General features: G+C 71.0%; 52 protein-coding genes and 1 pseudogene (1 of these 53 only partly in view). 34 read left to right on the forward strand and 19 right to left on the reverse strand.

Annotation, left to right across the window (positions count from 1 at the left end; genetic code table 11):
* The first annotated feature begins 117 nt into the window (after window positions 1-117).
* The 9 genes from ACFZCP_RS26410 (at window position 118) to ACFZCP_RS26450 (ending at window position 8213) form a co-directional block, all read left to right on the forward strand.
* A complete protein-coding gene (locus ACFZCP_RS26410; RefSeq protein ID WP_391430882.1) occupies window positions 118-774 on the forward strand; it encodes an HAD-IA family hydrolase in 657 nt (218 codons plus the stop codon).
* A gap of 92 nt (window positions 775-866) precedes the next feature.
* Window positions 867-1604 (forward strand): VC0807 family protein, encoded by a 738-nt coding sequence (locus ACFZCP_RS26415; RefSeq protein ID WP_391430886.1) that lies wholly within the window; start codon window positions 867-869, stop codon window positions 1602-1604.
* A gap of 81 nt (window positions 1605-1685) precedes the next feature.
* A complete protein-coding gene (locus ACFZCP_RS26420; RefSeq protein WP_391430889.1) occupies window positions 1686-2897 on the forward strand; it encodes an MFS transporter in 1212 nt (403 codons plus the stop codon).
* Window positions 2848-4020: an acetoin utilization protein AcuC gene (locus tag ACFZCP_RS26425; RefSeq protein WP_391430892.1), complete on the forward strand. Its 1173-nt coding sequence runs from the start codon at window positions 2848-2850 to the stop codon at window positions 4018-4020. The genes ACFZCP_RS26420 and ACFZCP_RS26425 overlap by 50 nt, the downstream gene beginning before the upstream one ends.
* A 442-nt stretch (window positions 4021-4462) precedes the next feature.
* Entirely contained in the window at window positions 4463-5278 is an 816-nt protein-coding gene (locus ACFZCP_RS26430) for a phosphatase (RefSeq protein ID WP_391430895.1), read from the forward strand.
* A gap of 130 nt (window positions 5279-5408) precedes the next feature.
* On the forward strand, window positions 5409-5618 hold the full coding sequence (locus ACFZCP_RS26435; RefSeq protein WP_177235464.1) for a helix-turn-helix domain-containing protein: 210 nt from the start codon (window positions 5409-5411) through the stop codon (window positions 5616-5618).
* A gap of 133 nt (window positions 5619-5751) precedes the next feature.
* Window positions 5752-5850, forward strand: a complete 99-nt coding sequence (locus ACFZCP_RS26440) for a 30S ribosomal protein bS22 (protein WP_003948845.1) — start codon at window positions 5752-5754, stop codon at window positions 5848-5850.
* Between the two features lie 231 nt (window positions 5851-6081).
* Window positions 6082-7143, forward strand: coding sequence for an NAD-dependent epimerase/dehydratase family protein (locus ACFZCP_RS26445; RefSeq protein WP_391430900.1), 1062 nt, complete (start codon window positions 6082-6084; stop codon window positions 7141-7143).
* 14 nt (window positions 7144-7157) lie between these two features.
* Window positions 7158-8213 carry a 1-acyl-sn-glycerol-3-phosphate acyltransferase gene (locus ACFZCP_RS26450; protein ID WP_391430903.1) on the forward strand — a complete coding sequence of 352 codons (1056 nt, stop codon included), beginning with the start codon at window positions 7158-7160 and terminating at the stop codon, window positions 8211-8213.
* A gap of 147 nt (window positions 8214-8360) precedes the next feature.
* Here the strand turns inward: ACFZCP_RS26450 and ACFZCP_RS26455 are convergent, their stop codons facing one another.
* The 3 genes from ACFZCP_RS26455 to ACFZCP_RS26465 form a co-directional block, all read right to left on the reverse strand.
* Window positions 8361-9593 (reverse strand): DUF5667 domain-containing protein, encoded by a 1233-nt coding sequence (locus ACFZCP_RS26455; RefSeq protein ID WP_391430906.1) that lies wholly within the window; start codon window positions 9591-9593, stop codon window positions 8361-8363.
* Between the two features lie 237 nt (window positions 9594-9830).
* Window positions 9831-10610 carry an ECF subfamily RNA polymerase sigma factor, BldN family gene (locus ACFZCP_RS26460; protein WP_391430910.1) on the reverse strand — a complete coding sequence of 260 codons (780 nt, stop codon included), beginning with the start codon at window positions 10608-10610 and terminating at the stop codon, window positions 9831-9833.
* Window positions 10611-11100: 490 nt separating this feature from the next.
* Window positions 11101-12030, reverse strand: a complete 930-nt coding sequence (locus ACFZCP_RS26465; protein WP_391430913.1) for an HAD-IB family hydrolase — start codon at window positions 12028-12030, stop codon at window positions 11101-11103.
* A gap of 94 nt (window positions 12031-12124) precedes the next feature.
* On the opposite strand from ACFZCP_RS26465, the gene ACFZCP_RS26470 reads away from it, so the two are divergent.
* From ACFZCP_RS26470 to ACFZCP_RS26490, 5 genes are all read left to right on the forward strand, one after another.
* Window positions 12125-12406, forward strand: coding sequence for a glutaredoxin family protein (locus ACFZCP_RS26470; RefSeq protein WP_391430916.1), 282 nt, complete (start codon window positions 12125-12127; stop codon window positions 12404-12406).
* Between the two features lie 256 nt (window positions 12407-12662).
* On the forward strand, window positions 12663-13439 hold the full coding sequence (locus ACFZCP_RS26475; protein WP_362689336.1) for a redox-sensing transcriptional repressor Rex: 777 nt from the start codon (window positions 12663-12665) through the stop codon (window positions 13437-13439).
* Window positions 13436-15199 carry a glutamyl-tRNA reductase gene (locus ACFZCP_RS26480; RefSeq protein WP_391430920.1) on the forward strand — a complete coding sequence of 588 codons (1764 nt, stop codon included), beginning with the start codon at window positions 13436-13438 and terminating at the stop codon, window positions 15197-15199. Before ACFZCP_RS26475 ends, ACFZCP_RS26480 begins: the two co-directional genes overlap by 4 nt.
* The gene (hemC, locus tag ACFZCP_RS26485) at window positions 15196-16173 is read left to right on the forward strand and encodes a hydroxymethylbilane synthase (RefSeq protein ID WP_362689342.1); all 978 of its coding nucleotides are present in this window, start codon (window positions 15196-15198) and stop codon (window positions 16171-16173) included. Before ACFZCP_RS26480 ends, hemC begins: the two co-directional genes overlap by 4 nt.
* The gene (locus ACFZCP_RS26490) at window positions 16170-17876 is read left to right on the forward strand and encodes a bifunctional uroporphyrinogen-III C-methyltransferase/uroporphyrinogen-III synthase (RefSeq protein ID WP_362689345.1); all 1707 of its coding nucleotides are present in this window, start codon (window positions 16170-16172) and stop codon (window positions 17874-17876) included. Before hemC ends, ACFZCP_RS26490 begins: the two co-directional genes overlap by 4 nt.
* Window positions 17877-18033: 157 nt before the next feature.
* Here ACFZCP_RS26490 and ACFZCP_RS26495 read toward each other — a convergent pair.
* Window positions 18034-18851, reverse strand: a pseudogene (locus ACFZCP_RS26495) (ergot alkaloid biosynthesis protein).
* A gap of 37 nt (window positions 18852-18888) precedes the next feature.
* Window positions 18889-19881, reverse strand: coding sequence for a phospholipase D-like domain-containing protein (locus ACFZCP_RS26500; protein ID WP_391430925.1), 993 nt, complete (start codon window positions 19879-19881; stop codon window positions 18889-18891).
* A 319-nt stretch (window positions 19882-20200) separates the two neighbouring features.
* Here ACFZCP_RS26500 and hemB point away from each other — a divergent pair, with 319 nt between their 5' ends.
* A complete protein-coding gene (gene hemB / locus ACFZCP_RS26505; protein ID WP_362689360.1) occupies window positions 20201-21193 on the forward strand; it encodes a porphobilinogen synthase in 993 nt (330 codons plus the stop codon).
* A 561-nt stretch (window positions 21194-21754) separates the two neighbouring features.
* Complete coding sequence (locus ACFZCP_RS26510) at window positions 21755-22120, forward strand: DUF805 domain-containing protein (protein WP_391430928.1); 366 nt, start codon at window positions 21755-21757, stop codon at window positions 22118-22120.
* Window positions 22121-22184: 64 nt separating this feature from the next.
* Here the strand turns inward: ACFZCP_RS26510 and ACFZCP_RS26515 are convergent, their stop codons facing one another.
* Window positions 22185-22946 (reverse strand): DUF4232 domain-containing protein, encoded by a 762-nt coding sequence (locus ACFZCP_RS26515; protein ID WP_391430931.1) that lies wholly within the window; start codon window positions 22944-22946, stop codon window positions 22185-22187.
* 159 nt (window positions 22947-23105) lie between these two features.
* Between ACFZCP_RS26515 and ACFZCP_RS26520 the strand changes: the two genes are divergently transcribed.
* Both ACFZCP_RS26520 and ACFZCP_RS26525 read left to right on the forward strand, forming a co-directional pair.
* Window positions 23106-24644 carry a helix-turn-helix domain-containing protein gene (locus tag ACFZCP_RS26520; RefSeq protein ID WP_391430934.1) on the forward strand — a complete coding sequence of 513 codons (1539 nt, stop codon included), beginning with the start codon at window positions 23106-23108 and terminating at the stop codon, window positions 24642-24644.
* A gap of 306 nt (window positions 24645-24950) precedes the next feature.
* Entirely contained in the window at window positions 24951-26153 is a 1203-nt protein-coding gene (locus ACFZCP_RS26525) for an aminotransferase class I/II-fold pyridoxal phosphate-dependent enzyme (RefSeq protein WP_391430943.1), read from the forward strand.
* Window positions 26154-26217: 64 nt separating this feature from the next.
* Here ACFZCP_RS26525 and ACFZCP_RS26530 read toward each other — a convergent pair whose 3' ends face one another.
* Window positions 26218-27033 (reverse strand): DUF4253 domain-containing protein, encoded by an 816-nt coding sequence (locus ACFZCP_RS26530; RefSeq protein WP_391430946.1) that lies wholly within the window; start codon window positions 27031-27033, stop codon window positions 26218-26220.
* A gap of 117 nt (window positions 27034-27150) precedes the next feature.
* On the opposite strand from ACFZCP_RS26530, the gene ACFZCP_RS26535 reads away from it, so the two are divergent.
* Window positions 27151-28308, forward strand: coding sequence for a hypothetical protein (locus ACFZCP_RS26535; protein WP_362689378.1), 1158 nt, complete (start codon window positions 27151-27153; stop codon window positions 28306-28308).
* On the opposite strand, the gene ACFZCP_RS26540 is transcribed toward ACFZCP_RS26535, so the two are convergent.
* Together ACFZCP_RS26540 and ACFZCP_RS26545 are read right to left on the reverse strand one after the other, a co-directional pair.
* Window positions 28301-28546, reverse strand: a complete 246-nt coding sequence (locus tag ACFZCP_RS26540) for a DUF397 domain-containing protein (protein ID WP_362689381.1) — start codon at window positions 28544-28546, stop codon at window positions 28301-28303. The two genes, ACFZCP_RS26535 and ACFZCP_RS26540, sit on opposite strands and share 8 nt — an antisense overlap.
* The gene (locus ACFZCP_RS26545; protein WP_391430949.1) at window positions 28543-29358 is read right to left on the reverse strand and encodes a Scr1 family TA system antitoxin-like transcriptional regulator; all 816 of its coding nucleotides are present in this window, start codon (window positions 29356-29358) and stop codon (window positions 28543-28545) included. Before ACFZCP_RS26545 ends, ACFZCP_RS26540 begins: the two co-directional genes overlap by 4 nt.
* A gap of 112 nt (window positions 29359-29470) precedes the next feature.
* On the opposite strand from ACFZCP_RS26545, the gene ACFZCP_RS26550 reads away from it, so the two are divergent.
* Window positions 29471-29980, forward strand: coding sequence for an ATP-binding protein (locus tag ACFZCP_RS26550; protein WP_391430952.1), 510 nt, complete (start codon window positions 29471-29473; stop codon window positions 29978-29980).
* A 45-nt stretch (window positions 29981-30025) separates the two neighbouring features.
* Here the strand turns inward: ACFZCP_RS26550 and ACFZCP_RS26555 are convergent, their stop codons facing one another.
* Window positions 30026-30412 (reverse strand): VOC family protein, encoded by a 387-nt coding sequence (locus tag ACFZCP_RS26555; protein ID WP_362689387.1) that lies wholly within the window; start codon window positions 30410-30412, stop codon window positions 30026-30028.
* A gap of 61 nt (window positions 30413-30473) precedes the next feature.
* Between ACFZCP_RS26555 and ACFZCP_RS26560 the strand changes: the two genes are divergently transcribed.
* The 3 genes from ACFZCP_RS26560 (at window position 30474) to ACFZCP_RS26570 (ending at window position 35154) form a co-directional block, all read left to right on the forward strand.
* A complete protein-coding gene (locus ACFZCP_RS26560; protein ID WP_391430955.1) occupies window positions 30474-31424 on the forward strand; it encodes a WYL domain-containing protein in 951 nt (316 codons plus the stop codon).
* Window positions 31425-31742: 318 nt separating this feature from the next.
* Window positions 31743-33650 (forward strand): P-loop ATPase, Sll1717 family, encoded by a 1908-nt coding sequence (locus tag ACFZCP_RS26565; protein ID WP_391430959.1) that lies wholly within the window; start codon window positions 31743-31745, stop codon window positions 33648-33650.
* A gap of 22 nt (window positions 33651-33672) precedes the next feature.
* Window positions 33673-35154 (forward strand): protein kinase, encoded by a 1482-nt coding sequence (locus tag ACFZCP_RS26570; protein WP_391430964.1) that lies wholly within the window; start codon window positions 33673-33675, stop codon window positions 35152-35154.
* Window positions 35155-35274: 120 nt separating this feature from the next.
* Here ACFZCP_RS26570 and argS read toward each other — a convergent pair whose 3' ends face one another.
* On the reverse strand, window positions 35275-37044 hold the full coding sequence (argS, locus tag ACFZCP_RS26575; RefSeq protein WP_391430967.1) for an arginine--tRNA ligase: 1770 nt from the start codon (window positions 37042-37044) through the stop codon (window positions 35275-35277).
* Between the two features lie 208 nt (window positions 37045-37252).
* On the opposite strand from argS, the gene lysS reads away from it, so the two are divergent.
* Window positions 37253-39016 carry a lysine--tRNA ligase gene (lysS, locus tag ACFZCP_RS26580; RefSeq protein ID WP_391430970.1) on the forward strand — a complete coding sequence of 588 codons (1764 nt, stop codon included), beginning with the start codon at window positions 37253-37255 and terminating at the stop codon, window positions 39014-39016.
* A 153-nt stretch (window positions 39017-39169) separates the two neighbouring features.
* On the opposite strand, the gene ACFZCP_RS26585 is transcribed toward lysS, so the two are convergent.
* The 3 genes from ACFZCP_RS26585 to ACFZCP_RS26595 all read right to left on the reverse strand — a co-directional run bounded on the left by ACFZCP_RS26585 (window position 39170) and on the right by ACFZCP_RS26595 (window position 42403).
* Window positions 39170-40420 carry a DUF2637 domain-containing protein gene (locus ACFZCP_RS26585; RefSeq protein WP_391431565.1) on the reverse strand — a complete coding sequence of 417 codons (1251 nt, stop codon included), beginning with the start codon at window positions 40418-40420 and terminating at the stop codon, window positions 39170-39172.
* 99 nt (window positions 40421-40519) lie between these two features.
* Complete coding sequence (locus ACFZCP_RS26590) at window positions 40520-41413, reverse strand: DUF3558 family protein (protein ID WP_391430974.1); 894 nt, start codon at window positions 41411-41413, stop codon at window positions 40520-40522.
* Window positions 41414-41539: 126 nt separating this feature from the next.
* On the reverse strand, window positions 41540-42403 hold the full coding sequence (locus ACFZCP_RS26595) for a DUF3558 domain-containing protein (protein WP_391430978.1): 864 nt from the start codon (window positions 42401-42403) through the stop codon (window positions 41540-41542).
* A 214-nt stretch (window positions 42404-42617) separates the two neighbouring features.
* Here ACFZCP_RS26595 and ACFZCP_RS26600 point away from each other — a divergent pair, with 214 nt between their 5' ends.
* The 3 genes from ACFZCP_RS26600 to ACFZCP_RS26610 all read left to right on the forward strand — a co-directional run bounded on the left by ACFZCP_RS26600 (window position 42618) and on the right by ACFZCP_RS26610 (window position 44490).
* The gene (locus ACFZCP_RS26600) at window positions 42618-43811 is read left to right on the forward strand and encodes an RtcB family protein (protein ID WP_362689411.1); all 1194 of its coding nucleotides are present in this window, start codon (window positions 42618-42620) and stop codon (window positions 43809-43811) included.
* Between the two features lie 95 nt (window positions 43812-43906).
* Window positions 43907-44194: a hypothetical protein gene (locus ACFZCP_RS26605; RefSeq protein WP_391430982.1), complete on the forward strand. Its 288-nt coding sequence runs from the start codon at window positions 43907-43909 to the stop codon at window positions 44192-44194.
* Complete coding sequence (locus tag ACFZCP_RS26610; RefSeq protein ID WP_391430986.1) at window positions 44182-44490, forward strand: hypothetical protein; 309 nt, start codon at window positions 44182-44184, stop codon at window positions 44488-44490. The genes ACFZCP_RS26605 and ACFZCP_RS26610 overlap by 13 nt, the downstream gene beginning before the upstream one ends.
* Window positions 44491-44542: 52 nt before the next feature.
* On the opposite strand, the gene ACFZCP_RS26615 is transcribed toward ACFZCP_RS26610, so the two are convergent.
* The 3 genes from ACFZCP_RS26615 to ACFZCP_RS26625 are packed head-to-tail and all read right to left on the reverse strand — an operon-like array spanning window position 44543 to window position 45893.
* Entirely contained in the window at window positions 44543-44725 is a 183-nt protein-coding gene (locus ACFZCP_RS26615; RefSeq protein WP_362689420.1) for a hypothetical protein, read from the reverse strand.
* Window positions 44725-45501, reverse strand: a complete 777-nt coding sequence (locus ACFZCP_RS26620; RefSeq protein WP_391430990.1) for an SDR family NAD(P)-dependent oxidoreductase — start codon at window positions 45499-45501, stop codon at window positions 44725-44727. The genes ACFZCP_RS26615 and ACFZCP_RS26620 overlap by 1 nt, the downstream gene beginning before the upstream one ends.
* Before the next feature lie 53 nt (window positions 45502-45554).
* Window positions 45555-45893 carry a YnfA family protein gene (locus tag ACFZCP_RS26625; RefSeq protein WP_361118342.1) on the reverse strand — a complete coding sequence of 113 codons (339 nt, stop codon included), beginning with the start codon at window positions 45891-45893 and terminating at the stop codon, window positions 45555-45557.
* 151 nt (window positions 45894-46044) lie between these two features.
* Between ACFZCP_RS26625 and ACFZCP_RS26630 the strand changes: the two genes are divergently transcribed.
* Both ACFZCP_RS26630 and ACFZCP_RS26635 read left to right on the forward strand, forming a co-directional pair.
* A complete protein-coding gene (locus ACFZCP_RS26630) occupies window positions 46045-46515 on the forward strand; it encodes a hypothetical protein (protein WP_391430994.1) in 471 nt (156 codons plus the stop codon).
* Window positions 46516-46569: 54 nt separating this feature from the next.
* A complete protein-coding gene (locus ACFZCP_RS26635) occupies window positions 46570-47049 on the forward strand; it encodes a MarR family winged helix-turn-helix transcriptional regulator (RefSeq protein ID WP_362689430.1) in 480 nt (159 codons plus the stop codon).
* 189 nt (window positions 47050-47238) lie between these two features.
* Here the strand turns inward: ACFZCP_RS26635 and ACFZCP_RS26640 are convergent, their stop codons facing one another.
* Window positions 47239-47652 carry a winged helix-turn-helix transcriptional regulator gene (locus tag ACFZCP_RS26640; protein WP_391430999.1) on the reverse strand — a complete coding sequence of 138 codons (414 nt, stop codon included), beginning with the start codon at window positions 47650-47652 and terminating at the stop codon, window positions 47239-47241.
* A 134-nt stretch (window positions 47653-47786) separates the two neighbouring features.
* On the opposite strand from ACFZCP_RS26640, the gene ACFZCP_RS26645 reads away from it, so the two are divergent.
* The 5 genes from ACFZCP_RS26645 to ACFZCP_RS26665 all read left to right on the forward strand — a co-directional run bounded on the left by ACFZCP_RS26645 (window position 47787) and on the right by ACFZCP_RS26665 (window position 52743).
* Window positions 47787-48677, forward strand: coding sequence for a zinc-binding dehydrogenase (locus ACFZCP_RS26645; RefSeq protein ID WP_391431002.1), 891 nt, complete (start codon window positions 47787-47789; stop codon window positions 48675-48677).
* Between the two features lie 89 nt (window positions 48678-48766).
* Complete coding sequence (locus ACFZCP_RS26650; RefSeq protein ID WP_391431005.1) at window positions 48767-49852, forward strand: CE1758 family FMN-dependent luciferase-like monooxygenase; 1086 nt, start codon at window positions 48767-48769, stop codon at window positions 49850-49852.
* Window positions 49849-50478, forward strand: a complete 630-nt coding sequence (locus tag ACFZCP_RS26655) for a CE1759 family FMN reductase (RefSeq protein ID WP_391431008.1) — start codon at window positions 49849-49851, stop codon at window positions 50476-50478. Before ACFZCP_RS26650 ends, ACFZCP_RS26655 begins: the two co-directional genes overlap by 4 nt.
* Before the next feature lie 118 nt (window positions 50479-50596).
* On the forward strand, window positions 50597-51331 hold the full coding sequence (locus ACFZCP_RS26660; protein ID WP_391431013.1) for a response regulator: 735 nt from the start codon (window positions 50597-50599) through the stop codon (window positions 51329-51331).
* A complete protein-coding gene (locus tag ACFZCP_RS26665) occupies window positions 51331-52743 on the forward strand; it encodes an ATP-binding protein (RefSeq protein WP_391431016.1) in 1413 nt (470 codons plus the stop codon). The genes ACFZCP_RS26660 and ACFZCP_RS26665 overlap by 1 nt, the downstream gene beginning before the upstream one ends.
* A gap of 314 nt (window positions 52744-53057) precedes the next feature.
* On the opposite strand, the gene ACFZCP_RS26670 is transcribed toward ACFZCP_RS26665, so the two are convergent.
* Window positions 53058-54867, reverse strand: the 3' portion of a protein-coding gene (locus ACFZCP_RS26670) for a phosphatidylglycerol lysyltransferase domain-containing protein (RefSeq protein WP_391431568.1). 11 nt of this gene lie beyond the right edge of the window; 1810 of the gene's 1821 nt are visible here — the last part of the coding sequence; its start codon lies beyond the right edge, outside the window — the gene reads right to left on this strand; its stop codon occupies window positions 53058-53060.

Here is a 54867-nt window from a genome sequence, read left to right on the forward strand (position 1 = left end):
GTACTGCAGGGGGGACCCTGTGGGAGAGTAGGACGCCGCCGAACAAATTTTGGGAAAACCCCCGCATCGTTGGATGCGGGGGTTTTCTGCGTTCCGGGGTCCTTTAGGGTCGGAGCCATGGGATACGACCTGATCATCTTCGACAACGACGGTGTGCTCGTGGACAGCGAGCCGATCTCCAACCGGATTCTGGCTGCCCAGCTCACCGAGTTGGGGCATCCTACGTCGTACGAGGAGTCGATCCGGGACTACATGGGGTCGGCGATGCACCGGATCCACGAGCTCGTCCTGGAGCGGACCGGGCAGCGGCTCCCCGCCGACTTCGACGACGTCTTCCATGCGCGGGTCTTCGCCGCGTTCGAGCGGGAGCTGAAGCCCGTCGCCGGCGTCGACAGTGTGCTGGAGAAGCTCGTCGCGGACGAAGTGGCGTACTGCGTGGCCTCCTCCGGGAGCCACGACCGGATCCGGGTCGGACACCGGGCGACCGGGCTGGACCGGTGGTTCGCGGCGGAGCGGGTCTTCAGCTCGCAGGATGTGGGGCGGGGAAAGCCGGCGCCCGACCTCTTCCTGTACGCCGCCGAGCGGATGAGGGTGGCGCCCGAGCGGTGCCTGGTCGTGGAGGACTCTCCGCTCGGCGTGCAGGCGGCCGTGGCGGCCGGGATGGACGTGTACGGGTTCACCGCGATGACGCCGGCGGAACGGCTGGCGGGGGCGGCGCAACTCTTCTCCAGCATGGGGGAGTTGGCTGACCTGCTGGTACGACCGGGGGTATGACCCGGGCCATCGGTACGGGGCTGACATTTGTCATGCGGTCCTCCGGACGATCGTTTCTACTGGCGGACCCCGCTGTCCGCGAAGCTGAGGGCATGACGAAGAACACGGGGGCCCAGGGCCGCAGCAGCGAGCAGCAGAACCCCAGCGTGCTGGACAACTTCAAGCCGCTGATCCTGGATGTGGCGGTGCCGCTCGGGTCGTACTACCTCTTCAAGGACGGCTTCGGGATGAGCACCTTCGCGGCGCTCGCCTGGAGCAGCGTGGTGCCGGCGCTGCGGACCGTGTGGGGTCTGGTCAGGGAGCGCAGGACCAATGGCCTGGCCGCCCTCATCCTGATCGTCAACGTCGTCTCGCTGCTGCTGAGCTTCGTCTCCGGGGACCCGCGGCTGATGCTCGCCAAGGACAGTGGTGTCAGCAGCACGGTCGCGATCGGGATCCTGGTCTCCGTCGTGCTCGGGAAGCCGATGATGACTGCCGGCATGAAGCCCTTCCTGTTGAAGGGGGACGCCGACAAGGAGGCGGCCTGCAAGCGGCTGATGTCCGGCTCGGCGGCCTCGTCCGCGGCCTTCCTGCGCAAGGAGCGGGCCTTCTCCGTCGTCTGGGGTCTGGCCCTGCTCGCCGAGTGCGTCGCGCGGGTCGTGGGTGCGTACACCATCCCCGTCGACACCATGGTGTGGCTCGGTACGGTGATCATGCTCGGCGCGATGGCGATCGCCGTCGTCGTCGGCGGCGGCCTGGCCGTCGCGCCGATGGAGAAGATGCTGGCGGCCGAGGTCGAGGCCGGAAAGACCGACAAGGCCCGGACGTCCGCCGTCGCCGTCGCCGCCTGAGCCGCCGGTCGGCAAAGCTGAAGAAAATTCATCTTTGGCTGGATCTACCCACAGGTAAGCCGGGGCCCTACGCTCGCCGCCATGACTGATGTGCTGCGGCGCGGTAGGGCCTCGTTGGCGTTCGGCTTCTTCGCCCAGGGCGCCGCCTTCGCGCTGCTGGTGACGCGCATCCCGGCCATCCAGGACCGGTACGGCATCTCGGACGCGCTGTTGCCGGTCTTCCTGGCCGCCGTGCCGATCCTCGCCGGGGTCGGCAGCGTGACGACCGAGCAGCTGGTCAAGCGGGTACGGCCCAGCAGGCTGCTGCGCTGGTCCCAGCCGGTGGTGCTGCTGGCGCTCCTTGGCGTGGGGGCGGGCGGGCAGCTGGCCGAGCTGGCCCTGGCCCTCGGCGTGTTCGGGCTGGCGGTCGGTGCGCTGGACGCCTCGATGAACATGCTCGGGGTGAGCCTGCAGCGGACGTACGGGCGCAGCATCATGCTGAGCTTCCATGCCGCCTACAGCCTGGGCGGGATCGTGGGGGCCTCGCTGGCGTGGGTCGGCGCGCACTGGCAGCTGGCGCTGTGGGTGTCGTATCTGCCGGTGGTGGCCGTGCTGCTGCCCGCGACGCTGGTGGGGAGCCGGTGGTACGTCGACGGGGACCCGGCGCCGGTGGCCGAGGAGGCGGGGGCGGGCGGGGCCGTCGTCTTCCGGCTGCTGCTGCCGCTCTGCCTGGTGATGACCTTCGCCTACATCGGGGACTCGACCGTCTCCAACTGGAGCGCGAAGTATCTGAAGGACGTGCTGGGCAGTTCCGAGCAGCTGGCGACCGTGCCGTACAACGTGTACATGGTGACCACGCTGGTGGGGCGGGCCATCGGGGACCTCGGGGTACGGCGGTTCGGGGCGGCGGCGGTCGTACGGCTCGGGGCGCTGGTGGCGGCCGGCGGGTTCGCGGTGGTGTCCGTGGCGCCGCACGCGTGGGTCGGGATGCTCGGGTTCACCCTGCTGGGGCTCGGGCTGTGCGTGCTGGTGCCGCAGACGTTCGCGGCGGCCGGGCGCCTGTTCCCGGGGGCTTCGGACGCGGCCGTCGCACGCCTCAACATCTTCAACTACGTCGGCTTCCTGGTCGGTTCGCCGTTGGTCGGAGCGCTCGGGGACGCCTGGAGCTACCGGGGCGCCATGCTCGTACCGATGGTGTTGGTGCTGGTGACCCTGGTGTACGCCAGGTCGTTCGCGGCTCAACCGGACCGATACGGTGGCGGGCATGAGCGGCCGCGCACAGCTGATGTGGGACGAGGCAGTAACGGGCTATGACTTCGGGCCGGACCATCCGATGGACCCGGTCCGGCTGGAGCTGACCCGGAGGCTGGTGGGTGCCTTCGGGCTCGACCGGGAGCTGGCGGTCGTCGCGGCGAAGCCGGCCGGGGAGTCGACGCTGCGGCTGGTCCACCGGGAGGACTACATCGACGCCGTGAAGGCGGCCTCGGCGGATCCGCGGTCGGCCGACGGATCGTACGGGCTCGGTACGGTGGACGATCCCGCGTTCGCCGGGATGCACGAGGTGTCCGCGCTGATCGCGGGGCAGTCGGTGGCGGCGGCGGAGGCGGTGTGGCGGGGGGACGTCGACCACGCCGTGAACTTCGCGGGCGGTCTGCACCATGCGATGCCCGGAGGTGCATCGGGGTTCTGTGTCTACAACGACGCGTCCCTGGCCATCGCGCGGCTGCTGGAGCTGGGGGCCGAGCGGGTCGCCTACGTGGACGTCGACGTGCATCACGGAGACGGGGTGCAGGCCGCGTTCTGGGAGGATCCGCGGGTTCTGACGATCTCGCTGCACGAGCACCCTCGTACGTTGTTCCCGCAGACCGGGTGGCCCCAGGAGACCGGAGCCGGGGCGGGCGAGGGGGCGGCCGTGAACGTGGCGCTGCCGGCGGGGACCGGGGACGCGGGGTGGCTGCGGGCGTTTCACGCGGTGGTGCCGGAGCTGCTCGCCGACTTCCGGCCGCAGGTGCTGGTCTCGCAGCACGGGGCGGACACGCACTTCGAGGATCCGCTGGCGCATCTCGCGGTGTCGCTGGATGCGCAGCGGGCCGTGCAGGTGGCCTGTCACGAGCTGGCGCACGCGTACGCAGACGGGAAGTGGGTCGCCCTGGGGGGCGGCGGTTATGCGGTGGTGGATGTGGTGCCGCGGTCGTGGACGCATCTGGTGGGGATCGCCGCGGGGCGGGAGATTGCTCCGGGGACGGTGATTCCCGAGGGGTGGCGGCAGGAGGTGTTCGCTCGGACTCGGCAGCTGGGGCCGCAGCGGATGACCGATGGGCGGTGGCCGGTGTCCTTTGCGTCCTGGGACTCGGGGTACGACCCTGCTGATCGGGTTGATCAGGCTGTGCTGGCTACTCGGCGGGCCGTGTTTCCTCTGCGGGGGTTGCTGGCCTGAGCCACCAGGGGGCTCCGCCCCCTGGACCCCCGTTTCTGCCCACCCACCCACCCGACTCGGCCGGTTGAGAAGGCGCCCGGCCCGACTCGGTCGGTTGAGAGGGTGTCCGGGGCGGTCTCCGTTGGATCGGAAGGCGCCTGGGGCGGTCTCGGTCGGCTGGGAGGGCGTCCCGGGACCGGCTCGGTCGGTTGGGAGGCGTCCCGCGGCCCGGCTCGGTCGGTCCTGAAGTGTCCCGCGGCCCGGCTCGGTCGGCTGCGAACGCGCATAGGGGCGGCTCGGTCGGTTGCGGAGGCGGGCAGGGGCGGCTTCGTTGGTGGAGAACGGGTTTCGGGTGGTGTTGGTGGGGTGGGTGGGGGTTGGGGAGCTGGGGGGTTACGCCAACCGTGCGGTCTTTCGCTGTTCTGTGCGCGAGAGTGCTTTCCCATGAGTCACCATCGCATCCGTGTTGACCGCTGATGCCCTGCGTGTGCATCTGCTGGCCGCTCGGCTTGCCGGGGAGGTGGCCACCTCTCGGGAGGACAGTCTTCGGAGCTATCGGCTGTTCGCGGCTCGGGATCCTCGGGTGTTGATCGGGATTGATCCTGAGTGGAGCTGGGGGCAGCGGGAATTGCTTGAGTTGATGGCGGAGAGGTGTGGGGTTTCGGCCGACCCGCGGCACACTTCGGGACCGGATGTGATCGACCCGGAGCGGACGCTGGCCGCGCTGGACGCGTTCGCGGAACGGATCCGGAGTGCGGCCCGGCGGGGGGCGCCCGTACTGCTCGGCACCGGGCATCCGCATCGGCTGCTCGGGTTCTACGGTGGCTTGGCGGACGCGTTGTCGTCGGTGGGGTGTGAGGTGCTCACCCCGGCGCAGGGTCGCCGTATCGACATATTGACCCGGTTCGGTCTACGCACGTGCCACCTCGACTACGTACGAGGGGTTGCCTTGGTGCGGGAACCGGAGGTCGAGCGCCCCGGTTGTGAGCCGGGGCTGCACAGCCATTCACCGCTGCCGGTTCGGGTCGCCCTGGCGGCTGCGGCCGAGGCCGGCGGGCCCTTGCCCGAGTTGGTGATCGGTGACCACGGCTGGGTCTGCGGTGCAGGTCAGCTGGGGTTCGAGGCGATCGGTCTGGCAGATACGGATGATCCCGCCCTGTTCGTGGGGGAGGCCGAGGGGGTCGTGTCCGTCGCCGTTCCGGTTGATGATGGCGTGCGGTCTGCTTACTACCTGCCGTTGACCCGCTACGTACTCAATCGAGCGTGTCTGTCACAGTAGGCCGCCGATGGGTGCACCTCTTCCCCACTCGCATCACCCGCCCCTACATTGGGGAGTGAGCACGCAACGACGAAGAGTCACCGGAAGGGGAAGCCGGTGGCCCGTCGAGTGCGGAAGGTTCAGGTGTGTCATGGCTGCTGGCGAGAGGCCTCTGAACGAGGTTGTGTTCCTGACCGTGGCGGAGGTCGCTGCGGTGATGCGAGTGTCGAAGATGACCGTGTACCGGTTGGTGCACAGCGGTCATCTGCCCGCGATCCGGGTGGGGCGGTCCTTCCGCGTCCCCGAGCAAGCGGTCCACGAGTACCTTCGCGACAGTTATGTGGGGGTGGAGACGGCCTGACGACGCTTCCGGGAACCCCGGAACACCCCTCGATTACAAGCTCCACGCTCAAGCGGGTAGGCTAGCCCCTCGTAGGTCGTGTGGGCCCATGGCGCCCAAACAACCGAGTGATGAGAAGTGAGCGAGGGTAGTCGTGGGCTCTGTTATCAAGAAGCGGCGCAAGCGGATGGCCAAGAAGAAGCACCGCAAGCTGCTCAAGCGCACGCGCGTTCAGCGCCGCAACAAGAAGTAAGCGGCGCCGCGAGAGCGCGTCTGTGGCCCCCCATCCCATGTGGGTGGGGGGCCACAGGCATGTCCGCCCCCGCATTCCGCAGACCGTCGGCATATTCCGACTGGGGAATTTCGGTCACCTCGCGCATCGGGCGGTCATCACAGCGCAACATCAACCCGCTAAGTTGGCCGCACACGGGGAATGCGGGCTGGGACCAGGTTTCGCACGAGATCGGGAAGGAAGGCGCTGATCTTGGGGAAGGTCGTACTCGTCACCGGAGTGGCCCGGCAGCTGGGCGGCCGGTTCGTGCGGCGGATCCAGCGTGACCCGGACGTCGACCGGGTGATCGCCGTGGACGCGTTGCCTCCGGCGCACCATTTGGGCGGGGCCGACTTCATCCAGGCCGACATAAGACAGCCCACGATCGCCCGGGTGCTCGCCGAGACGGGCGCCGACACGGTCGTCCATCTGGATGTCACCGCCACCGCGCTGCGCGGCGGCAGCCGGGCGATGGTCAAGGAGACCAACGTCATCGGCACCATGCAACTGCTCGGCGCCTGCCAGAAGTCGCCGACCGTGCAGCGGCTGGTGGTCAAGTCCAGTACCAACGTCTACGGGTCCGCGCCGCGGGATCCCGCCATGTTCACCGAGACGACCCCGCCCAAATCGCTGCCCAGCGGCGGCTTCGCGAAGGACGCGGTCGAGGTCGAGGGGTATGTGCGCGGGTTCGCCCGGCGGCGGCCGGACGTCGCCGTGTGCGTGCTGCGGTTCGCCAACATCCTCGGGCCGGCCGCGGACACCCCGCTCGCCTCGTACTTCGCGCTCCCCGTCCTGCCGACCGTGTTCGGCTACGACCCCCGGCTGCAGTTCGTGCACGAGGACGACGTCATCGAGGTGCTGCGGCTGGCCTCCCACGAGCCGCGCCGGGGCACCCTCAACAGCGGCACCTTCAACATCGCCGGGGACGGTGTCCTGCTGCTCTCGCAGTGCTCGCGAAGGCTCGGGCGGCCCACCGTGCCGCTGCTGCTGCCAGCGGTCACCTGGGCAGGTTCCCTGGTGCGTACGCTGGGCATGACCGACTTCTCCCCGGAGCAGATCCGGCTGCTCACACACGGCCGGGTGGTGGCCACGGACCAGATGCGCGAGACGCTCGGATTCCAGCCCAAGTACACGACGGCGGAGACGTTCGCGGACTTCGCGCGCAGCGAGGGCCCCGGACTGCTGCCGCCGGAGGCCCTCGCGGGGGCCGTGGACCGGATCGCCGCGCTTGCCGCCCAGGGCGGCGGGCACCCCCCGACGCACAGCGCCAACTGAGGAGCGCAGCAACGATGGCGGACGCCAAGGTCATTCCGTTCGACGACGACCGGTCCCGCGGGGGTGCCGTGCAGCGGCCGTCGCGGCGCCGCGGCGCGGGGAGCCGGCGCGGCGCGGCCGGGGAGCCCGCGCCGGTCGGCGAGGTCCAGCCCCTGCCCACCAGGGCCGTTCCGCAGGATGATGTCCCTGTGACCCGTGAGGAAGAGCCGCTCGCCGAGCCGCCCGGCAGCGGTGGCCTCGAACGGCGCATCGCGGGCGGTCTGGCGTTCCTGCGCCGCCGGCTGACCGGGGACTACGAGGTCGACGACTTCGGCTACGACGAGGAGCTGACCGACCAGGTCCTGATGTCGCTGCTGCGGCCGGTGTACGAGAAGTACTTCCGGGTCGAGGTGAAGGGCATCGAGAACATCCCGGCCGAGGGCGGCGCGCTGATCGTCGCCAACCACTCCGGGACGCTGCCGCTGGACGGCCTGATGATGCAGGTCGCCGTGCACGACCAGCACCCCGCCGACCGGCATCTGCGGCTGCTCGCGGCCGACCTGGTCTTCGTGCTGCCGGTGGTCAACGAGCTGGCCCGCAAGCTGGGGCACACCCTCGCCTGTGCGGAGGACGCCGAACGGCTGCTGGGGCAGGGCGAGCTGGTCGGGGTGATGCCGGAGGGCTTCAAGGGCATCGGCAAGCCGTTCGGCGAGCGCTACAAGCTTCAGCGGTTCGGCCGGGGCGGGTTCGTCTCCACGGCGCTGCGCCAGGGCGTGCCGATCATCCCCTGCTCGATCGTCGGGGCCGAGGAGATCTACCCGATGATCGGCAATTCCAAGACGCTGGCGCGGGTGCTGGGCTTCCCGTACTTCCCGCTGACGCCGACCTTTCCGTGGCTCGGGCCGCTCGGGGCGATTCCGCTGCCCACCAAGTGGACGATCCAGTTCGGCGAGCCGATCCCGACGGACGGCTATCCGCCGGAGGCGGCCGAGGACCCGATGCTGATGTTCAACCTGACCGACCAGGTCCGCGAACAGATCCAGCACACGCTGTACAAGCTGCTGGTGCAGCGGAGGTCGGTGTTCTTCTGAGGGGGCGCGCCTTGCGCCGAGAAGGCGTTTCCTCCTGCCGGTGTTGCTGAGGCCGGTCCGCTGCTGGGAACGGCGACCGAGTGGAACGGCGACGGGGGCACCCCTGCTCGGAAAGGGGTGCCCCCGCTGTCGTATCCGGGTGCGGACCTAGTTCGCGTCCTCGCCGTTGATGCCCAGGCCGGGCAGCAGGCCCGGCAGGAGCGGTGGGAGGGTGACGTCCGGCGCGCTCGTGGGCGGTTTGCTGGTGGACGGAGAGCTGCTCTCGGAGCCGATCTTCGGCGGGTCGAGCAGACCGCCCGTGTTGCCCCCGATCAGGCCGCTCCCGGTCTCGCCGGTGGCCGAACCGCTGGGGCTCCCGGAACGCGCGTGCTTGCCGGCGGACGGGGTCTTGCCGGTGCTGGGCGTGGCCGCGCGGTGGGTGCCGGAAGGGCCGGTGGATGCCGAGCCGGAGTCCTGCCGTTTGCCCTTGCCGGTCTGGGCGGGCTGCTGCGGGAGCAGGGACTGCAGCGGGGCGACCTCCTGGTCTATGGCCTCGAAGACCGACGAGACCTTCTGTTTGACGTCGCCCAGCTGCACGGGCAGCTTGTTGCTCAGCGCGCTCCAGGCCTCCCGGTGGGACCGGGAGAAGGCGGAGAGGGCCTGGATGGGGCCCAGGGAGCCGGGGTCGCGCTCATAGGCCGCGTGCAGCAGGCGGTGGCCTTCGGTCACGTCGTGCTGCATGCCCGACAGGGTGCGGCGGATCTCGCCGATGGACTCGTGGTCGAGTTGGCCGCTGCGGCCGCGCTCCATCAGCCGACGGGCCTCGCTCAGCCGGGTGGAGGCCTGGTCGAGATAGGTCTGGCCGCGCTGGTCGTCCCCGTCGCTCAGGTAGTTGAGCCTGAAGTCCTCGATGCCGCGCTTGAGCCCGTAGAGCGAATCGCCGGGCAGGGCGTCGGAGCTCGCGGCGGCCACCCCGCCGAAGGCCCCGGCTGCCACGCTGACGCTGAGCCCGCCCGCGGCGAGCCCTTTGGTCAGCCGGGAACGCGGCCGCAGCTTGCCCAGCGGGCTCGCCCGGTGTGCACCCCGGCCTCTTGCACGCTGCTCGGGCACCGACGTGTCCGCCGCCCCGCCCACGGTGCCCTCCTGGAGCATGGCCTCCATGGCGGCCACCAGCTGGGCCCGCTGGACGACCTTGACCTCGGGGTCGAGCTGGGGCCTGGGCAGCGTGCCGAGATCCGTGGCGAGGGCCAACAATCTGCCCTGCTCGGTGAGTTCCTCGGCGGTCGGCGGTGTCTCCGCCGATGCTGCGGACTGCTCGGCCGCCGTGTCCCGGTCGGATTGCTCCTCCAGGGCCTGGGCGAAGGCGTTCGCCCGCCGGTGTGCCGATACATTCGCGATCACTGGCGGCACCTCCTCTCGTCATGACGGTCGACTCCCCAGGCGGTCCTGAGGGTTGCACGCCCACGACCACCTCCACACGATCGAGTGATCAGGGTCGGCCAGGACGTGACCACAGGGAGCCTGTATCCCGCACAACGACTGGCGCGGCACTTGGGTTACGGACGGAGGATGATCGGGTCAGAAAGGCAACGGGCGTTCACGGAGCGTGAGTTGAACAGAGCCCTCGGTGGCGGGCGGTCAGCGTGCGTCGTCGGGCAGGAGCCGGGCCAGGGTGCGCACGGCGCGGTACTGGAGGGTCTTGATGGCACCCTCGTTCTTGCCCATCACCCGAGCGGTCTCCGCGACGGACAGGCCCTGCAGGAAACGGAGCGTCACACACTCCTGCTGCTGGGGATTGAGCCGACGTACGGCGTCGAGCAGTGCGGCGTTGGAGAGGGACTCCAGGACGGAGTCCTCCGGGGAGCGCTCGACCTCGTTGGCGTCGAGCATCTCGCCGGTGGTGACCTCCAGCCGGAAGCGGCTGGACTTGAAGTGGTCGGCCACCAGGTTCCGGGCGATCGTCACCAGCCAGGCGCCGAAGTCGCGGCCCTGCCAGGTGAAGGTGCCGATCCTGCGGAGCGCCCGCAGAAAGGTCTCGCTCGTCAGGTCCTCGGCCGTCGCCTTGCCGCCCACCCGGTAGTAGATGTACCGGTACACGGTGTCGCTGTACTGGTCGTACAGGCGGCCGAAGGCCTCGGCCTCGCCGGACTGGGCGCGCTCGACGAGGTCCATCATCCGGGCGCTGTCACTGTCGGCAGCCGGCCGGCGGGCGGTGGCCGCGCCGGTCGCGCGGCTGCGTCTGCCGACGGCAGCACTGCCCTCGGCCAGTGCGTAGCACGGGCCAACGGGTGCGGCGGCGGCGAAGGCGGGGACGGCGTACGCGGTGGGGACGAAGCCGCGCAGCGTCTCTTTGACCGCAGCGACTGTTGCGCGCAGCGTAGCCAGGCCCGAGGCGTCAACCCCGACGTGTGGGTACACGGGACTCCCAGAGGCAGAGCTTCCATCACGTGCAGTGCGGGACCGTTCACCCGTCGTAGCGACGGAGGGGTACCGGTTTGCGTCTGAGGAGAATAACGCTTCGTGCAGGCACTGCTACACCGAGTTGCTCAAATCATCGATTGCGTCGCTTCTGTAACCGGTTGACGTCTTATCAAGTTCCACAGAGTGATCGGTTGTTGATCGGAAAATGGTCTGTTTCGGCGAAGTGGGGGGCGTGTTGAGAAAGGGCAGGCATAATCCGGCGGCAGACCACAGATGTTGGATGCCATCCGTCAGGCACATGACATGCAGCGCGAGGCAGGTGTGCGGCACGGTGCGGCGCCCGCCAGGGGTGCGGGAACCCTGTGACCGGCGGGTGGGGGCGCCCGGAGGGGCGCGGGGAGCCGTGCGACCGGCCGCGCGCCCGCGGCCGGGGCAGGCCGGGGCGGGGCGCAGGTTCGCGGTGGTCGCCTGCTGGTATCGCGCGGAACTACCGGCGGCGCCGGCTCAGGGCGATCGCGGCTGCCGTGCCACCGGCCACCGCTCCGACCCCCGCCGCCGCCGGGATGCCCACCTTCGCCGCCTTGCGGCCGGTCCGGTAGTCCCGCAGGCGCCAGTCCTTCTCGCGTGCGTGCCTACGGAGCTTGGTGTCCGGGTTGATCGCGTAGGGGTGGCCGACCAGGGACAGCATCGGGATGTCGTTGTGGCTGTCGCTGTAGGCGGCGCAGCGCGAGAGGTCCAGGCCCTCGGCGGCGGCCAGGGCGCGGACCGCCTCGGCCTTCGCGGGGCCGTGCAGCGGCTCGCCGACCAGCTTGCCCGTGTAGATGCCGTCGACCGACTCCGCCACCGTGCCCAGTGCGCCGGTCAGGCCGAGGCGGCGGGCGATGACCTGGGCGATCTCGACGGGCGCGGCCGTGACCAGCCACACCTTCTGGCCCGCGTCCAGGTGGGCCTGGGCGAGTGCCCGGGTGCCCGGCCAGATGCGGTCGGCCATGTACTCGTCGTAGATCTCCTCGCCGATCGTCTCCAGCTCGGCGACGCGGTGGCCCTTGACGATGGACAGGGCCGAGTCGCGGGCGTCCTGCATGTGCTCGGGGTCCTCGACCCCGGCCAGCCGGAACCAGGCCTGCTGCCAGGCGAACCTGGCCAGGTCGCGGGTCTCGAAGAACTTCCGCTTGTACAGGCCCCGCCCGAAGTGGAACAGCGCGGCGCCCTGCATCACGGTGTTGTCGAGGTCGAAGAAGGCGGCCGCCAGATCGTCGCCGACGACGGGGAACTGCGGTTCCTGCTCGGCGACCGCAGGGGTCTCCTGCGCTTCCTGCGAGGATTTGCGGGCAGCCTCCGCCGAGGCCTCGCCTGCCAACACGCTCCGCGCCGTGGCGGAGCGTCTACGGGGAGTGAGCCATCCGAGAGCGGCCATGGCGTGAGCATAGCCAGTCTGTTCGGGAGTTCCGGAGTCGAGAGGTTGGAAGGGTGTGAACTCTCCGCGACCGCGTCGTTAAACAAGGGCGAGAATGGCCGACATGAGCCCCCTCTTCCGGCGTAAGGCCGTCCCCCAGGAGCGTCTGGTCACTCTGGTCCGCAAGCCCGGCTGTCATCTGTGCGACGACGCGGAGGCCGTGATCCAGAAGGTCTGCGGCGAACTCGGTGTCCCCTGGGAACAGAAGGACATCACCGAGGACAAGGAGCTGCACGACCAGTACTGGGAGCAGATCCCCGTCGTCCTCGTCGACGGCAGGCAGCACACCTTCTGGCGGGTGGACGAGGGCCGTCTCCGCAAGGAACTGACCGAGTAGTACAACGCCACGCCGGATGTCCCTTAGGATCGACGGCGGTTTGGTCTCGGGGGCGGGATTCGCGAGGAGTGTGTCGGTTTTGCCCCTGGGAAGGGTCCAGAAGGACCCCAGAACGACGCGCGTGACCCCGGTCACGTTGGCCGGGCAAATCGGACACCATCTTTGTGCACGCGTTCACAAAGACATAGCCTGCTGTCGACGGGGCGGTCTGGGGACGTATGACCGCCTGCAGCCCCGCTCTACCCGCAGGAGCACCGTGGCAACTGGCCGAACACACCGACCGGCGACCCGCAGCCGAGGGATTCCCGAGGCCACCGTCGCCCGGCTTCCGCTGTACCTCCGAGCCCTGACCGCACTGTCGGAGCGCTCGGTGCCCACGGTCTCCTCCGAGGAGCTGGCCGCGGCGGCGGGGGTCAACTCCGCCAAGCTGCGCAAGGACTTCTCGTACCTGGGCTCCTACGGAACGCGCGGTGTCGGCTACGACGTGGAGTATCTCGTCTACCAGATCTCCCGTGAACTCGGCCTGACCCAGGACTGGCCGGTTGTCATCGTCGGTATCGGTAACCTCGGCGCCGCCCTGGCCAACTACGGCGGCTTCGCCTCCCGCGGTTTCAGGGTGGCCGCGCTGATCGACGCCGATCCCGCAATGGCCGGAAAGCCGGTCGCGGGCATCCCCGTCCAGCACACCGACGACCTTGAGAAGATCATTCACGACAACGGGGTCTCCATCGGCGTCATCGCCACCCCCGCCGGGGCCGCCCAGCAGGTCTGCGACCGCCTCGTGGCCGCCGGGGTGACCTCCATCCTGAACTTCGCGCCGACCGTGCTGTCCGTCCCGGACGGCGTCGACGTGCGCAAGGTCGACCTCTCCATCGAGCTGCAGATCCTCGCCTTCCACGAGCAGCGCAAGGCCGGCGAGGAGACCGCCGCGGGCGACGGCGCGCTGCCCGCGGCCGCTCCCCGTGGCGCGGCCGCCGGCGATTCCTCCGACCAGGGGCCCGACGGGGACGTACCCGCCGTGATGCCGGCATGAGTCTCCTCGTCGTGGGACTGAGCCACCGCAGCGCCCCGGTCAGCGTGCTGGAGCGGGCCGCGCTGAGCACGGACGCCCAGGTCAAGCTGCTCCAGGACACGGTCGCCGCCGAGCCGGCCACCGAGGCCGCGGTGCTCGCCACCTGCAACCGCATCGAGCTGTACGCGGACGTGGACAAGTTCCACGCCGGTGTCGCCGAGCTGTCCACGCTGCTCGCCCAGCACAGCGGGGTCGGCCTGGAAGAGCTGACGCCCTACCTGTACGTGCACTACGAGGACCGGGCCGTGCACCACCAGTTCTCGGTGGCCTGCGGTCTGGACTCGATGGTGGTCGGCGAGGGGCAGATCCTCGGGCAGATCAAGGACTCGCTGGCCCGTGCGCAGGAGCTGCACACCGCGGGCAAGCTGCTGAACGACCTGTTCCAGCAGTCCCTGCGGGTCGGCAAGCGGGCCCACTCCGAGACCGGAATCGACCGGGCCGGCCAGTCGCTGGTCACCTTCGGCCTGGAGCAGCTGGCCGCGGGCGGGGACGTCCAGGAATGGGCGGCCGGCCGCAGAGCCCTGGTGATCGGTGCCGGATCGATGTCGTCCCTGGCCGCCGCGACGCTCGCGCGGGCCGGTGTCACCGAGGTCGTCGTCGCCAACCGCACCTTCGAGCGCGCCGAGCGCCTCGCCCACCTGCTCGAAGAGCAGTACGGACAGCGCCTCACGGAGAGCGCCGACACGGCGGTGACCGCCCGCGCGGTACGGATGAATGCCGTGCCGGGCGAGCTGACACGTGCCGACGTCGTCGTCTCCTGTACCGGGGCCACCGGCCTGGTACTGACCGCCGAGGCGGTCGCGCAGGCGGTCGAGGGCCGCATCGGGCAGTCCGTCGCGGACGTCACCGACAGCGGCCGCACCGCCGCACCGGCCGACGGGCAGGATGCCGTACAGGGTGCCGTGAAGGGCAGGGCCCCGCAGTCGGCCGCCACGGCCGGCGCCGAGGAGAACTGCCCGCTGGACCTGGCCGCCGTACAGGGCGCGAGCGGCTTCTCCGTCCTCGGCGAGGCCGCCGTGGCCGGCATGGACGCGGCCACCCTGGAGCAGCACGCGGCCTGGGTCGACAACGGGACCGACCGCCGTGAGACCGCGCGGCGCAGCCCCGAGGCCGACAGCGAGCTGATCGCCGCGCTCGCCGCGACCGCCGCCACGGTCGGCCGCATCCCCGAGCGCCGCAGGCCCGAGCCGGTCGCCGTGATCCCGCGCCCGGCCCCGGCCCTGTTCCTCCTCGACCTCGCCATGCCCCGCGACATCGACGCGGCCGTGCACCGGCTGCCCGGGGTGCGGCTGGTCGACATCGAGTCGCTGGCGGAAGCGTCCGCCGATGCGCCGATGGCGGCCGATGTGGACCAGGTCCGGCGTATCGTCTCCGACGAGGTCGCGGCCTTCGGCGCGGCACAGCGGGCGGCGCACATCACGCCGACCGTGGTCGCGCTGCGCACCATGGCCGCCGACGTCGTCGCCAGTGAGATCGCGCGGCTCGACGGCCGCCTGCCCGACCTGGACGAACGCCAGCGCGGCGAGATCCGCCAGGCCGTGCACCGGGTCGTCGACAAGCTGCTGCACGCGCCGACCGTACGGGTCAAGCAGCTCGCGGCCGAGCCCGGCGGCGCCGGGTACGCAGACGCGCTGCGCACCCTGTTCGACCTCGACCCCGAGACGGTGGCCGCCGTCTTCCGGGCCGAGGACAGCACAGACGAGAAGGACCGACCGGCATGACTGACAAGGCACCACTGAGACTCGGGACCAGGCGGAGCAAGCTCGCCATGGCCCAGTCCGGGCAGGTGGCGGACGCCGTGAGCCGGGTGACCGGCCGGCCCGTCGAGCTGGTCGAGATCACCACGTACGGCGACGTCTCCCGCGAGAACCTCGCGCAGATCGGCGGCACCGGCGTGTTCGTCACGGCGCTGCGCGACGCGCTGCTTAAGGGCGAGGTGGACTTCGCGGTTCATTCGCTCAAGGACCTGCCGACCGCGCAGCCCGCGGAACTGGTCCTGGCCGCCGTACCGCTGCGCGAGGACCCGCGGGACGCGATCGTCGCCCGGGACGCGCTGAAGTTCACGGACCTGGCTGCGTCCTCCCCGAAGGGGGTCGCGCGCATCGGTACCGGCTCGCCGCGCCGCATGGCGCAGCTGAACGCGTACGCCCGCGCCCACGGTCTGGACATCGAGACGGTCCCGATACGGGGCAACGTCGACACGCGGATCCGATACGTCCGCGACGGCGAACTGGACGCCGTCGTGCTGGCCGCCGCCGGACTGAACCGGATCGGCCGCAGCGACGAGGTCACCGACTTCCTGTCGGTCGACACGGTTTTGCCCGCCCCCGGCCAGGGGGCCCTGGCGATCGAGTGTGCCGCGGACCACGCGGACCTGATCGCGGCGCTCGGCGAGCTCGACGACCCGTTCACGCGGGCCGCCGTCACCGCCGAGCGGTCACTGCTCGCCGCCCTGGAGGCCGGTTGCAGCGCCCCTGTGGGCGCGCTGGCCGACCTTCTGGCCGACGGGCAGATTGTCAAGGAAATGCGCCTGCGCGGCGTCGTCGGCACGACCGACGGCACCCGCATGGTGCAGCTGTCCACCACCGGTCCCGTGCCCCAGACGCACGAGCAGGCGATGGCACTCGGTCGCGACCTCGCCACCGAGATGCTCGCCCAGGGCGCGGCCGGTCTGATGGGGGAGCGAGCACATTGAGCCCCACCACCCTTCCCGCCGGTCCGGAACATGGGCACGTCACCTTCCTCGGTGCCGGACCCGGGGATCCGGGACTGCTGACTCTGCGCGCCGTGGAGGCACTGTCGAGCGCGGACGTCCTGGTCGCCGAGCACGAGGTGCTCGACGTGATCCGGACGCACGCCCGACCGGGTGTCTCCGTCGTGCCGATGGATGCGGTCTCCTCCTCGGATCCGCTTCCGGGCACGGGCACACCCCAGCTTGCGGTCGTTGACGGCACGTCAAAACCGGCTGCTGTCCCGCCCCTGCGGGATGCCGCTCATCTTGTCATGGAGGCTGCGCGGGGCGGCAGGCGGGTCGTCCGTGCGGTGTCGGGCGATCCAGGACTTGATACGTACGCGGCCGAGGAAATGCTCGCCTGCGCCGCCGCCGGTGTGCCCTTCGAGGTCGTACCCGGTGTGGCGGCCGCGGTCGGCGTGCCCGCGTACGCGGGTGTGCCGCTGCGGGACGCGCAGGGCGCGGACGTCCGGTTCGTGGACGCCCGTACGGCCTCCGACCGCTGCTGGACGGAGGTGGGCGCCTCCGACGGCACGGTCGTCGTGTCGACGACCCTGGACGCGGTGGCGGCGGCCGCCGGCGAACTGGTGTCCGCCGGCCGCAAGCCGGACACACCGCTGACGGTCACGGTCGCCGGTACGACCACCCGTCAGCGGACCTGGACGGCGACCCTCGGGACCATCGCGCAGACGCTCAAGCAGGCGAAGGTGCTGCCCTCGCCCGATGGCGGCCGGCCGGTGATAGCCGTGGTCGGCGAGCGTTCCGCCGCCGCCCAGCGCGACCAGCTGTCGTGGTTCGAGTCCAAGCCGCTGTTCGGCTGGAAGGTGCTCGTGCCGCGTACGAAGGAGCAGGCGGCGTCGCTCTCCGACCAGCTGCGCTCCTACGGCGCCGTGCCGCACGAGGTCCCGACCATCGCCGTCGAGCCGCCGCGCACGCCCCAGCAGATGGAACGTGCCGTCAAGGGGCTCGTGACCGGACGGTACGAGTGGATCGCCTTCACCTCGGTGAACGCGGTCAAGGCCGTGCGGGAGAAGTTCGAGGAGTACGGGCTCGACGCCCGGGCCTTCGCGGGCATCAAGGTGGCCGCGGTGGGCGAGCAGACGGCCAAGGCGCTGATCGCCTTCGGCGTGAAGCCGGACCTGGTGCCGAGCGGTGAGCAGTCGGCCGCGGGTCTGCTGGAGGACTGGCCGCCGTACGACCCGGTCTTCGACCCGATCGACCGTGTCTTCCTGCCCCGGGCCGACATCGCCACCGAGACGCTGGTGGCCGGGCTCATCGAGCTGGGCTGGGAGGTCGACGACGTCACGGCCTACCGGACCGTGCGGGCCTCGCCGCCGCCGGCGGAGACGCGGGAGGCGATCAAGGGCGGTGGCTTCGACGCCGTGCTCTTCACGTCGTCCTCGACTGTCCGGAACCTGGTGGGTATCGCGGGCAAGCCGCACAACGTGACGGTGATCGCGTGCATCGGGCCGGCCACGGCGAAGACGGCCGAGGAGCACGGGCTGCGGGTCGACGTCATGGCTCCGGAGCCGTCCGTGCACAAGCTGGCGGAGGCGTTGGCCGACTTCGGTCTGAAGCGGAGGGCTGCCGCGCTGGAGGCCGGGGATCCGGTGACTCGGCCGAGTGAGCGGCGGCCGGGGGCGCGTAGGCGCCGGTCGACCACCTGAGGCGCCGGGGGGCTTTGCCTCCTGGGCGCCTGGGCCATGCTTTTGCCCACCCACCCACCCGACTCGGCCGGCCGAGAGGTGGGCGGGTGGGCGTTTTGGTTCCGTCGGCCGGGAGGCGGTCGGGGGCTGCCTGATCCGGTTGGGGTGGGGTTGGTGTTCAGGGGGGTGTGAGTTCGCGGGTTGCCACGTCGCGGAATGTGTGGGGCGGACGGCCGGTGAGCCGGTGGACGGTCCCGGTCACGCGGTCCTCCGCGCCGTCGGCGATGGCGCGGTCCATGGCGGCCAGCATCGTGGCGAACTCCGCCGGGATGCCCGCCGCATGGATCAGATGCTCGCGCATCTGCTCGTACGTCAGCCTGCGGTGGACCACGGCCCGGCCGGTGACCTCGGCGTAGATGCCGGCGATGTCGTCGTAGGAGAGGGACTCGGGGCCGGTCAGGACGAGATCGGTGCAGGCTGCCGGCTCGCCGGTGAGGGCCGCGACCGTCACCGCGGCGATGTCGTCGGCGTCGACGAAGCCGACGCGGCCGCTTCCGGTTGCCGTCTGGACGACGCCGTCCTCACGCAGGGAGACGGCGTGGGCGTGGGCGCCGGTGAAGTTCTGCATGAACCAGGAGGGCCTGAGCACGGCCCACCCGTCGAACAGGCCGGGCAGCGCCTCGTGCACCGCTCCCACCGCGGGGCCCCTGCCGGGACGTCCGAGGAACTCGGCAGAACCGCACGGCGCACGCCGGCGGCGCGGGCCTGCTCCAGGAAGGGCAGCATGACGGGGGCCGGGTCCGGTTCGCCGACGGGCGGGACGAGGTAGACACGGTCCGCTGCGGTGAGGGCGTCGGCGTGGCCGGCGGGGTCGTACCAGTCGAAGCGGACCGCCGGTGCGCCCGGTACCGGCGTGGCGCCCCGGGAGGCGGCCGTCACCCGGGGCGCGGCGGCGAGCAGACGGGCGGCGGTGCGGCTGCCGGGAAGGGGCCCCAGGGGGTGGAGTCCCCTGGGGTGGTGTGGGGCGGGGTTGTCAGGCCGGGGTGCCGCCTGCGTAGTCGCTGTTGAACGTCGTCTCGACGGTGGAGGCCACCGGCTGGGCCACGCCCGTGCCCGTGAGGATGAGCCCCAACTCCCTGTTGTTGCTCAGGGAGTTGCTGCTGATGTTCATGGAGCCCGCCTCCACCTCCTGGGTGGACAGGCCGTAGTCGGCGACCATCGCCTTGGCATGGATGTAGAAGCCGTTGGGGTCGGAGTAGCCGACGACCTTGCCGCCGGCCGCCTTGATGGACGACACCTGGGCGGCGTAGCTCGACGGGCTCTCCAGGACCACCCGTACCGCCACGCCCGCCTTCGCACGCGCCACGATCGCGCTGACCACCGTGCTGTCGCTCAGCTCCAGTTCCTCGACGTCGAGGGTCCTGGTGGCGGCGTCGACGACGGACACCAGACGGTTGCGGGAGTCGGTCGGGGACCACAGGAGGTGGTCGCCGTCGGTGGGCGTGACGGACGTACCGGCGTAGTCGGCTCCGAAGACCTTCTCTATGGAAGCGACGTCCCGGGTGTCGTCGTCGAAGACGCCGTAGTCCCGGCTGGTCGTGTAGTACTGGGCGGTGAGGTTCCCGGTCAGGATCAGGGACTTGGTGCCGTCGACCGTGATCGTCTTCTGGTGGGTGTAGACGAAGGCGGAGGGGGACCAGACCACGCCCACACCCGCGTTCTTCAGGGCCGTGTACGCCGAGTTGTTCGCGGTCTTGTGCTGCCGGTCGAGTACGACCCGGACCGTGACGCCCTTGTTCTTCAGGGCTATGAGGTCGTTGACGGCGGTCGTGTCCTCCAGCTCGTACATGGTCATGTCGAGTGTGCTGGTGGCCGAGTTGACGAAGTCGTAGATGGTGGGCTGGCTGCCGCTCTGGGAGAAGGCGAAGGCGGAGTAGCTCGCGGCGTTCGCGGGGACGGCGGTGGCGACGACGGCGGCACCGGCCGCCAGGGCGACGCCCGCCCGGCCGAGGACCTTCCACAGCATGCGTGACTCCTGGTGGGAGAGGGGGGAACTCACGGCGTGGGGGAGTGGCGGGTGCATGACACCACGCGCGTAGAACGCGCGGGAGACGTGCGCACCGAGGGACGGCCAGGAGCTCGCAAAGACTTCGTATGCGCGTCCGCTGTGCCCTTCATGGGGCGTTGCGTCCTACCGGGGGCTCGCTGTGCCCTTCCGGGACCTCCGAGGGTCTGCCGCGCCCTTCCGGGGGCCCGCTGTGCCCTTTCGAGGGTTCGCTGCGCCCTTCGCGGGGCCGACAGGCCGTCGGCAAAGGCCAGGGCCCGGCGGGCGTAGCGTAGAGGGCATGACGAAGTACGGATCCTTCCCCGGTACGCGTCCTCGGCGGCTGCGGACCTCGCCCGTCATGCGGCGGATGGTCGCCGAGACACGGCTGCACCCCGCCGACTTCATCCTCCCGGCGTTCGTCCGGGAGGGCGTCAGCGAGCCCGTGCCGATCGCGGCCATGCCCGGTGTCGTCCAGCACACCCGCGACAGCCTGAAGAAGGCCGCGCTGGAGGCGGTGGAGGCCGGGATCTCCGGGATCATGCTCTTCGGGGTGCCGGAGGAGAGCAAGAAGGACGCCCTCGGGACGCCGGGGACGGACCCGGACGGGATCCTCCAGGTCGCGATCCGGGACGTGCGCGCCGAGGTCGGCGACGACCTGCTCGTCATGTCCGACCTGTGTCTCGACGAGACCACCGACCACGGGCACTGCGGAGTGCTGGACTCCGAGGGGCGCGTCGACAACGACGCCACCCTGGAGCGGTACGCCGAGATGGCCCAGGTGCAGGCCGATGCGGGGGCCCATGTGGTGGGGCCCAGCGGGATGATGGACGGCCAGATCGGCGTCGTCCGCGACGCGCTGGACCAGATCGGCCGCGAGGACGTCGCCATCCTCGCCTACACCGCGAAGTACTCCTCCGCCTTCTACGGTCCCTTCCGCGAGGCCGTCGCCTCCTCCCTCCAGGGTGACCGGAAGACGTACCAGCAGGATCCGGCCAACTGGCGGGAGTCCCTGCGGGAGCTGGAGCTGGATCTGGCCGAGGGCGCCGACATGGTGATGGTCAAGCCGGCCGGACCGTACCTCGACATCCTGGCCAGGGTCGCCGACAGCGTGGACGTCCCCGTCGCCGCCTACCAGATCTCCGGCGAGTACTCGATGGTCGAGGCCGCCGCCGAGAAGGGCTGGGTGGACCGCGACCGGGCCATCTTCGAGACGCTGACCGGCATCAAGCGGGCCGGTGCGCGCAACATCCTCACGTACTGGGCGACCGAGGCGGCGCAGAAGCTGCGCTGAGCCGGGCGCGGCCGCCTTGGCCCGCTGCCTTGGTCCGCCGCCTTGACCCGCTGCCTTGGTCCGCCGCCTTGGCCTGCTGCCTTGGTCCGGGCGCGCGGCTACCTTGGTCGGGGCGGGACCGCCTTGGTGCAGGTCAAGCCGCGCTGGTCGGGTGGAGCTGTACTGGTCAGGGTGGCATTGCGCCGGGCTGGGCCTGGCCTTGCCTGGTGGTGCCTGGCCGTGCCGAGCCGTGCCAGAGCCGGGCGTAACCAGCTTCCGGTCGGGGGGAGTCGTGCCGGGCCGGGCAACGGAACGGGATAGCTCCGGCCTCGAATCGGCCACCACCCGGCATCGGTACGCACTCGGTTCGGCAACGGAAGCAACTCGGAACTGTGGCCTTGCGTTGCCCATCCGGCGTATTCCCTGCGAACAGCGGTGCATCTGCAGCAGATCTGTCCGGAAATCGCCCAACCCATGCGGCGTGTGAACCGAATTGACGAGTTCTCGTCACCGTCCTTACCTTCTGCGCCTGGCCTGATCCGTTCCGGATGGTCCGAAAGTCGATCCCTGGGGGGACGCACAATGAGCTGGTTCATCGAGGCGCTGAAGAAGTACGCGGTGTTCAGCGGACGCGCACGCCGCAAGGAGTACTGGCTGTTCTCGCTGTTCGTCGGGATCATCTACATGGTTCTGGCCATCGCCGCCGCCGCGTCCAAGACCCCGGCGCTCTTCATCCTCGTGGGCGTCTTCTACCTCGGCATCCTGCTGCCCAGCCTGGCTGTCGCCGTGCGTCGCCTGCACGACACGGGCCGCACCGGCTGGTGGCTGCTGTTCGGGATCGTCCCGCTGGCCGGCCCCATCACCCTGCTGGTCTTCACCTGCACGGACAGCCAGCCGGGCGCCAACAAGTACGGCCCGAACCCGAAGGAGGCGCCGGCGTTCGCGTAATGCCGCGCTGGAGCACCTGCTGTGCCGAGGCCGCCCGGGCTGTTGCCCGGGCGGCCTCGGTCGTTCACCAGCCGGCGATGTCGCTCTGGTTCTGCTGCCAGTACGTGACCTTCAGCGAGCTGTCGTAGTACACCCCCTTGGCCGGCAGCGACGGGATCGCGGAGGCACCGCCGCTGCTGTTGGGGGTCGTGCCCTGGAAGCCGACCGTCAGTCTGTGGCCGGTCATGCCGCCCTCGCCGCTGCCGTCGGAGGAGGAGAGCAGGACGGCCGCGTAGCCGGACTCGCCGGGGGCGAGCGTCGTCACGGCCTGCGGGTGGGTCTTCTCGTCGGCCTGCGGCGCCCACTGCATCTCGTCGAAGCGGAGCACCGGGAAGTACGTCAGGTCGCAGTACTTCGAGCCGGTGTTCCTGACCGTGATGAGCATGTGGTTGAGCGGGCGGGACACCGGCTGCGCGGTGACCTTGGTGTTGGCGCCGTTGCACAGGACGCGGTTCTTCGGGTCCCGCGCGTCCGAGGAACCGCCCGACGAGGACCTGCCCGACGAGGAGGAGCCCGAGGAGCCCGACCCCGAGGAGCCCGAACCCGTGGACGCCGAGGAGCCCTTGGCGGAGCCGGACGAGCCCGAGGAGGAGCCCGCACCGGCCGTATCACCGGAGGCGGACGTCGCGGTGCCGTTGCCCCCCGTTGCCGTGGCGCTCGACGCGGCCGAGGAGGGCCGCGACGCACCGTTGTCCTTCGTCCCCGTGCCGTCGTTGCACGCCGTGAGGGCGAGGGCGGCGAGGGCGGCTCCGGTGACGGCGAGCAGATGGGTGCGGCGGCTGCGCATGGCGGATCTCTCTTCCGAGGGGTTGCGTGCTTGGATGGCCACAGCTTGTGGAGGGATCCGTCCCGTCCGCCAGACCGAGCGGCCGATCAGGGACGCTGGAATGCCCGTATGGGCTCTGAGCTGCGAAAACGTCCATCCCCTGGAACGCGGGGATGGGACATGGGGGATGGAGGAACAGTGCCGGACAGCACTGCTGGCGACGCTTTCGCCGAGTTGCTGCGGGAGTTGAAGGAGCGGTCGGGGCTCAGCTACGGCGTCCTCGCCAAACGGCTCCACCTGAGTACGTCGACCCTCCACCGCTACTGCAACGGTGATGCCGTACCGGCGGATTACGCCCCCGTGGAACGCCTCGCCCGCCTCTGCAAGGCCGCGCCCGAGGAACTGGTCGAGCTGCACCGGCGATGGGTGCTGGCCGACGCGATGCGGGGGCGGAAGGGGGAGCAGGCCGAGCAGTCCGCAAAGCCTGAGAAGGCCGCAAAGCCTGAGAAGGCCGAGAAGGCCGAGAAGGCCGAGAAGGCCGAGAAGGCGGAGCCGAATGCGTCGGCGCTCAAGCCCGGTTCCGGTTCCGGTTCGGAGCCCGAGCCCGAGCCCGAGTCGGAGGCCGATGCCGATGCCGAGTCCAAGGCGGAGGCGGATCCCTCGGCGGTAGCTCCCGAGGTGCGAGTACCCGTGGCCGCAGCCGAGTTCACGGCCGAACCGTCGGTGTCAGGGGCTGGGTCCGGCTCCGGGCCGGCGCCCGGCTCTGCACGCGTGCCGACGCAAGGCCGCCGCGTGAGCCCGCGTCCTCGTGCCCGTACCGTCCTCGTCGCCGGGATCGCCGTCGCGGCGGTTCTCGGTGCCGCCACAGTGGCCGTGAACCTGACCTCGGGCGGCTCGGACGCCGGGGGCGGCACTCCCGAAGCGGCGGCGTCGACGCCACGTCACACGGCGATGGACGGACACCGGTCGACGGCACCGCACCCCCGGACCTCGGCGTCCGCTTCCGCCTCCTCCTCGGCCTCCGCATCGCCCTCCGGGCCGGCCGACGGCGACCCGACGGCGGACGGCAAGGGCGGGGCCCCGTCCGGCGGCAGCGACTTTGATGCGGCTCCGCTGACCGTGTCGACCGACGCGTACGCCTGGGAAAGTCCCTGCACCGCCCGTTACTTGATCGACCGGCCTCCGGCGAAGGTGGCGCCGCCGCCGGTCGAGGGCGCAGCGACCGCCTGGGTGGCCTCGCACGGTGCCGTCTCCTCGGGGGAGCAGGAGGTCACGCTCACCGTGCAGGGCACCGGCAAAGAGACCGTGGTCCTGCAGGGCATGGAGGTCCAGACGGTTGCCAGGCGCACGCCGCTCGCATGGAACGACTACGCCATGGGCTACCCGGGCGTCGGCTGCGGAGGTGGCGTGCCGACCCGTTCCTTCACCGTCGCCCTGGATGCCGTGCGTCCCGCTGTCCAACCCGAGGCGGGGCACCGCAACTTCCCGTTCAAGGTCAGCGAGTCGGACCCCGAGGTGTTCTACGTCAAGGCGGACGCCTCGGCGTACGACGTGAGCTGGACGCTGGCACTGACCTGGTCCAGCGGTTCCCGCCACGGTGTGCTGAGGATCGACGACCACGGCCGTCCGTTCCACACGAGCGGCAACAACGGGCGGCCCGCCTTCGAGTTCCCGTTGGGCGGCTCGGGCTGGGTCAAGGCGGGCACGACCAAGCCCTGACCGCGGTGGGCCGGCGGCGCCGACGGCGAGCGGGAGGATGCGGGCCGGCGGCGGTCGGCGCGCGGGAGGTCCGGATCGCGGAATTACCGCTGTAGGCGGCAGCTACTTTCCTAGGCTGCGTCCGGACGACGTACCGAAGTACCGAAGTACCGACGTACCGAAGCGCCGATGTGCCGATGTGCCGAAGCGCCGATGTGCCGATGTGCCGATGTGCCGATGTGCCGATGTGCCGACGTACCGAAGCACAGCCGTACCGCCGTACCGCCGTACCGAAAGCAGCGACGTACCCGCGAAGGAGCCGCAACCATGACCGCCACCGAGTCCGCTCCACCGACCGCCCCCGTTCCGCCGCTCGCGGCCCGCGCCCGCAGCGTGGGCGGTTCGCCCGTACGGGACATCCTGGCGGTCACCGCACGCCCCGAGGTGATCAACTTCGCGGGCGGCCTCCCCGCTCCCGAACTGTTCGACCGGGACGGCATAGCGGCCGCGTTCCGGGAGGTCCTGGCCGATGTCCCGTCCCGGGCGCTCCAGTACTCCACCACCGAGGGCGAGCCGACGCTCAGAGCCGGGATCGCCGCCCGCGTCACCGGGCAGGGGCTGCCGACGTCCCCCGACGACCTGCTCGTCACCACCGGCTCCCAGCAGGCCCTGTCGCTGCTGGCGACCGCGCTGATCGAGCCCGGCGACACGGTCCTGGTCGAAAGCCCCTGCTATCTGGCGGCCCTTCAGGTGTTCGGGCTGGCGGGCGCCCGCGTGGTGCCCGTGCCCGGGGACGTGGACGGGATCGAGCCGGCGGCCCTGGAGGATGCGGTGCGGCGCGAGCGTCCCAAGCTGCTCTACCTGGTCCCCACCTTCCAGAACCCCACCGGCCGTACGATGCCGGCCCCGCGCCGCGAGGAGGTCGCCGCCGTGGCCGCCCGCCAGGGCCTGTGGATCATCGAGGACGACCCCTACGGCGAACTCCGCTACGACGGCACCCGCGCACCCTGGATCGCCTCCTGCCCCGGCGCCGAGGACCGGGTCGTCCTGCTCGGCTCCTTCTCCAAGGTGATGGCCCCCGGCCTGCGCCTCGGCTGGCTGCGCGCCCCCGCGGACCTCCGGCGGGCGTGCGCGGTGGCCAAGCAGGCGGCGGACCTGCACACCCCGACCCTCAACCAGCTCGCCGCGGCCCGCTACATGGACGTCCTGGACACCCATGTCGCCCGTGTCCGGACCGTCTACGGCGAACGCCGCGACGCCATGCTGGCCGGCCTTGCCGAGGCACTCCCGGAGGGCTCCGTCTGGAACCGGCCCGAGGGCGGCATGTTCCTGTGGGCCAGGCTCCCGGATTCCTACGACACCACGGCCCTGCTCCCGCGCGTGGTGGCGCAGGACGTGGCCTACGTCCCCGGCGCGCCCTTCTACGCCGCCGATCCCGACCCCGCCACCCTGCGGCTGTGCTTCGTGACGCAGACGCCGAAGGAGATCGAGGAGGGGCTGCGCAGGCTGGGCAGGGGCCTGCGCGGGTGAGGCCTGCGGGGCCGAGCGCGGGCGCAGGCCGGGTCCGCCCCGGTGCAGGCCGGGTCCGCCCCGGTCAGTCCCACCAGAAGGACCAGATCGGCGCGCCGACCAGGTCCTTGGCGTAGGCGCGCAGGGTGTCCGGGCCGTTCTGCGTGATGTTGTCCGGGCAGAACGCGAAGTGCTCCGCCGCCACCGCCTCGGCCTCGGCCTGGGTGGCCGGCGGGGCCGCGACGGACACGGTCAGGGTGTCGAAGGTGAGCGCCACCACCCGTATGCCGAAGCGGTCCTCCCAGGAGCGCAGGACCGTGCACAGCCGGGCCACGTCGTTCTCGTAGTTCAGCGGGCCCGTCCAGCCGATCGCCGCCGGGATGTCGGCGGACCGGCGCGCCGGGACCAGGGCCAGGTGGGGGTCCTTCAGCCAGGCGCGCGTGCCGTCGGTCAGCGAGTCGGCGACCTGCGCGGCACGGGTGTCCGGGTCGGCGGTCGCGGCGCCCGCGGGCGCGAGGCCGGGCCAGTCGGCCCCGAACGGCTCGATCTCCTCGCCCAGTTCGTCCTCGGCGTACTCGTCCCAGTACTCCGTGAGGAGTTCCTCGGTGTCGTGGTCGCCCGGGTAGGACATCTCTCCCGGCATCAACTCCCAGCTCTCCACGCTCCCCTGGGGCCCGCCCACGTCCACGAGCACCGGAAGCAGCCCGGCTCGCGCGGCCGAGGCACCCAGAGCCTTCCAGGTGCCGGGCGCGGCCTGCTTCTCCGCGTGCCACAGCAGAGGTTCGTGCCAGGGACCGTCGTCGGTCGCGTCGATCAGCCTGCCGGGCGGCAGCTGAAGCCCGAGGGACCGGCCGCTCGGGTCGGTGGCCAGCTTGGGCAGCGGGTTGGGAAGTGTCGCCATGACGGTGACTGTAGGCGCAGCCACTGACAGTGCGGACGCCGACTCCAGGCAACCCGCCCTGCCCGCACGCCCTCTACAGAAGTGACCGCAAACGCGGGCCGAGGGGAAGGACGGAACGTGCGCAACCGGGTGGCGGCGCAAGCCGTACCCAGGGACGGGGCACGGATCGGCCGGATCGGCCGCTATCCGGTGCGGTGGCACATCGTGCTGCTGACCCTGTGGACGGCAGGCTGGTTCGTCGTGGCCGAACGCCACTCCGCCGTCTCCTGGCACTACTTGAGAACCGGCGAGCAGCTGCTGTTCAACCAGGTGCCCGGCGGTGGCCTCGCGCTCTACGCCAACCACCCCGAGCTGCAGATCGGCCCGGTCAGCTTCCTGGTCGCCGGACTGTTCGCACCCTTCCCGGCCGCCGTGGGCGAGAAACTCGCCGACGCGTTCATGTCCGGCCTCGGCCTGTACATGCTCGTCCTGGTCGGCCGGGCCGCCGCCGACCACTACCGGGGCTCCGGCCTCAACCACCAGCGTCTCCAGCAGCGCGTGCTGATCGCCGGAGCGGCCTTCATCCCCATGTGGGTGGAGGTCTCGGTCCGCTTCGCCCACCTCGACGACGTCCTGGCCCTCTTCTTCACCACCCTCGCCGTCCGCGCGCTGGTGCGCGGAAACGCGACCGCGGTGGGCGTCTTCCTGGCCCTGGCCGTCGACTCCAAGCCCTGGGCGGTCGGCTTCCTGCCCCTCCTGCTGGCCCTGCCCCGCCCCACCCGCCTGCGCTCCACCGCGTGGGCCTTAGGGCTGGTGGCCGTGGCCTGGCTGCCCTTCTACCTCTCCCACCTGGAGACGTTCGCCGCGGCCCGGTTCACCATCCCCAACCAACCGGCCTCCTCGCTGCGCTGGTTCGGCGTGAACGACCCCGCGACCCCCTGGTGGGACCGGCCCGCCCAGATGGCCCTCGGCCTCGGCCTGGGCGCGCTGGCCGTCCGCCGCAACCGCTGGCCCGCGGTCGTCCTGCTCGCTGCCGACGCCCGCATCGTCCTGGACCCGAGCGTGTACACGTACTACAACGCCTCGGTCCTCCTCGGCACCCTGATCTGGGACTCCATAGGCCGACGGCACCTGGTCCCGTGGGTCAGCTGGATCGCCCTGATCTCCCTCTACGGCAGCGCGCTGCTGATCCCGTCCGCCTCGGCACAGGGCTTCATCCGGCTCGCCTTCGCGGTCGGCTCCGCCGCGTACGTCCTGTGGTCACCCCAGAGGACGCCGAGGGGACAGCTCACCTGAGGGAAGAGGTGAAGGCGGCCCAGGCGGAGGGGGCGAGGTGCAGGGTGGGGGCGTGGGCGGGGTCGTTCTTCGAGTCGCGGATGTGGATGGTGTGGGAGCAGGTGGCTACTTCGAGGCACTGGCCGCCCTCGTCGCTGCTGTAGGTCGACTTCCGCCAAGCGACCGCGACTTCGAGGCACTGGCCGCCCTCGTCACCGCTGTACGTCGACTTGAACCACTGAAGTCCCTCGGTGCTCATCGCTCTCCTAGCAGGCGGTTGAGCAGGCCCATCGAATCCTGAGAAGTCAGAGCCTGTGTTCGCAGCATCGCATACTTGCGCGCCAGGATGGACACCTCATCTGCGTCGGAAACCCACTGGCTGCCGCGTTGGGACTCGGTGTACGCGACATGCTGGTGATCAGGGGTTTCGAGGAGCGTGAAGGGGCCTGCGAGCCCTGCGTGGAACGGGCTCGTCAACGGCAGGATCTGGAGCGAGACGCAGGGGAGTTGGGCCATTTCGTGCAGGAACCGCAGCTGCTCTCGGCGCGCCTCCTCCGAGCCGATCTGCAGGAGCAGGGCAGGCTCCCACACCACGAAGCTCAACGTCGGCGGGTGGGTGCGGTGCAGGATCTCCTGTCGGTCGAGGCGCAGCCTGAGGGTTGTCTCCAACCGCTCCTCGTCATAGGCCGGAACGCGGTTCTGCAGGACCGCGCGTGCGTACGGCTCGCTCTGGAGCAGACCAGGAATGACCGCGTTGTCGTACCAGGACAGCGCGATCGCCACCCGCTCCTGATCCATGTACTCCTCGGCCCACAAAGGAAATTGATCCACCTCCGGCAGATTCGCCACCCCGGCCGCCAGGAGCCCCTTCGTCCCCAGGAACTCGTCGAGGATCTCGGCGAAGTCCCGCTTCAGTGGGCGTCGGCCTTGCTCGATCGAGGCGATCGTCTCCTCGTTGATGTTCAGCGCGACGCTCAGGCCCGCCTGGCTCAGACCCGCCGCCCTGCGTGCCGTGGCGACCTGGCGGCCGAGCATCTTCATGGCCGACTGGTTCTTCCGAGAAGTGGTCATGCTGCTGAACTCCCACGCCTGCCCGTGCCCGACCCCCGCACAATCCCGTACAAATGCTTTGTACGGGATCACGGCCTGAACCAGGCTAGTCACTCTCCGCGACAGTCGTCCCGTGAATGCACAAACTGAACTCCTCTACCAGCGCGACCAGTTCTACGGCCGCGCCCGCCGCTCCGTGCCCGCCGCCAGGCGGTTCGCGGACTGGTCGCTGACCTACTGGGGGCTGGCCGCATGGGAGCGGAGGGGAGACGTGTCGCTCTGCGTGAGCGAATTGGCCACGAATGCTCTGGTGCACGGGGCACCGCCGGGGCGCGGCTTCCTGCTGCGGCTGCGGTACGACGGGCGCCTCGTACGGGCCGAGGTCCATGACAGCGGACCCGGCGTCCCGAGGGTCGCAGAGGATGCGGACGAGGGCGGGCGCGGGCTGCTGCTCGTGGCCGCGCTGGCGGACGAGTGGGGGGTGGCGGAGCGGCGCCCCGGCAAGGTGGTCTGGTGCGAGTGGTACCGGAGCACCCGGAGCACCCGGAGCACCCGGGACGCCTGCGCGGCGGAGAGGGCGTCGGCCGCGACGGAGGGGCCGTCCGCCGCTGCGGGCTGCCGGACCGAGATCAGCGGGGCGTGAACGCGTGCCTTCCGCCGGGCGGGCCGGGAGCGGCCCCGGGCCGTCTCAGACGAGTGTGGTGATGCAGAACGGGTGGCCCGCCGGGTCCAGCAGGACCCGCCAACGGTCCGGGGACGGCTGGAACGCGGGCTTGGCGGCGCCCAGGTCGAGCAGTCGTTTCTCGGCGATGTCCAGGTCGTCCACGCCCAGCTCGATGTGCGCCTGCTTCTCCTGGGCGGGGTCCGGCCAGGTGGGCGGGCGGTAGTCGGCCAGGCGGTTGAAGCCGAGGCCGGCCGAACCCTCCGTGCCGAGCAGCACGAAGTCGTCGGTGGAGAAGAGGACGGGGAGGCCGAGCAACTCGCCGTAGAAGCGGGCCAGTACGGCAGGGTCGGCGCAGTCGAAGGTGACGGCGGCGTAGCGGAACGCGGGTCCGGAAGCGGTCTCTGTGCTCATGGGAAGGACGGTAGGACACGACCAGGACAGTTCCGGTCCTGGTCGTGCAAGACTGCCGCACATGATCAGCGCGTCCGCCCGCCTGCTGCGGCTGCTGTCCCTGCTCTCCTCCCGGCCGTCCTGGACCTGTGCCGAACTGGCCGGGCGCATGGAGGTCACCGACCGCACGGTCCGCCGGGACGTCGCGCGGCTGCGCGAACTGGGCTACACCGTCGACTCCGACGCCGGGCCGTGGGGCGGCTACCGCCTCCGCGCCGGATCGCGGGTGCCTCCGCTCATCCTCGACGACGAGGAGGCGCTGGCCGTGGCTGTCGGACTGCGCGAGGCGGCGCTGAGCGACGCACTCGGCGGCGACCAGGCCGCGCTGTCGGCGCTGCTGAAGCTGCGCCAGGTACTGCCCCGGCGGATCGCGGACCGCCTGGGAGAACTGGACGACGCCTTCGTCCGCCTCCCCGGGACGGACGCGCCGCAGATCAGGCCCGGCCTGCTGCTCGAACTGGCGACCGCGTGCCGGCTGGGGGAGCGGGTCCGGCTGTCGTACACCGACGGGGAGGGACGGGCCACGGTCCGGGACGTCGACCCGTACCGTCTCGTCCACACCGGGCGGCGCTGGTACTTCGTCGCGCGCGACGTGGCCCGGGGGCAGTGGCGGACGTTCCGGGCCGACCGGGTCGACCGCCTCCGGCCCACGGGGCACGCGGTGGACATCACCGACCCGCCCGATCCCGCCCGGCTGGTCTCCCACAACACCGCGAACGGCCCCTACCCGCTGTCCGCGACCATCCGTCTCCCGCTCCCCATGGACCAGGCGCAACGGCTCGTCCCCGCCACCGTCGGCACCCACCGTCCCGACGGCCCGGACGCCACCCTCGTCGACATCGGCGGCCCGGACCCGGACGGCCTCGCCCGCTACCTCCTCGGACTGGCAACGCCACTGCGGGTCCTTTCCCCGGAGCCGGTCCGCCGGGCCCTGCTGCGCCGCACCCGCGAACTCCTCGACGCCCACACCTGATGGGCCGGGCCCGGCACGTCCCCGGAGACGAATCTCCACCGGCGCGGAGGGGCTACGCGTGCCGTGGAGACGACTCGTCACCGGCACGGGGGGCACGTGCCGCGGACACGACTCTCCACCGGCGCGGACGGGGCTGCTCGTGCCGCGCAACGACGTGCACAGGGACGCCGGGCCGGCACACGCGTTTCCCCTGCCGGCGGTGCGGGACGCCGGGGGAACGTGCCACGGGAAAACTCCTGTGGTGCGAGTTCTTGGTCTGCCGGGCCCTTTCGCTCGCTACCGTGTCTCCAGGACGACGGCGACTTCTTGGGGGGCGGAATGGCCGACGAGCCGTTGCTCGCGCGCGTGCACTTCGGGCGTGAGGATGCCGAGCGGGACGTGACCGACGACGGGTACGGTCTGCTGCTGCGCGGCGGTTTTCTGCCCACCGCGGCCTACAACGCGGCGGTGCGCGGACGGAAGATGCTGATCATCGGCCGCAAAGGGTCCGGGAAGAGCGCCATCTGCATGCAGTTGATGGCGGACGGCGCGCAGCTCGCCGGCAAAGCACTGGTCACGCCGGACGAGACGGCGGGCGAGGAGATCCGGCGGTTCGAGTTACAGGGCCTGCCGGGCGACTCGGCGAAGGCGCTGATCTGGCGGTACGTGTTCGCCGTGCACGCCGCCCGGCATCTGACCGCACACGCGAAGGACGCACACGGGCGCAAGCCCGACTCGGTGAAGGCGCTGCTGCGGTTCCTCAAGCAGAACGGAGAGCTGGACGGCGAGGGGCTGGCGGAGCGGCTCGCCAAGGGAGCCAAGGGGCTGCAGACCTCGCTGTCCCTGGAGGCGTTCGGCATCAAGGCGGGACTCGGCCTCGGCCAGGCACCGTCGGAAGGGGCGCGGGCCCAGCGCCAGCTGGAGGTCGTCGAGCGAGGCGTGGCGCAGGCCTTCGCCGACCTCGGGTGCGACACGGCGCACGAGCCGCTGCTCGTCATGGTCGACCAGCTGGAGCTGGTGTGGTCGGCCGAGCCGGACAGCAACGCGATGGTCATCGGACTGCTGCTGGCGGCCAAGCACGCCGCGAGCCGCTACGGGCGCTCGGTGCGGTTCCTGCTGTTCCTGCGGGCGGACATCTACGACTCGCTGTCGTTCGGCGAGGGCGACAAGTTCCACGGGGACGAGCTGCGGATCGCCTGGACCGAGGAGGCACTGCACGACCTCGCGCTGGCCCGGGCGCGGGCCGCCGCCGGCGTGGAGCTGACCGCCGAACAGCTGTGGCGGGAGGTCTTCCCGCCGGCCGTGGCGTGCGAGGAGATGCCGGACTACGTCTTCCGCCGCTGTCTGCCCCGCCCCCGGGACGCCATCCAGTTCCTCAACCTCTGCCAGGACACGGCCGTGAACCACGGCCGGGACCGGATCACGGAACAGGACGTCCTGGAGGCGGAGTTCCAGTTCTCCGCATGGAAGCTGAAGGACCTGCACCTGGAGTACCTGGTCACCCACCCGTTTCTGGAGAACCTGTTCCCGCTCTTCCAGAACCAGGGCTACGTCGTCTCCCGCGCCGCCCTCACCAGCCGTTTCGAGGCGGCGCAGGAGACCCTGCACCGGCTGTTCCCCGCCTACGCCGACGCGCTGACCCTCTCCGGGATCACCGACGTCCTCTACGACGTGGGCTTCCTCGGGGTGCGGCGCGGCAACGACGTCGTGTTCGCCGGGGGCCACTACCTGCCCGTGCAGCCGCACGAGACCGAGTTCCACATCCACCCCTGCTTCCGGGCGGCGCTCGGTGCCCACAGCGCGATCGACCTGCGCCGCTACGAACCCGTCGTGGCGGTCGACCGCCTGGTCCAGGGCAACTTCTTCGGATTCCAGTCGGGCACCGTCAGCCTCCCGAACCGGGACGCCCGGCTCCTGCGGGAAGTGCTGCGCTCCTGCGAGTCCGTCCTCGCGCAGACCGGGCGGGCCGTGGCGCTCTCCCAGGCCGCCCGGGACGAGATCGCCGGGGAGATCAACCAGGTCGCCCACGACGTCAGCGCGATTCTGGCCGGCACGGAGCCCTCCTTCGACGCGGACGAGCAACTCTTCGCCACCGCCCACTACTTCAGCTCCACCGCCGCCCAGCTGACCGCCAGCGGACTCACCGACGGCGCGCAGGAGGTCGCGCACCGCCTGGAGGAGGAGGTCCGGCGCCTGCGCCGGCTGGCGGGCGGCTCCTACGGCAGCACGGGCAACTCGGGACTCTGAGACGGCCTGGGAGGGGGCGCAGATGCAGGGAGAACTGCTTGCCGAGCGGTTCCGGCTCGGAGCACGGCTCGGCGCGGGCGGCATGGGCGAGGTGTGGGCCGCAGAGGACGAGCGGATGGGGCGGGACGTCGCCGTCAAGCTCGTCCAGGGGATGTTCGGAGCGCAGGAGACGGACACACAGGCCCGGTTCCGGCGTGAGGTGCAGCTGGCGGGGCGGCTGGCCCATCAGAACATCGTCACCGTGCACGACTGGGGCGAGGCGTCGGTCAAGGGGCGTCCCACCCTGTTCCTCGTCATGGAGCTGGTTCAGGGCGTGTCTTTGGACCGATGGCTCAAGGAGACGACGCCGGGCTGGCCGCTTGCCGTCGGGTGGGCCGTGCAGATGGCGGAGGCGCTGCATGCCGCGCACCGTCAGGGTGTGGTCCACCGGGACATCAAGCCCGCCAACGCCCTGCTCACAGCGGACGGCGTGGTGAAGGTCCTCGACTTCGGGGTCGCCAAGTTCATGGGGGAGACCATTGCGGCCCGGGAACTCACCCTCACAGGTGCTCCGCTCGGCTCCCCGCTGTACATGTCTCCGGAGCAGGCCGAGGGCGCCCGAGAGGTCGACCACCGCAGCGATCTCTACTCGCTGGGCTGTCTCCTCTACCGTGCGGTGACCGGTAGACCACCCTTCACCAGCAATATCCAGTGGGCGGTGCTCCGGATGCAGATGGAGGACACCGCGACCGCTCCGGCGGAGCTCGTCGAAGGCCTTCCCGCCGTCCTGAACGACCTCATCCTGCATCTGCTCGCCAAACGCCCCCAGGACCGTCCCGCAGACGCGGCGGCCGTCTACGAGACCCTGACCACCCTCCTCGTCGATCACGCGGTGACGGAGCCCGGCGGGAACATCGTGGACATCACGCAACTGGGGCACAGGCACTCGGTGTCGGGCCAGATCCTGAAGCGGGCGTGGGAGCTGTTCCAGCGGACGGAGCGGAACAGGCAGGAGGCGGAGCGGCTGTACGCCGACGCGCTCGCCGAGAGCAACTCCCTGGTCGAGAAGGCCCGCGCGGATGCGGACGAGCTGCTCGCCCACGCCCGCCGTGATGCCGCCGAGATACTGAAGTCGGCCGACGAGCGCCGCGACGCGCTGACCAAGGCTGCCGAGGAGCAGCTCGCCGCGGCGCGGGCCAAGGGCGAGACGTTCCGCGAGGCCCAACGCATCGTCGAGGAGCGCAAGCGCGAACTGGCGACCCTCGCCCGGCGCCGCGCGGACATCAACGCCGAGATCGAGAGGATCACCGCGCAGTTGTGTGCGACGGAGGGCCAGCAGTCCGAGGAGGCCTTCTACCAGGTCTTCCGGCAGTCGATAGACGGCAGCTATCCGACGGCCGGCCAGTTCCGCGGCGATGTCGAGGCGATCTACGGCATCACGCTCCGCCAGCGCGACGCCGAGCGGATGGTCAACCGCTTCACCAACCGCCACACGGCGGAGCTGCAGGAAGACCACATCGTGTAGCTGCCGGCAGCGGGGTCACCGGGCCGGGTGGGCTGCTGTGGCACACCGCCCGCATCAGGGCGCTGGAAGAGCTCCCGCAGTCCGTCCCACGGGAGCTCCCCAGCCCTGGTCACGAACCGGTCAGAGCTTTTCCGGCGTCCTGATGCCCAGCAGGGCCATGCCCCGGTGCAGGGTGCGGGCCGTGAGGTCCACCAGGAACAGGCGGTTCTCCACCTGCTCGGGCGTCTCGGCCTTCAGGACCGGGCACTGGTCGTAGAAGGACGTGAGCGAACTCGCCAGCTGGTACAGGTACGCGGCCAGCTTGTGCGGCTCGTAGACCGACGCCACCTCGAGGACCGTCTCGGCGAACTGGTCCAGGTGCAGGCCCAGCGCGCGCTCCGCCGGGGCCAGCTCCAGCTCCGGGTGGACGGCGGGGCGGGCCTCGCCGGCCTTGCGGAGGATGGACTGGACCCGGGCGTAGGCGTACTGGAGGTAGACGGACGTGTCGCCGTTGAGCGAGACCATCTGGTCCAGGTCGAACTTGTAGTCCCGGACGGCGGACGTGGACAGGTCCGCGTACTTGACCGCACCGACGCCGACGTAGCGGCCGTTCTCGGTGATCTCCTGCTCCGTCAGGCCCACCTTCTCGGCCTTCTCCCGGACCACCGCCGTGGCACGCTCCACGGCCTCGTCCAGCAGGTCCTCCAGCCTGACCGTCTCGCCCTCACGCGTCTTGAACGGCTTGCCGTCCTTGCCGAGGACCGTCCCGAACGCCAGCTGGAACGCCGTGACGTCGTCGTTCAGCCAGCCGGCCCGGCGGGCCGTCTCGAAGACCATCCGGAAGTGCAGGGCCTGGCGGGCGTCCACCACGTACAGCAGGGTGCTCGCCTTCAGGTGGAAGACACGGTCACGGATCGCCGACAGGTCCGTCGCCGCGTAGCCGTAACCGCCGTCCGACTTCTGCACGATCAGCGGGACCGGGTTGCCGTCCGGGCCCTTGATGTCCTCGAAGAACACGCACAGCGCGCCCTCGGAGCGGACGGCGACACCCGACTCCTCCAGCAGGCGGCAGGTCTCGGCCAGCATGTCGTTGTACCCGGACTCGCCGACGATGTCGGGGTCGCGGATCTCCATGTCCAGCTTCTCGAAGACGGAGTAGAAGTAGATCTTCGACTCGTCCACGAACTTCTGCCACATGGCCAGCGTCTTCGGCTCGCCCGCCTGGAGGTCGACCACCCGGCGGCGGGCCCGCGTCTTGAACTCGTCGTCGGAGTCGAAGAGCTTCCGCGCGGCCTTGTAGAGGCGGTTGAGGTTGGACATCGCCTCCTCGCCGCTCGCCCCGTCGGCCTTGTGGTCCAGCTCGTGCGGGTGCTCCTCCAGGTACTGGATGAGCATGCCGAACTGGGTGCCCCAGTCGCCGATGTGGTGGCGCCGGACCACGTTCTCGCCGGTGAACTCCAGGATCTGGACCACCGCGTCGCCGATCACCGCCGAGCGCAGGTGGCCGACGTGCATCTCCTTCGCCACGTTCGGCTGCGCGTAGTCGATCACCGTCGTGCCCGGGTGCGCCGCGTACGGCACACCGAGGCGGCCCGTGTCGTCCGCGTACCGCGCGGCCAGGTTCTCGGTGATCGCCCGGTCCGTGATCGTGATGTTCAGGAAGCCGGGGCCGGAGACCTCGACATCCTTGATCACGTCACCGGTCACCACCTGGGAGACGACCTGGGTGGCCAGCTCCCGCGGGTTCGCCTTCGCCTTCTTGGCGAGCGCCAGGATCCCGTTGGCCTGGAAGTCGGCCCGGTCGCTTCGTCGCAGCAGCGGGTCCGCACCGGCTGCCTCCGGCAGGGTGGCCGTGAGGGCGGACGCGAGATGCTGCTGGACGGAGTCGCTGAGGGACGTGACCGAGGCCATAGGAAGGGGTGCCGTTCTCCTCGTGGGCGGATAGTCACCGCCAGTATCCCACGGGGGGTAAAGCGAATTTTCCGGTCGGTGACTGAACGCCGGGCCCGGACAGCCCGTCCAACGCGATGAAAAGGTGTTTTCGTGGTTGCGTCCCCACCTGGGACAATGGAGCGGTCAGCCGTGTGACCGTGCCGGCTGCCCGAGGAGAAAGAAGGACGTGCCGATCGTGGCTCAGAGCACCGAGACCGCCGACTGGGTCTCCCGTTTCGCGGATGAGGTCATCGAAGAGTCGGAGCGCCGGGCCCCGGGCGCGAAAACATCAGTCGCTGCCGCTCCGGTGATCGTCGTCGCGTCCGGCCTCTCCCCCTCCGGACCCATCCATCTGGGCAACCTGCGCGAGGTCATGACCCCGCACCTGGTCGCCGACGAGATCCGCCGCCGTGGCCACCAGGTCCGCCACCTGATCTCCTGGGACGACTACGACCGCTACCGCAAGGTGCCGGCCGGGATCGCCGGCATCGACGACTCGTGGGCCGAGCACATCGGCAAGCCGCTCACCTCGGTGCCGGCACCCAAGGGCTCGTCGTACCCGAACTGGGCCGAGCACTTCAAGGCCGCGATGACCGAGTCGCTGGCCGAGCTGGGCGTCGAGTTCGACGGCATCAGCCAGACCGCGCAGTACACCTCCGGTGCCTACCGCGAGCAGATCCTGCACGCCATGAAGCACCGCGCCGACATCGACGCGATCCTCGCCCAGTACCGCACCAAGCCGAAGGGCAAGAAGCCCCAGCAGAAGGCCGTCGACGAGGCCGAGCTGGAGGCCGAGGAGGGCTCGGGCGCCGCGGCCGAGGACGACGGCAGCTCCGGCTCCGCCGGGTACTTCCCGTACAAGCCGTACTGCGGCAACTGCGAGAAGGACCTGACGACCGTCACCTCCTACGACGACGACACCACCGAGCTGTCGTACACCTGCAACGAGTGCGGCTTCTCCGAGACCGTCGCGCTCAGCGAGTTCAACCGCGGCAAGCTCGTCTGGAAGGTCGACTGGCCGATGCGCTGGGCCTACGAGGGCGTGGTCTTCGAGCCCAGCGGCGTCGACCACTCGTCCCCGGGCTCCAGCTTCCAGGTCGGCGGGCAGATCGCACCGATCTTCGGCGGCAAGCAGCCCATCGGCCCGATGTACGCCTTCGTCGGCATCTCCGGCATGGCCAAGATGTCGTCCTCGCGCGGCGGCGTGCCCACCCCGGCCGACGCGCTGAAGATCATGGAGCCGCAGATCCTGCGCTGGCTCTACGCCCGCCGCAGGCCCAACCAGTCCTTCAAGATCGCCTTCGACCAGGAGATCCAGCGGCTCTACGACGAGTGGGACAAGCTCGCGGGCAAGGTGGCGGACGGCTCCGCCCTGCCGGCCGACACGGCCGCGTACACCCGGGCCATGGGCACCGCCGCCGGTGAGCTGGTGAAGACGCCGCGCCCGCTGCCGTACCGCACGCTCGCCTCCGTCGCCGACATCACCGCCGGGCACGAGGACCAGGCCCTGCGCATCCTCTCCGAGCTCGACCCCGAGCAGCCGCTGGCCACCCTCGACGAGGCACGCCCCCGGTACGACAGGGCCGAGGCCTGGATCAACACCCATGTGCCTGCCGACCAGCGCACCATCGTCCGCGACGAGCCCGACGCCGAACTGCTGAAGTCCCTCGACGAGGCCTCCCAGCAGTCCCTGCGGCTGCTGCTCGACGGACTCGCCGAGCACTGGTCCCTCGACGGGCTGACCCACCTCGTCTACGGCGTGCCCAAGGTCCAGGCCGGATTCCCGGCCGACGCGACGCCGAAGGAGCTCCCGCCGGAGATCAAGACGGCCCAGCGGACGTTCTTCGCCCTGCTGTACCACCTGCTCGTCGGGCGGGACACCGGGCCGCGGCTGCCCACGCTGCTGCTCGCCGTCGGCCAGGAGCGGGTGCGCAGGCTGCTCGGGGAGTGACCCGCAGGAGCAGCCCGCAGGGGTGAGCGGCAAGGGAAAGCAACGGAAAGGGGCCCTCGACCGAGGGCCCCTTTCCCGTACGCGGTGCGTCTTCCACGCGGTGCGTCTGCCTCCCGCGCCGTGCGTCCGCGACGGCGGCGCGGTCATGGCTCGCTAGGCGATGTGGTCCTCCTGCAGCTCCGCCGTGTGGCGGTTGGTGAAGCGGTTGACCATGCGCTCGGCCTCACGCTGCGGCAGCGAGGTGCCGTACGTCGCCTCCACGTCGCCCCGGAACTGGCCGGCGGTCGGGTAGCTGCCGTCGATCGACTGGCGGAAGACCTGGTAGTAGGCCTCCTCGTCCGGCTCCACGGGCGGCGTCCCGCCGCCCTCGCCCAGCTCCCGGGTGCGGTTCGGGCCCACCGGGATGGGGAAACTGCCCGTCTCCTCCGACGGGGAGGGCTGCTGGAACTGCTCCGGAGGCTGCTCCTCGTACCACTCCTCGTACTGCTCCTCGGGGACGTACATGGGCTCCGGGCCCGGGTCGAAGGCCGGGTCGTAGCCGCCCTGGTACTCCACCTCGCGGGGAGTCTGGAACCAGGGGCTCTCCTCCGGGTCCTCGATGTTCTGCGGAGACCCGGTGCGCTGGCCGGGCAACACAGGGCGCTGCGCGCCGGACGGCGCAGCTGCCTGCGGGACGGGCGCCGCCCCGACGGCCCGGCCGCCCGTGGCCGCCGGGCTCACGGCCGGCGGCAGCACGGTCGGCTCGATACCGGCCGCCGCCAGGCCCGCCGGGGCCGTCTGGGCCAGGGGGACGCCGTAGCGGGCCAGCCGCAGCGGCATCAGGGACTCCACCGGGGCCTTGCGGCGCCAGGCCCGGCCGAAGCGGGCGTGCAGTCTCGCCTGGTAGACGAGACGTTCCTGCTCCAGCTTGATGACCTGTTCGTAGGAGCGCAGCTCCCACAGCTTCATCCGGCGCCACAGAAGGAAGGTCGGGACCGGGGACAGGAGCCAGCGGGTGAGGCGGACCCCCTCCATGTGCTTGTCCGCCGTGATGTCGGCGATACGGCCGATGGCGTGCCGGGCCGCCTCGACGGCGACCACGAACAGGATCGGGATCACCGCGTGCATGCCCACGCCCAGCGGGTCCGGCCAGGCGGCCGCCCCGTTGAACGCGATCGTCGCCGCCGTCAGGAGCCACGCCGTCTGGCGCAGCAGCGGGAACGGGATACGGATCCAGGTCAGCAGCAGGTCCAGTGAGAGGAGAACACAGATACCTGCGTCGATACCGACCGGGAACACATAGGAGAAGTTCCCGAAGCCCTTCTTGATGGCCAGCTCACGGACGGCCGCGTACGAACCGGCGAAGCCGATGCCGGCGATGATCAACGCACCGGACACGACCACGCCGATGAGTATGCGGTGCATCCGAGTCAGCTGCAGTGGCGCGGCCACTCGTACTCCCCTCCCCTTGCGTGTTGTTGCGCGCAACAGAGTGGCATACGCGTGCGGCGGACGTGAGGCCGGTCAGTCCTTCTTGGCGGCGGCCTTCGACGCGGACGCGCTGGGGGAGGCGGACTTCGACGGCGACTCGGACGAGGGCTTCGACGCGGACGCCTTCTGCGACGGGGACGAACCGGCCCCGGAACCCTTGCCGTTGGAGGACGCGACGGACGCGACCGCCTCCTTGACGGCCTTCTCCGCGGCCTTGGTCAGATCGTCGGCGCTCGGCGTCTTCTCGCCCGCGAGACCGGCACCGTTGTAGTCGAGCGTGATCACGACGTTCTCGACCCGGGCCACCACCGTCTGCTGCTTGAAGGCGCCCTCCTTCTTCTTCAGGTCGTAACGCACCGCCGTCGCCTCGTCACCCGTACCGGCGACCGGCTCCGACTTGGCGTTCTTCGCGCCGGCCACCGTCTGCGCGTCCTTGACCTGCTGCGTGTAGTACGCGTGCGCCTGCTCGTTGCCCGGGCCGCGGCTCGCGTCCGAGTCGAAACGCAGCAGGGAGATGTTCAGCCAGCGGAACTGGGAGCCCTTGACGCCGTTGTTGTCCAGGCTGCTCCAGGAGCAGGACCCACGGGTCTTGACGTCGTCGGAGGTGCCCTCCTTGCCCGACGAGTCCTTCGGCACCAGCTCCGTCAGGGTCTTCTTCGACAGCACCGCGCACGGATCGGGAATCGTCCGGTACGCGGCCGGCTGGACGCTCGGCGAAGCACTGGCCGAGGGCTGCTGCGACGTGCCGCCGCCGGGGGTCTGCTGGGCGCTCGCGCCGCCCTTGTCCTTGGAGTCGCCGCTGTCCGAGGAGCAGGCGGCGGTGATCAGGACCGCGGGAACGGCTGCCGCGCAGACAAGGGCGCGGTTCAGGCGCTTGGCTCGCTGGGAAGGCTGGGCACGGTCGTCTCGCTGGGCTGCTCGCTGCATGGTTCCTTCACTCGTGACGCTCGGTGTTCGTGCGGGTTCCTGCGGGGCCACCGTACGCGGTGAAGGAGCTGTGAGGTCTCCGTTCGCACGCTTTGAAGGCGGCGGCCGGCGGGGTCAATGCAGGGGTCAGCCGTTGAGAGCGTCGTCCAGCTGCGAGGCCAGATCACGGGCCTTGTCCTGCATTTCCTTGCTGTCCGGCACCGTGCCCGTGGCCATCGGCTGTTCCTCGTACGCGATGGTGACGATGACGTTCGACGTGCGGAACACCACAGTCACCGTCCGCGGTTCGGCCGTCGAGCCGGCGGCGTCGAGCTGGTCGTCCAGATACGCCTCGTCACCGAGATCGGTCAGCACGCGGGGCTGGAGATCGGCGGCGGAGGAACTCGGGGAAGGGTCCGAGGAGGCGTCGGCGGGAGATCCGCTGGGGGAACCGGAGGGGGAGCCCGAGGCGGTGCCCGGCGAGCCGGCCGGGGAGGACGAGGCGGACGCCGTGCTGGCCGCCGAGGCCGTGGGGGTGGGTGTGGCGGCCGAGGCGCTCGGCTCGGGCAGATCGGCGGCCGTCTGCAGCCCCTGGATCAGCTTCTTCGCCTGGTCGTCGTCGCTGACCGCGTTGTCGTACGACACCACGCGCTCGAAGTCGACCGAGAGACGGTCGGTGGCGTCGGCGGACTCCACCTTCCAGCGGCAGCCCACCTTGCGGTCGGTGTTGTACGTGAGCGCCGCGTCGCCCTGGTAGGCCTTGTCCCGCTGCACCGGGTCCGCGATCTGGCGGATGCCGGGCAGCAGGGAGTCGAGGGTGTCGTGATCGACCGCCCCGCAGGGCTCGGGGAGGCTGCGGTACTTGCCCGGCTGGGCCGCCACCGTCGCCGTACCGGCGTCGCCCGGGTTGGCGTTGTCCGTCGAGCCGTCGTCCCCCGAGCCGCTCGTGCAGCCGGCGAGCAACGCCGCCAGGAGGGCGGCGGTGCTGGTCACATACGCCTTCCGCTGCACGGTCGGGCTCCTCTCGACGGTGTGTGTGCGCTCGGTTCTCCAGTGTCCCCGCTGGTTATTCGCTTGCTGCAGCGGGGCGCGCCCTGGAGACAATGTGTATCGCACGCACTGCCGTGGACGCCGGTCCCTTGTCCCTTTCGTAGACCTTGGCGCCTAATTTGCGTTTTGCTAGCTCTGAGCCTTTTGTTGTTGTTTCTGGGGGAACGAGGAAGACATGTCGTACGTAGAGATGCCGGGTGCCAAGGTCCCGATCCGGATGTGGACCGACCCCGCGACGGTCGAGGACGTGGCCCTGCGTCAGCTCCAGAACGTCGCGACCCTGCCCTGGATCAAGGGCCTCGCGGTGATGCCGGACGTGCACTACGGCAAGGGGGCGACGGTCGGGTCGGTCATCGCCATGCAGGGGGCCGTGTGTCCCGCCGCGGTGGGTGTCGACATCGGCTGCGGCATGTCCGCGGTCAAGACGTCGCTGACGGCGAACGACCTTCCCGGCGACCTGTCGCGCCTGCGCTCGAAGATCGAGCAGGCCATTCCGGTGGGACGGGGGATGCACGACGATCCCGTCGAGCCGGGGCGGTTCCACGGACTGGCCACTGCCGGCTGGGACGACTTCTGGGGACGGTTCGACGGGGTCGCGGATGCGGTGAAGTTCCGGCAGGAGCGGGCGACTGCGCAAATGGGAACCCTCGGCGGGGGTAATCATTTCATTGAAGTTTGCGTGGATATGTCCAATTCGGTGTGGCTCATGCTCCACTCCGGATCCCGCAACATCGGCAAGGAACTCGCCGAGCATCACATCGGCGTGGCCCAGAAGCTCTCGCACAACCAGGGCCTGGTCGACCGTGATCTCGCGGTGTTCGTCTCGGACACCCCGCAGATGGCGGCGTACGAGCACGACCTCTACTGGGCTCAGGAATACGCGAAGTACAACCGGTCGATCATGATGGCACTCCTCAAGGACGTCGTCCGCAAGGAGTTCAAGAAGGCGAAGGTGACCTTCGAGCCCGAGGTGAGCTGCCACCACAACTACGTGAGCCGCGAGCGGTACGAGGGCATGGACCTGCTCGTGACCCGCAAGGGCGCGATCCGGGCCGGCTCCGGCGAGTACGGGATCATCCCGGGCTCGATGGGCACGGGGTCGTACATCGTGAAGGGCCTCGGCAACGAGAAGTCCTTCAACTCCGCCTCCCACGGCGCGGGTCGCCGCATGAGCCGCAACGCGGCCAAGCGGCGCTTCTCGACGAAGGACCTGGAGGATCAGACGCAGGGCGTGGAGTGCCGCAAGGACTCCGGCGTCGTGGACGAGATCCCCGGCGCATACAAGTCGATCGACCAGGTCATCGACCAGCAGCGGGACCTCGTGGAGGTCGTGGCGAAGCTGAAGCAGGTCGTCTGCGTGAAGGGCTGAGCCCCTCCCGCACCGGCGGGCCGGAACCGTTCCGGCCCGCCGTGCTGTCTACGCGGGTGCCATGCAACCTTCTGCCGTGGGGGGCCGAGTCGACGATGCGTGCGCACGGAAGAGCGGGGATATGGGCCGCCGGTCTGCTGGTGGTCGTGGGGGGTCTGGTCGCGGGGTGCTCCGACAGTTACAACGACAAGCGGGGCAAGGGCGACGCGCCGGTGCAGGGGCGGGCGGGGGACGACACGCCGGCCGAGGTGTTCAACATGCCGGACGGGTTCGGGAACCTGGCCACCAAGTGTGTGGGGCACGGGTTCCGGGCCTATGTGACGACGAACGCCGATGCGCCGTCGAACGTGCAGATCGTGCAGGACAAGGCGTGCGCCGGGTGATCCGGGCCGCCCTGGGTGCGGTGCTGGTCGTCGTCGTGGCCTGTGGGTGTTCGCAGCAGCACTACGACGAGCGGGGCAAGGGCGACGCGCCGGTGGCGGGCCGGGCCGGGGAGAACTCCCCGGCCGAGGTCTACAACTTCCCCGACGGTTTCGGGAATCTGGCCACCAAGTGCGTGGGGGACGGCAAGCGGGGCTATGCCACCACGAAGTCCTTCCGGCAGGAGGGGGACGACGACGTGAAGATCATTCCCGCTCATGCCGTCGTCGTCGACGATCCCGGGTGCCGGGCGCGCTGACGAGCCGGGTGCCGGGCGGGCCGGGTGCCGGGCGTGCCGGCGGGCCCGTGTCTCACTTCGCGTGGCGGACCGCGTAGATCATCACGAACGCCACGAAGTGGATGCCGAAGAGGAAGTAGGCGAGGAAGTACCAGACCTGGCGTTCGTCCTTCGTCTCCTGGGCCAGGCGGCGTTTTTCGGCGGAGTCCGCCGCGGGGGCCGCGGCGGACTCCGTGGCCGGGTCCTCGGCGGGCATCACAGCTCCCGGTGGACCTTCGTGTTGGAGGCCTGGGCGCGCGGGCGCAGGACCAGCAGGTCGACGTTGACGTGGCTGGGGCGGGTGACCGCCCAGGTGATGGTCTCGGCCACGTCGTCGGCGGTGAGCGGCTCGGCCACGCCCTGGTAGACCTTGGCGGCCTTGTCCGCGTCGCCGCCGAAGCGGGTGAGGGCGAACTCGTCGGTCCTGACCATGCCGGGGGCGATCTCGATGACGCGGACCGGGCGGCCGACGATCTCCAGGCGGAGGGTCTCGGCGAGGACGTGCTCGCCGTGCTTGGCGGCGACGTAGCCGCCGCCGCCCTCGTAGGTGCCGTGGCCGGCCGTGGAGGAGACCACGACCACCACGCCGTCGCCGCTCGCCTCCAGCTTCGGCAGCAGGGCCTGGGTGACGTTGAGGGTGCCGAGGACGTTCGTCTCGAACATCGTGCGCCAGTCGGCCGGGTCGCCGGTGGCCACGGGGTCGGCGCCGAGGGCTCCGCCGGCGTTGTTGACGAGGACGCCGATGGTCTTGAAGGCCGTGGCGAACTCGTCGACCGCCGCGCGGTCCGTGATGTCCAGCTGGTAGGCCGCCGCCGAGTGGCCCGCGGTGGTCAGTTCCTCGGCCAGGGCCTCGATGCGGTCCTTGCGCCGGGCGGTGAGGACGACGCGGTAGCCGGCCTCGGCGAGCCGGCGGGCCGTGGCGGCGCCGATGCCGCTGCTCGCACCCGTGACCACGGCGATGCGGGAGGCGGCGGACGGGGCGGCGGGGGCCATGGGCTGCTCCTGGGGAGTAGAGGGGTCGGCGCTGCGTCCAGCGTAGGCGAGCCTCAGCTGCCGTTTCGCGGCGCCCACATGATCACGGCCATGCCGGCGAGGCAGATCAGGGCGCCGGTGATGTCCCAGCGGTCGGGGCGGTAGCCGTCGGCGACGACGCCCCACAGGATCGAGCCGGCGACGAAGATTCCGCCGTAGGCGGCGAGGATGCGGCCGAAATGGGCGTCCGGCTGGAAGGTGGCGACGAAGCCGTAGGCGCCGAGGGCGAGCACTCCGCCGGTGATCCACAGCCAGCCGCGGTGCTCGCGCACGCCCTGCCAGATCAGCCAGGCGCCGCCGATCTCGAAGAGCGCGGCGACGACGAACAGGGCGGCTGAGCGGAGGATCACCATGGCGGCAGCTTGGCACGCGGGTGTGGTGTCACCTGTTGGAGGGTGCCTGCGGACCGGTCCGCGTGGCATACATCCGTACGGCATGCCGACGGGGAGGTGCGGCATGCCGCAGGGATGTGCGGCATACGGGACGACAGGTGAGGTGAGTGGCATGCGGATGGGACGTTGGGTGTCGGGTGTGTGCGGTGCCGTGGTGGTGGCCGCGGGAGCGGCGGGGCCGGCCGGGGCCGTCGCGGCGCCGGAGGCCGATCTGGTCTTCCACGGGAGTGCCGTGATGAAGGGGGACGAGATGGAGGTGCGGCTGACGCCGGGCAACAACGGTCCGTCGGACGTGCAGGACGCGAGTGTGCTGCTGCGCTGGTCGGTGCCGCTGGCCGGGGTGCAGCGGTTGCCCGGGGGGTGTGCGCGCACGGACGAGCGGACGGTGGTGTGCGAGACGGGGGCGCTGGCCGTGGACGGCGCGGGGCAGCAGATCAAGGTGGCGGTGCGGCTGGGGAAGCATCCGGCGGAGGTGACGCTGGAGGTCGCTGCCTCGTGGAACGGGGGTGTGGTGGACCGGGACCGCACGAACGATCAGCTGAAGGTCCTGGTGCTGGGCACCGGGGACGCGTACGCGTTCTGAGGGGCCGGGGCCGTCGTACGATCTCTGCACCACGCAGACGAAGGGGAGTGCGGCATGGCCGGTGAGGGGACCGGGCGGCCCGGGCTGCTGGCGGAGCTGTCCGTGGTGTCCCGGCGGTACATGGCCTCGTACGCCCTGTTCAACCAGGCGGTCGCCGACCGGATCGGGCTGCATCCGACGGATCTGCAGTGCCTGAACCTGCTGACGCTGGAGGAGGGCCCGGTCACCACCGGGCGGGTCGCGGAGCTGACCGGGCTGACGACCGGGTCGGCGACCCGGCTGGTGGACCGGTTGGAGCGGGCCGGGTACGTGGTGCGGCGGCGGGATGCGGCGGACCGCCGGCGGGTGCTGGTGGTGACGGTGCCGGAGAAGATCGCCGAGTTCGGCCGGATGTGGGACGCGCTGGCCGGTGACTGGTCGCGGATCTTCGACGAGCTGGACGACGCCGAGCTGGCGACGATCGTCCGGCACATGCGGCGGACGGTGGAGTTCGGCGGGGAGCAGATCGCGCGGCTGCGGGAGGGGCGGGTCTAGGGCAGGTCCAGGGCGCGTGCGGGACACGTCCAGGGCGCGTGCGGCACAGGTCCAGTGCCTTTCCCGCGATCCGGCGAGGCGGGATCCGAACGGCAGGTTCCGGGGCCCGCCCGGTCCGGCGGGTCCCGTCGGACCGGACCTCGGGCGTCCCGTCGGACCGGACCTCGGGCGTCCCGGTCGGGCCAGGTCTCAGGCGTCCTCGTCGGGGTGTGTCCCGTCGTAGTGCTCGCGGGCGGCGCGGACCTCGTCGAAGTGGGTCTCCGCCCACTCCTTCACCGCCATGAGCAGGCCGGCGAGGCTGTGGCCGAGCGGGGTGAGTTCGTAGTCGACCCGGACCGGGACGGACGGGGTGACGGTGCGGGCGACGATGCCGTCGCGTTCCAGGGCGCGCAGGGTCTGGGTGAGCATCTTGGGGCTGACGCCGGCGATCCTGCGGCCGATGTCGCTGTAGCGCCGGGGGCCGGCGTGGAGGGCGGAGACGACGAGGCTGACCCACTTGTCGCTGAGCCGGCCGAGCAGCTGGTTGGTGGGGCAGCTGCGCAGGAAGGCGTCGTAGTCGAGACGGGCCTGCTCGCGTCGCTGGGCGGCGGTGGTGGTCGCCATGGGCTCTCCTCCGGGTCTCCTACGCACTTCCAGGTAACTACTTACCAATCGATAGTAGCTCTCCTAGGGTTTGTGCTGCGGCCGGGAAATTGCCGTGAAGCTCATCAAATACCTTGAAATCGGGGAGAGTTGACATGCGTGCTGCTGTGGTGACGACGTTCGGCGGTCCGGAGGCCGTGGAGATCGTGGACGTGGCGCTGCCGGAGCCGGGGGACCGGCAGGTGCGGATCGAGGTGGCGGCGGGCGCGGTCAATCCCGTGGACCTGGCACTGCGGGCCGGCGTCTTCGGCGGTGCCGGCGAGACCCTCGGGCTCGGCTGGGACGTCGCCGGGACGGTGGACGCGGTCGGGCCCGGCTCCGCCTGGCGGGTGGGTGACCGGGTGGTCGCGCTGGTGCCGGGTGTGACCGGCCCGCTGGGGGCGCACGCCGAGTACGTCGTCGTGGACGCGGACGCGGTGGCCAAGGCACCGGCGACGGTGGACGAGGTGCACGCCGGCACCCTGCCGCTGAACGGTCTGACCGCCGCGCAGGCACTCGACCTGCTGGAGCTGGCGCCGGGTGACTCGCTGCTGGTCACGGGTGCCGCGGGTGCGGTCGGCGGGTTCGCCGTCCAGCTCGCCGCCCGGCGGGGGATCGCGGTGACCGGGCAGGCCCGGGCCGGTGACGAGGAACTGGTGCGGTCCTTCGGGGCCGCGGACTTCACGGCCGAGGGCGTCGCGCCGAAGAGCGTGGACGCGGTGCTGGACGCGGCGATGCTCGGCGAGCCGGCGCTGGACTGGGTGCGCGACGGGGGTGCGTTCGTCAGTGCCCAGCCGGGCCGGCAGCCCGCCCCGGTGCGCGGGGTGCGCACGGAGGCCGTCATGGTGCGTGCGGACGGGGCCCGGCTGGCCGATCTGGCCGCACTGGTGGACGAGGGGGCGCTGAGCCTGCGGGTCGCCGGGACGTACCCCCTGGCCCGGGCGGCGGAGGCGCACGCACGGCTGGCGGAGGGCGGGGTGCGCGGGCGGCTGGTGCTGGTGCCCTGAGGGGGCTGCCGGGGGGCTGGAATATCGCAGGGTGGGTGACCGTTGGAGAGGTATAGTTGAACGGTCAACCACTTGGAGGATGAGCGGCCATGCAGTTCGGGATCTTCACGGTCGGCGACGTCACACCGGACCCCACCACGGGTCGTACGCCGACCGAGCGCGAGCGGATCAAGGCCATGGTCGCCATCGCGCTCAAGGCCGAGGAGGTCGGGCTCGACGTCTTCGCCACCGGCGAGCACCACAACCCGCCGTTCGTCCCGTCGTCCCCGACGACGATGCTCGGCCACATAGCGGCGCGGACACAGAAGCTGATCCTCTCCACCTCGACCACCCTGATCACCACCAACGACCCGGTGAAGATCGCGGAGGACTACGCGATGCTCCAGCACCTGGCCGACGGCCGGGTGGACCTGATGATGGGGCGCGGGAACACCGGGCCGGTCTACCCGTGGTTCGGGCAGGACATCCGCGAGGGCATCAACCTCGCCGTCGAGAACTACGCCCTGCTCCACCGGCTGTGGCGCGAGGACGTCGTCGACTGGGAGGGCAAGTTCCGCACCCCGCTGCAGGGCTTCACGTCCACCCCGCGCCCGATGGACGACGTGCCGCCCTTCGTCTGGCACGGCTCCATCCGCTCCCCGGAGATCGCCGAGCAGGCCGCGTACTACGGCGACGGCTTCTTCCACAACAACATCTTCTGGCCGGCCGACCACACCAGGCGGATGGTCGAGTTCTACCGGAAGCGCTACGCCCACTACGGGCACGGAACGCCGGAGCAGGCGATCGTCGGTCTCGGCGGCCAGGTCTTCATGCGGAAGAACTCGCAGGACGCCGTCCGTGAGTTCCGCCCGTACTTCGACAACGCGCCGGTCTACGGGCACGGGCCCTCGCTGGAGGACTTCACCGAGCAGACCCCGCTGACGGTCGGCTCCCCGCAGCAGGTGATCGAGAAGACGCTGAGCTTCAGGGAGTACGCCGGTGACTACCAGCGCCAGCTGTTCCTGATGGACCACGCGGGGCTGCCGCTCAAGACCGTGCTGGAACAGCTCGACATGCTCGGCGAGGAGGTCGTGCCGGTGCTGCGCAAGGAGTTCGCCGTCGGGCGCCCGGCCGAGGTGCCCGAGGCGCCGACCCACCGGTCGCTGCTCGCCGGGAAGGAGGCGATCACCGTATGAAGCTCGTCGTCGTGTCGGCGGGGCTGAGCGTCCCGTCCTCCACCCGGCTGCTCGCCGACCGGCTGGCCACCGCCGTGGCCGGCCGGGCGTCCGGGCCGGTGGACACCCAGGTGGTCGAGGTGCGCGACCTCGCGGTCGAGATCGCGCACAACTTCACCAACGGGTTCCCGGGCCGCAAGCTGGTGGACGCCCTGGACGCGGTGACGCGGGCGGACGGGCTGATCGTCGTCACCCCGGTGTTCGCGGCGTCCTACAGCGGGCTGTTCAAGTCGTTCTTCGACGTACTGGACAAGGACGCACTGACGGGCAAGCCGGTGCTGATCGCCGCGACCGGCGGCACGGCCCGGCACTCCCTGGTCCTGGAGCACGCGCTGCGTCCGCTCTTCGCCCACCTGCGGGCCGTGGTCGTACCGACCGGCGTCTACGCCGCCTCGGAGGACTGGGGTGCGCAGGGACTGCCGGAGCGGATCGAGCGGGCGGCCGGCGAACTGGCCGCCCTGATGAGCGGGCTGTCGGGCGCCCGGCCGAGCCCGTCCGCGCAGGAACGGCCGGCTCCCGTGGAGGTCGCCGACTTCACCGTGGTGCCCTTCGCGGAGCAGCTCGCCGCACTGCGACCCACGGGGTGAGAAGACGGTAGGGCCGGGCGTGCGGTTGCCTGTGTGACGGTGAGAGGGCGGTAAAAAGCGTGATCGTAGGGCCATCGGGCCCGGGCCAACCGGGACCGGCCTTGGCAGACTGGGTGACGTGCCCCAGACTGTGCTGCTCGCCGAAGACGATCGTGCCATCCGTCATGCCCTGGAGCGTGCCCTGACCCTGGAGGGGTATGAGGTGACGGCGGTGGCCGACGGCGTGGAAGCGCTGGCGCAGGCCCACAGGACCCCGCCGGACATCCTCCTGCTCGACGTGATGATGCCGGGCATCGACGGGCTCCAGGTCTGCCGGGTACTGCGCGCCGAGGGCGACCGCACCCCGATCCTGATGCTCACCGCCCTGGTGGAGACCGCCGACCGCATCGCGGGCCTGGACGCCGGCGCCGACGACTACGTGGTCAAGCCCTTCGACGTCGAGGAGGTCTTCGCCCGGCTGCGGGCGCTGCTGCGGCGGACCAGCCCGGTGCCCGCGGGCAGCGCCGGCGCGGGCCCCGCGGGCGACAGCGGGCGCGAGGCACAGAGCTCCGACCGGCAGGTGGAGGCCGCGGGGATCCGGATGGACCTGCAGGCCCGGCGGGCCTGGCGCGGCCCGCGTGAGCTGGAGCTGACCCGCACCGAGTTCGAGCTGCTGGAACTGCTGGTGCGCAACGCCGGCATCGTGCTCGACCACTCCACCATCTACGACCGCATCTGGGGCTACGACTTCGGTCCCGGCTCGAAGAACCTCGCCGTGTACGTCGGCTACCTGCGCCGCAAGCTGGACGAGCCCGGCGCCGCGCAGCTGATCCACACCGTGCGGGGCGTGGGTTACGTGCTGCGGGAGGACTAGTGGGCCGCCGCTGGCGGCTGCCGGCCGGGCCCCGGCCCAGGCTCGTCTCCCTGCGCACCACCTTCGCGGTGTCCTTCGCGGCCGTCACCGCCGCGGTCACCATCCTCGTCGGCATCCTGTCGTACGGCTCCGCAGCGCGCCTGGTCCGGGTCGACCAGCAGTCGGTGTTCACGCAGGTCGTGCAGGACGTGCGGGACGAGGTACGGCAGCACGAGATGGTCCCCGAGGACTTCTCCTCCTCCCGGCCGGGCCACGACCTGGTCCGGCCCGCCCGCACCGATGTGCAGGTGCTCGGCGCGCAGGGGCAGATCGTCGACCACGGCAGCCCGGTGCTGCCCGTCACCTCCGGGGACCGGGGCGTGGCCACCGCGCGGGCGGCCGGCCGGGTGGTCGAGCACAAGGACGTCCGGGTCGGCGATGACCTCTTCCGCATCGCCACCGTCTCGCTCGGCGACGGGAAGGGCGCCGTCCAGGTCGCCCAGGAGTTCAGCGACACCGAGGATCTGCTGCGCGCCCTGCAGCAGCGCACGTTCATCCTGATGTCCGCCGTCGTGGTGGCCGCGGGACTGTTCGGCTGGTGGCTGGCGCGCCGGATCACCCGGCGCCTGGTGGTCCTCACCTCGGCCGCCGAGGACGTGGCCCGCACCCGGCAGCTGGGGATCGAGGTGCCGGTCGCGGGCCTGGACGAGGTGGGGCGGCTCGGGCGTGCCTTCGACCGGATGCTGGGCCGGCTCGCACAGTCGGAGGAGGACCAGCGGCGGCTGGTCCAGGACGCGGGGCACGAACTGCGCACACCGCTGACGTCGCTGCGTACGAACATCTCGTTGCTGCGCAGGATCGACGAGCTTCCCCCCGAGACCCGGGAGGACCTCGTCGCCGATCTCACCCAGGAGGCCCGCGAGCTGACCGACCTGGTCAACGAGCTGGTCGATCTCGCGGCCGGGCAGTCCGACACGGAGCCGCCGCAGCGGCTGGACCTCGCCGACCTCGCCGAGGACGTGGTGGGGCTGGCCAAGCGGCGCACCGGGCGGGAGATCGTGCTGCACACGAGCGGGGCCACTACGACCGACGGGCGGCCGGGGATGCTGCAGCGGGCGATCTCCAACCTGGTCGAGAACGCGGCGAAGTTCGACCGGGGCGGCAAGGCGCCGATCGAGGTCAGGGTCTCGGGGGCCGCGCGGGCGGGGACGGTGCGCATCGAGGTGCTGGACCGGGGGCCCGGTATCGCCGAGGGGGATCTCATCCGGATCTTCGACCGGTTCTACCGGGCCGCGGATGCGCGGTCGCTGCCGGGGTCGGGGCTGGGGCTCTCGATCGTGCGGGAGGTTGCCATGGCGCATGGTGGGGCGCCGTTCGCCTTCCGGCGGGAGGGGGGCGGGGCCGTCATCGGGTTCACGGTGAGTGGGGGCTGAGGCGGCCCCTGTCTGTCACCGAGGCGACCGCCGGCACCCTCGTCACCGCCAACGCGGGCGCGCTGACGTTCCGTCTCACCGTGCCCGGCAGGGCGGCCCACGCCAGTTCGCGGGACGCCGGGGTCAGCGCGATCGACGTACTCGGCCATCAGCGGGGAGGGATCGGCGTTGCGGGACGTCTCCAGCCGGGCCAGCGCCTCGTGGAGCGGCAGACGGGCCCGGGGACGTGCGGGTGGCGCACAGTCCCCGGGAGCGCGTGTCCGTGTCCGAGGTGGTGGCCGTGGCCCGGGCGCTGGCGCTCACCGTGCTGCGGTCTACCGGGGTGAGGTGACCTCCGGGGCGTCCGGCTGCCGGCGCCGGGTGAAGGCCGGCAGGGCGGGCGGGGTCAGGAAGCCCTCCGCGCGGGCGCTGGCCAGGCCGATGCGGGGGATGTCGCTGCTCTTGGCGAAGAGGAGGAAGCGGGGCTCCCACACCGGGCGGTACTTGGCGTTGGCACGGTAGAGGGACTCGATCTGCCACCAGCGTGAGAAGAAGGTGAGGATCGAGCGCCACAGGCGCAGGACCGGCCCGGCGCCGAGGCGGGAGCCGCGCTCGAACACCGAGCGGAACATGGCGAAGTTCAGCGACACCCGCCGCACGCCCAGCTGCTCGCCCTGCAGGAGCAGCTCCACGACCATGTACTCCATCAGGCCGTTCTCGCAGTCGCGGTCGCGGCGCATCAGGTCCAGGGAGAGGCCGTGCTCGCCCCAGGGGACGAAGCTGAGCAGGGCGCGGGGCACGTCGTCGGCGTCCAGGCACTCCAGCATCACGCAGCGGCCGTCGCCGGGGTCGCCGAGGCGGCCGAGCGCCATGGAGAAGCCGCGCTCGGTGGTGCCGTCGCGCCAGTGGTCGGCGCGGTCGATGAGCAGGGCCAACTCCTCGTCGGGGATGTCCTCGTGGCGGCGGATGCGGACCGTGTAACCGGCCCGGCGCACTCGGTTGTGGGCCTGGCGGACGACGCGCATCGCCCGGCCGTCGAGGGTGAAGTCGGCGAGGTCGACGATCGCCTCGTCGCCCAGTTCCAGGGCGTCCAGGCCGTGGCGGGCGTAGATCGTGCCCGCCTCCTCGCTCGCGCCCATGACGGCCGGGGTCCAGGCGTGCCGGCGGGCCTCGGCCAGCCAGGCGTCGATGGCGCCGGGCCAGGCCTCGGGGTCGCCGATCGGGTCGCCGGAGGCCAGGCTGACGCCGCCGATGACGCGGTAGGCGACGGCCGCCTTGCCGCTGGGGGAGAACATGACGGCCTTGTCGCGGCGCAGCGCGAAGTAGCCGAGGGAGTCGCGTTCGCCGTGCTTGTCGAGGAGGCGGCGCAGTTGCTGCTCGTCCTCGACGGCGAGCAGGCTCTCGCCGCGCGGGGCGCGGAAGCAGGCGTACAGCACCAGGAGGAAGGTCGCGGCGATCAGGATGTTGACGATCACGTCCGCCCAGCGGGGGGCGTGCACGGCGTCGACCCGGTCGGCGAGCGGGCCGACGCTGACGCCCCGCAGCACGGTGTAGGCGATCTCGTCCTTGAGGGTGGCGCCGGGCAGCGTGTTCGTCGCGTGCACCAGCAGCGTGCCGAGCGTGCCGCTGACCAGCGTGCCGCCCGCGCCCACGGCGAGCGCGAGGCGGGGGTTGGAGCGGTCGCCGATGGCGTCGAACTCGCGCCGGCCGATCAGCAGGGCCGCCACGAACAGGCCGGTGAGCGTCACGGAGAGCCAGTTGAAGACGTGCTCGCGGTAGGGGGCGCGGGTCAGGGCGAGGACGTAGAGGCCGAACAGGGGGCCGGCGAGCAGGAGGTTGAACACCCAGGCGGCGCGCTTGCGGCGGCGCATCACCACCGCGAGGAACAGGGCGAGCGCCGCGGAGATGAGTCCGGCGGTGGCCAGGTACGGAGTGAAGAACTCGCCCGCGTTGTGCTCGTGCACCTCCTCGCGGAACGGCAGCGAGAGGACGGCTGCGATGTTGAGCACGGCCTGCAGCCGCAGGTACCAGACGGTGGCCGCTGCTGCGCGCCCCCGCAGCCGGCCGTCGCCGGACGGCAGAGCCGGAATGGGAAGGCGGGGCCCGCGCTGTGCGGGGACCTGTGGTGTGGCCGGGGTCGACTGA

It is taken from the genome of Streptomyces sp. NPDC007971, assembly GCF_042958635.1.
GTDB lineage: Bacteria > Actinomycetota > Actinomycetes > Streptomycetales > Streptomycetaceae > Streptomyces.

What these genes read in the sequence shown, in the direction of transcription:
- ACFZCP_RS26500 (WP_391430925.1), bottom strand. Translation starts at nt 19,881, where the DNA reads ATGCTGTGGAAGGTCCTCGGCCGGGCGGGCGTCGCCCTGGCGGCCGGT.
- ACFZCP_RS26615 (WP_362689420.1), bottom strand. Translation starts at nt 44,725, where the DNA reads ATGCCCGCCGAGGACCCGGCCACGGAGTCCGCCGCGGCCCCCGCGGCG.
- ACFZCP_RS26435 (WP_177235464.1), top strand. Translation starts at nt 5,409, where the DNA reads ATGGCTGCTGGCGAGAGGCCTCTGAACGAGGTTGTGTTCCTGACCGTG.
- ACFZCP_RS26425 (WP_391430892.1), top strand. Translation starts at nt 2,848, where the DNA reads ATGAGCGGCCGCGCACAGCTGATGTGGGACGAGGCAGTAACGGGCTAT.
- ACFZCP_RS26585 (WP_391431565.1), bottom strand. Translation starts at nt 40,420, where the DNA reads ATGCACCGCATACTCATCGGCGTGGTCGTGTCCGGTGCGTTGATCATC.
- ACFZCP_RS26625 (WP_361118342.1), bottom strand. Translation starts at nt 45,893, where the DNA reads ATGGTGATCCTCCGCTCAGCCGCCCTGTTCGTCGTCGCCGCGCTCTTC.
- ACFZCP_RS26630 (WP_391430994.1), top strand. Translation starts at nt 46,045, where the DNA reads ATGCGGATGGGACGTTGGGTGTCGGGTGTGTGCGGTGCCGTGGTGGTG.
- ACFZCP_RS26600 (WP_362689411.1), top strand. Translation starts at nt 42,618, where the DNA reads ATGTCGTACGTAGAGATGCCGGGTGCCAAGGTCCCGATCCGGATGTGG.
- ACFZCP_RS26570 (WP_391430964.1), top strand. Translation starts at nt 33,673, where the DNA reads ATGCAGGGAGAACTGCTTGCCGAGCGGTTCCGGCTCGGAGCACGGCTC.
- ACFZCP_RS26545 (WP_391430949.1), bottom strand. Translation starts at nt 29,358, where the DNA reads ATGACCACTTCTCGGAAGAACCAGTCGGCCATGAAGATGCTCGGCCGC.
- hemB (WP_362689360.1), top strand. Translation starts at nt 20,201, where the DNA reads ATGACGAAGTACGGATCCTTCCCCGGTACGCGTCCTCGGCGGCTGCGG.
- argS (WP_391430967.1), bottom strand. Translation starts at nt 37,044, where the DNA reads ATGGCCTCGGTCACGTCCCTCAGCGACTCCGTCCAGCAGCATCTCGCG.
- ACFZCP_RS26530 (WP_391430946.1), bottom strand. Translation starts at nt 27,033, where the DNA reads ATGGCGACACTTCCCAACCCGCTGCCCAAGCTGGCCACCGACCCGAGC.
- ACFZCP_RS26480 (WP_391430920.1), top strand. Translation starts at nt 13,436, where the DNA reads ATGAGTCTCCTCGTCGTGGGACTGAGCCACCGCAGCGCCCCGGTCAGC.
- ACFZCP_RS26590 (WP_391430974.1), bottom strand. Translation starts at nt 41,413, where the DNA reads ATGCAGCGAGCAGCCCAGCGAGACGACCGTGCCCAGCCTTCCCAGCGA.
- hemC (WP_362689342.1), top strand. Translation starts at nt 15,196, where the DNA reads ATGACTGACAAGGCACCACTGAGACTCGGGACCAGGCGGAGCAAGCTC.
- ACFZCP_RS26555 (WP_362689387.1), bottom strand. Translation starts at nt 30,412, where the DNA reads ATGAGCACAGAGACCGCTTCCGGACCCGCGTTCCGCTACGCCGCCGTC.
- ACFZCP_RS26470 (WP_391430916.1), top strand. Translation starts at nt 12,125, where the DNA reads ATGGCCGACATGAGCCCCCTCTTCCGGCGTAAGGCCGTCCCCCAGGAG.
- ACFZCP_RS26450 (WP_391430903.1), top strand. Translation starts at nt 7,158, where the DNA reads ATGGCGGACGCCAAGGTCATTCCGTTCGACGACGACCGGTCCCGCGGG.
- ACFZCP_RS26560 (WP_391430955.1), top strand. Translation starts at nt 30,474, where the DNA reads ATGATCAGCGCGTCCGCCCGCCTGCTGCGGCTGCTGTCCCTGCTCTCC.
- ACFZCP_RS26640 (WP_391430999.1), bottom strand. Translation starts at nt 47,652, where the DNA reads ATGGCGACCACCACCGCCGCCCAGCGACGCGAGCAGGCCCGTCTCGAC.
- ACFZCP_RS26605 (WP_391430982.1), top strand. Translation starts at nt 43,907, where the DNA reads ATGCGTGCGCACGGAAGAGCGGGGATATGGGCCGCCGGTCTGCTGGTG.
- ACFZCP_RS26515 (WP_391430931.1), bottom strand. Translation starts at nt 22,946, where the DNA reads ATGCGCAGCCGCCGCACCCATCTGCTCGCCGTCACCGGAGCCGCCCTC.
- ACFZCP_RS26645 (WP_391431002.1), top strand. Translation starts at nt 47,787, where the DNA reads ATGCGTGCTGCTGTGGTGACGACGTTCGGCGGTCCGGAGGCCGTGGAG.
- ACFZCP_RS26565 (WP_391430959.1), top strand. Translation starts at nt 31,743, where the DNA reads ATGGCCGACGAGCCGTTGCTCGCGCGCGTGCACTTCGGGCGTGAGGAT.
- ACFZCP_RS26410 (WP_391430882.1), top strand. Translation starts at nt 118, where the DNA reads ATGGGATACGACCTGATCATCTTCGACAACGACGGTGTGCTCGTGGAC.
- ACFZCP_RS26415 (WP_391430886.1), top strand. Translation starts at nt 867, where the DNA reads ATGACGAAGAACACGGGGGCCCAGGGCCGCAGCAGCGAGCAGCAGAAC.
- ACFZCP_RS26525 (WP_391430943.1), top strand. Translation starts at nt 24,951, where the DNA reads ATGACCGCCACCGAGTCCGCTCCACCGACCGCCCCCGTTCCGCCGCTC.
- ACFZCP_RS26540 (WP_362689381.1), bottom strand. Translation starts at nt 28,546, where the DNA reads ATGAGCACCGAGGGACTTCAGTGGTTCAAGTCGACGTACAGCGGTGAC.
- ACFZCP_RS26650 (WP_391431005.1), top strand. Translation starts at nt 48,767, where the DNA reads ATGCAGTTCGGGATCTTCACGGTCGGCGACGTCACACCGGACCCCACC.
- ACFZCP_RS26420 (WP_391430889.1), top strand. Translation starts at nt 1,686, where the DNA reads ATGACTGATGTGCTGCGGCGCGGTAGGGCCTCGTTGGCGTTCGGCTTC.
- ACFZCP_RS26635 (WP_362689430.1), top strand. Translation starts at nt 46,570, where the DNA reads ATGGCCGGTGAGGGGACCGGGCGGCCCGGGCTGCTGGCGGAGCTGTCC.
- ACFZCP_RS26510 (WP_391430928.1), top strand. Translation starts at nt 21,755, where the DNA reads ATGAGCTGGTTCATCGAGGCGCTGAAGAAGTACGCGGTGTTCAGCGGA.
- ACFZCP_RS26520 (WP_391430934.1), top strand. Translation starts at nt 23,106, where the DNA reads ATGGGGGATGGAGGAACAGTGCCGGACAGCACTGCTGGCGACGCTTTC.
- ACFZCP_RS26465 (WP_391430913.1), bottom strand. Translation starts at nt 12,030, where the DNA reads ATGGCCGCTCTCGGATGGCTCACTCCCCGTAGACGCTCCGCCACGGCG.
- ACFZCP_RS26620 (WP_391430990.1), bottom strand. Translation starts at nt 45,501, where the DNA reads ATGGCCCCCGCCGCCCCGTCCGCCGCCTCCCGCATCGCCGTGGTCACG.
- ACFZCP_RS26655 (WP_391431008.1), top strand. Translation starts at nt 49,849, where the DNA reads ATGAAGCTCGTCGTCGTGTCGGCGGGGCTGAGCGTCCCGTCCTCCACC.